Below are 57,240 nucleotides of genomic sequence, written 5' to 3'. Positions count from 1 at the left end.
ACGTCACCGGCGAAGAGAACCTGAAGGCCGCCCGGCCCGCGGTCTTCCTGTTCAACCATCGCAACCAGGTCGACCCGTTCATCGCGGGCAGGTTGATCAGCGACAACTTCACCTCGGTGGGCAAGAAGGAACTCGAGAAGGACCCGCTGATGGGAACCGTCGGCCGGGTGCTGGACGCCGCGTTCATCGACCGCGACGATCCGAAGGCGGCTGTCGAGAGCCTGCACAAGATCGAAGAGCTTGCCCGCAAGGGTATTTCGGTGCTGATCGCACCCGAGGGCACGCGTCTGGACACCACCGAGGTGGGCGAGTTCAAGAAGGGACCGTTCCGCATCGCGATGGCGGCCGGTGTGCCGCTGGTGCCCATCGTGATTCGCAACGCTGAGATCATCGCGGAGCGGAACTCGACCACGTTCAACGCCGGCAGCGTCGACGTGGCGGTCTACCCGCCGATCCCGGTCGACGATTGGACCACCGAGAACCTCGAGGAACGCATCGCCGAGGTGCGCCAGCTCTACCTCGATACGCTACGGGACTGGCCCCGGGGTGACCTGCCGAGTGCGCCGCTGTACGAACGTCTCGGCACGCCGGCCGCGAAGGCACCCGCCGCGAAGGCGCCCGCCAAGAAGGCGCCCGCGAAGAAGGCGCCCGCCAAGAAGGCGCCGGCCAAGAAGGCTCCCGCGAAAAAGGCTGCGGCGCAACCGAACACGGCCAAGAAGGGACGGCCGTGAAGGTCACCGCCGAGGCGCTGCACAGCTTCACGCCGACCGACGACGCCCTGGTGCTGGCGTCGGTCGACTCCGCCGCGGAAGTGCAGCTGCTCGACGACTGGCTAGCCGCTCAGCGCGAGAAGCACCCCGACGCCCGCATCGAGGTGCTGCAGCTGCCGAGTGAGAACGAGCCGCCGCCGGCGACGCTCGCGCGTCTGGTCGAGCTGCTCGAGGTCGACGAGAGTCGTTCCGTCGTCCCGGTGCGGGTGTTCTGGATTCCCGGTGGCCTGCCCACCCGCTCCAAGGTGGTGTCCTTCCTCAGCGGTCGGGACACCTACCGTCCGCCGAAGGTGTTGCAGCGCAGCATTCTTCGCAAGGATCCGGCGCGAGCGCGGGTCGTGGCGGGGGAGCCGGCGACGGTGTCGGAACTGCGTCAGCGCTGGAGTGAGACCACCGTCGCCGAGAATCCCCGCGACTTCGCGCGTTTCGTGATGCGGCGGGCGGAGCTGGCGATCGACCGCGTCGAACTGCGGCTGCTTGGCCCGGAGTACAAGTCGCCCCGACTGGTCAAGCCGGAGATCTTGTCGTCCAACCGGTTTCGCGAGGGGCTGGACAAGATTCCCGGGGCGACGCTGGAGTCGGCGGGCAAGATGCTCGACGAACTCGCGACGGGTTGGAGTCGTTTCTCGGTCGACCTCATTCCGACGCTCGGGCGGGCGATCTTCAGCCGCGGGTTCGATCCGAACATCGACTACGACCGCGCCGAGATCGAGGCGATGAGGGTCGCACTCGAGACGCACCCTGCGGTGCTGTTGTTCTCCCATCGCTCCTATCTCGACGGGGCGATCGTGCCGGTCGCGATGCAGGAGAACCGCCTGCCGCCGGTGTTCACCTTCGCCGGAATCAATCTGTCGTTCGGCGGGTTGGGCCCGCTGATGCGCCGCTCGGGGGTCATCTTCATCCGCCGCAAGCTCGACGACCCAACCTACAAGTACGTGCTCAAGGAGTTCGTCGGCTACATCGTAGAGAAGCGCTTCAACCTCAATTGGTCGATCGAGGGAACTCGGTCGCGGACCGGAAAGATGTTGCCGCCCAAGCTCGGTCTGCTCGCCTACGTGGCCGACGCCTACCTCGCTGGGCGCAGCGAGGACATCCTGTTGCAGCCGGTGTCGATCAGCTTCGACCAGCTGCACGAGACCGCGGAGTACGCCGCCTACGCCCGCGGCGGGGAGAAGACGCCCGAGAGTCTGTCGTGGCTCTACAACTTCATCAAGGCGCAGGGTGAGCGCAACTACGGGAAGATCTACGTCCGCTTCCCCGAGGCCGTGTCGATGCGCGAGTACCTGGGCGAGCCGAACGGCCCGATGACGCAGGACGAGGCCGCGAAGCGACTGGCCATGCAGAAGATGGCGTTCGAGGTGGCCTGGCGCATCCTGCGGGTCACCCCCATCAACGCCACCGGCTTGGTGTCGGCCCTGCTGTTGACGACGAACGGCGTCGCGCTCACCCTCCGTCAGCTGCACCACACGCTGCAGGACTCGCTGGACTATCTGCAGCGGACGAAGACGCCGATGACCAACAGCGCGTTGCGGTTGCGCACCACGGAGGGCGTGCGTTCGGCGGTGGACGCGCTGTCCGGCGGTCACCCCGTCACGCGTGTCGACGGCGGGCGAGAGCCGGTGTGGCGCATCGCCCCCGAGAACGAGCACCAGGCGGCGTTCTACCGCAACACCCTGATTCATGCCTTCCTCGAGACGTCGATCGTCGAACTGGCACTCGCCTACGCCGGTCGCGCGAAAGGCGATCGGCTGCAGGCGTTTTGGGCCCAGGCGATGCGACTGCGCGACCTCCTCAAGTTCGAGTTCTACTTCGCCGACTCCGCGGCCTTCCGATCCCACGTCGCGGAGGAGATGTCATGGCACGACGATTGGGAGCGGCACGTCGCCGACGGCGGCGACGCGGTGGACGCGCTGCTGCGGGCCAAGCGGCCGCTCATCGCCGGTGCCATGCTGCGGCCGTTCTTCGAGGCCTACGAGATCGTCGCCGACGTGCTCCGAGGGGCCCCACCCGAGATCGGTGAGAAGGATCTGACGCAGCTGGCACTCGGCGTCGGCCGGCAGTACGTCGCTCAGGAGCGGGTCCGCAGCAACGAGTCGGTGTCGGCGCTGCTGTTCGCCACGGCGCGGCAGGTGGTGGCCGACCAGAATCTGCTGGCACCCGCGGCCGACCTCGAGGAGCGTCGCTCGGCGTTCCTGGGTGAGTTGCGCGGCATCCTCGACGACATGAGCAAGATCGAGGAGTTCTCCCGCGAGCAGTTCTTCGCCCGCGAGCTGGCCGTGCGCGAGCAGAGCGTCTGAGCGGGCCTCGTCGCCGCCGTTCATCCACAGAGCGTCATTCATCCACAGGCACCGGGTTCATCCGGTGTGCGTCGGCCGTCCGCGTCGGGGGCGGGAGGCCAACTGGTCACGGCAGCGACCGCGCTGCCCGAGTGGACCACTGGAGGGAATGCACGTGTTCGAGACACCGTTCTTCATCGTCGGAACCATCGTCACCGACCCGATCCTGCGTCGCGTCGGCGAGCAGCAGGTCGTCAAGTTTCGGGTGGCGAGCAACTCGAGACGCCGCACCGCCGAGGGCGAGTGGGAGGCGGGCAACTCGCTGTTCGTCAACGTGAACTGTTGGGGTCGGCTCGTCGACGGCGTCAGCGGGACGCTGAGCAAGGGTGATCCCGTCGTCGTGGTCGGTCACCTCTACACGAGCGAGTACGACGATCGCGACGGCAACCGACGCTCGTCGGCCGAGGTGCGGGCCTTCGCCGTGGGCCCCGACGTCGCCCGCAGCACGGTCCGGATCGAAGCCCGCAAGCGTGCCGACGGAGACGTCAGAAGCGACCCCGCCGAGACCGACGCGCCGACCGACGAGGACCCGATGCAGGACCGGGCCCTCCCCACTGAGGGCATGGCCGCAAGCTTGCGCGCCTAGGATGGTTCGTCGAGCAGTAACCGCAGACCGGAAAGGCAATACCCAAAGCATGGCTGAGTTCATCTACACGATGAAGAAGGTCCGCAAGGCGCACGGTGACAAGGTCATCCTGGACGACGTCACGCTGAACTTCCTCCCCGGGGCCAAGATCGGCGTGGTCGGTCCGAACGGCGCCGGCAAGTCGAGCGTCTTGAAGATCATGGCTGGCTTGGACAAGGCCAACAACGGTGACGCCTTCCTCGCGAACGGCGCCACGGTCGGCATCCTGATGCAGGAGCCCCAACTCGACGAGGCGAAGACCGTTCGCCAGAACGTCGAGGAGGGCGTGCCCGCCAAGGCCAAGCTCAATCGCTACAACGAGGTGGCCGAGCTCATGGCCACCGACTACAGCGACGAGCTGATGGAGGAGATGGGCAAGCTGCAGGAGGAGCTGGACGCCGCCGACGCGTGGGATCTGGACTCCAAGCTGGAGCAGGCGATGGACGCGCTGCGCTGCCCGCCACCCGACGAGCCGGTCACCCACCTGTCCGGTGGCGAGAAGCGTCGGGTCGCGCTGTGCAAGCTGCTGCTGTCGGAGCCCGACCTGTTGCTGCTCGACGAACCCACCAACCACCTGGACGCCGAGAGCGTGCTGTGGCTGGAGCGCCACCTCGCCGACTACAAGGGTGCGATCCTCGCCGTCACCCACGACCGGTACTTCCTGGACAACGTCGCCGAGTGGATCCTCGAACTCGACCGCGGCCGCGCGTACCCGTACGAGGGCAACTACTCGACGTACCTGGAGAAGAAGGCCGAGCGCTTGGCCGTCCAGGGCCGCAAGGACCAGAAGCTGCAGAAGCGGTTGACCGAGGAACTCGCGTGGGTCCGGTCGGGCGCCAAGGCCAGGCAGGCCAAGAACAAGGCCCGCCTCGGACGCTACGAGGAGATGGTCGCCGAGGCGGAGAAGACGCGCAAGCTCGACTTCGAGGAGATCCAGATTCCGACCGGCCCGCGGCTGGGCAACCAGGTCGTCGACGTCTCCAACCTCGACAAGGGCTTCGACGGCCGCATCCTGATCAAGGACCTGTCCTTCACGCTGCCCCGCAACGGGATCGTCGGGGTGATCGGTCCCAACGGCGTCGGCAAGACGACGCTGTTCAAGACGATCGTCGGACTGGAGCAGCCCGACAGCGGCATCGTCAAGGTCGGCGAGACCGTCAAGCTCAGCTACGTCGACCAGAACCGCGGCGGCATCGACCCCAAGAAGAACGTGTGGGAGGTCGTCTCCGACGGGTTGGACTACATCGAGGTCGGGCAGAACGAAGTGCCGTCCCGGGCCTACGTCTCGGCGTTCGGCTTCAAGGGTCCCGATCAGCAGAAGCCGGCCGGCGTGTTGTCCGGTGGCGAGCGCAACCGTCTGAACCTGGCGCTCACCCTCAAGGAGGGTGGCAACCTGATCCTGCTCGACGAGCCCACCAACGACCTGGACGTGGAGACGCTCAGCTCGCTGGAGAACGCGCTGCAGCAGTTCCCCGGGTGCGCGGTGGTCATCTCTCACGACCGGTGGTTCCTGGACCGCACGTGCACCCACATCCTGGCGTGGGAGGGCGACGACGACAACGAGGCCAAGTGGTTCTGGTTCGAGGGCAACTTCGGCGGCTACGAGGAGAACAAGCTCGAGCGGCTGGGTGCGGACGCCGCCCGGCCGCACCGCGTCACTCACCGCAGGCTCACTCGCGACTGATCCGCCGGAGGTGAGCCGGAGCACCCCCGGGGGCAACTAGTGTCACATCGGCGTGCCAGCGTGGGGACGCGGATGTGAGTCAGGAGCGATCGGCATGACGACGGCGAATCCTGGGTTTCCAGGCCCGCAGCGCGACCACGGACACACCAAGACGGCGGTGCTGGACACCGGACCCGCCGGGGACCTGGCCAGGGCGTATCTCGCCACCCACCAGGGCCCGCATGGCGACGCCGCCGCCGCCGACACCTCGATCACGATGCCGCTGGACCTCTCGGGTCGGGCGGTTCCGCCCGAACTGCTCGAGGCGCACGCGGAGGTCGGACGCCGGCGATCCACCGGCGATACCAAGGTGCAGGTCTACGCGGCCGACGACGCCAGCGGCATCGGCCCCGCCATCCAGATCGTGACCGATCAGAGCGCGATGCTGATGGACACCGTCACGGTGCTGCTGCACCGGCTCGGCGTCGCGTACACCGCGATCATGAACCCGGTGTTCCGGGTTCGCCGGAATCCGGCGGGAGAGTTGCTCGACGTCCATCCCTCGTCGGACCCCGAGGCGCCCGTCGACGGGGTCGACGAAGCGTGGATCCACGTGGAGCTCGCACCCTCTGCGGACGACGCGGCCGTCGCCGAGGCCGCAGCCCTGCTGCCGAACGTCCTCGCCGACGCCCGTCAGGTCGCCCTCGACGACGCGGCGTTGAACGCGTCGCTCGTGGTCTTGGCCAGCACGATGGACTCCGACCGCGACGGGCACTTCCCGTCCTACGACCGCAGGGACGCCGCGGCACTGCTGCGCTGGCTGGCCGACGGGCACTTCGTGCTCCTCGGCTATCAGCGCTGCACGGTCGACGACGGCGTGGCTACGGTCGACCCCACCAGCCGGCTTGGCGTGCTCCGCCTGCGCACCGACGTCTTTCCGCCGCTTACCTCGCCCGACGATCTGCTGGTGCTGGCCCAGGCGACCATGCCGAGCTACCTGCGCTACGGCGCGCATCCGCACATCGTCGTGGTCCGCCAGACGCTGCCGGGTCAGACCGCTGCCGTCGAGCATCGGTTCGTCGGCCTCTTCACGGTCGCGGCGTCGAACGCCAATGTCCTAGAGATCCCGCTCATCTCGCGTCGGGTCCACGAGGCGTTGGCGCTGTCGCACGGCGACAACAGCCACCCCGGCCAGCTCACCCTCGACATCATCCAGACGATTCCGCGTTCGGAACTGTTCTCCCTCACGGCCAGGCAACTGCTCGACATGGCCACCGCGGTCGTCGATCTCGGCTCCCGTCGCCGGGCCCTGCTGTTCCTGCGCACCGATCAGCTGTCGCACTACGTGTCGTGCCTGGTCTACCTGCCCCGCGACCGGTACACGACCGTCGTCCGGCTCGAGATGCAGGACATCCTGGTCCGCGAACTCCACGGCGAGAGCATCGAGTACACCGCGCGCGTCAGTGAATCACCTTGGGCGGTCGTGCACTTCACGGTTCGGCTGCCGGCGGGCACCCCGGCCAGCGACGTGGACACGTCGCTGGAGAACGAGGACCGGATTCAGAACCTGCTGACCGAGGCCGCGCGCACCTGGGGTGACCGGTTGATGGGGGCGGTGCGGACCGGTGCGATCAGCCGCGCGAACGCCGAGCACTACTCGGTGGCGTTTCCCGAGGTCTACCGCCAGGCGTTCTCGCCGCACGACGCGATCGGTGACATCGCGATCATCGAAGAGCTGCACGATGATTCGGTCAAACTGGTGTACGCCGACGGTGGCGAAGGACAACCCGCCAACCTCACGTGGTACCTCGCGGGCCGCTCGGCGTCGTTGAGCGTGCTGCTTCCGATGCTGCAGTGCATGGGCGTCGTGGTGCTGGAGGAACGTCCGTTCTCGGTGACGAGGGCCGACGGCGTGCCGGTCTGGATCTACCAGTTCAAGATCTCGACGCACCACTCCATCCGCGAGGAGCAGGACGCCGTCGAGCGGGAGGCCACCGCGATGCGGTTCGCCGACGCCGTCACCGCGATCTGGCACGGTCGCGTCGAGATCGACCGCTTCAACGAGCTGGTCCTGCGCGCCGGTCTCACCTGGCAGCAGGTCACCGTGCTGCGGAGCTACGCAAAGTACTTGCGGCAGGCTGGTTTTCCGTACAGCCAGTCCCACATCGAGACGGTCGTCAACGACAACGCCGGAACGGCACGGGCGCTGGTCGAGCTGTTCGAGGCGCTCTTCGATCCCGGCGACTCCGAGGCCGGGACCGACAGGAAGGGCGATGCCTCGGCGGCGGCGACCGTGGTCGCACAGGACATCGACGCCCTCGTCAGCCTCGACACCGACCGGGTGCTGCGGGCATTCGCGTCGATGATTCAGGCGACGCTGCGCACCAACTACTTCGTCACCAGCCCCGGGTCGGCGCGCAGCCAGGACGTGTTGTCGATCAAGATGAATCCGGGCCTGATCGACGAATTGCCCTTGCCGCGACCGAAGTTCGAGATCTTCGTCTACTCGCCGCGCGTCGAGGGCGTGCACCTGCGGTTCGGTTTCGTCGCCCGCGGGGGCCTGCGGTGGTCGGATCGCCGCGAGGACTTCCGCACCGAGATCCTGGGCCTGGTCAAGGCGCAGGCGGTGAAGAACGCCGTCATCGTGCCCGTGGGTGCGAAGGGTGGCTTCGTCCCGAAGAACCCGCCCGTTCCTACCGGCGACGCCGCCGCCGACCGGGACGCGCAGCGCGCCGAGGGCGTCGCCTGCTACCGCTTGTTCATCTCCGGGCTGCTCGACGTGACCGACAACGTCGACACGACGACCGGCGTCGTCACGCCTCCCGACGGGGTGGTCCGGCGCGACGGCGACGACGCCTACCTGGTGGTCGCCGCGGACAAGGGCACCGCGACGTTCTCCGACATCGCCAACGACGTCGCCAAGTCCTACGGCTTCTGGCTCGGCGACGCGTTCGCCTCCGGTGGATCGGTCGGTTATGACCACAAGGCGATGGGCATCACTGCCAAGGGCGCCTGGGAATCGGTGCGGCGGCACTTCCGCGAGATGGGCGTCGACACGCAGACCGAGGACTTCACCGTCGTCGGCGTCGGCGACATGAGCGGTGACGTGTTCGGCAATGGGATGTTGCTGTCCAAGCACATTCGGCTCATCGCGGCCTTCGACCACCGCCACGTGTTCCTCGACCCCAACCCCGACGCGGCGGCGTCGTGGGCCGAACGCGACCGCATGTTCGCGCTGCCCCGGTCCAGTTGGGACGACTACGACCGGAGCCTGATCAGCGAGGGCGGCGGCGTCTACAGCCGCGAGCACAAGTCGATCCCGATCAGCCCGCAGGTGCGCGCCGCGCTCGGACTCGTCGACGACGTCGAGGAGATGACGCCCCCGGCGCTGATGAAGGCGATTCTGCAGGCCCCGGTCGACCTGTTCTGGAACGGCGGCATCGGCACCTACGTCAAGGCCGAGACCGAGTCCGACGCCGACGTCGGCGACCGTGCCAACGACCCGGTGCGCGTGAACGGAAATCAGTTGCGCGCCAAGGTGATCGGCGAGGGCGGCAACCTCGGTGTGACGCAGCGCGGTCGCATCGAGTTCGAGCTCAACGGCGGCCACGTCAACACCGACGCGCTGGACAACTCCGCGGGCGTCGACTGCTCGGACCACGAGGTGAACATCAAGATCCTCGTCGACTCCCTCGTCACGGGCGGTCAGGTGAGCGTCGAGGAGCGCACGCCGCTGCTGATGTCGATGACCGACGAGGTCGGCTCACTTGTGTTGGACGACAACGCCGCGCAGAACGATCTGATGGGTACCAGCCGCGCGAACGCCGCCGGGTTGCTGACGGTGCACGCCCGTCAGATCAAGGGCCTCGTCGCCGAGCGCGGCCTCAACCGCGAACTGGAGGCGCTGCCCACCGACAAGGAGATTCGCCGACGCACCGAACTGGGGCTGGGACTGACCTCGCCGGAGCTCTCCACCCTGATGGCGTACGTGAAGCTGGCGCTCAAGGACGAGCTGCTGGCCAGCGAGGTGCCCGATCAGGAGGTGTTCGCCGCGCGGCTGCCCGAGTACTTCCCCCACCAGCTGCGCGATCGCTTCGGCGCCGAGATTCGCACGCACCAGCTGCGCCGCGAGATCGTCACCACGATGCTGGTGAACGACCTGGTCGACACCGCGGGCATCACCTACGCGTACCGGGTCTGCGAAGACGTCGGCGTCGGACCCGTGGACGCGGTGCGCGCCTACGTCGCCACCGACGAGATCTTCCGGGTCGGCGACGTCTGGCGCCAGATCCGCGCGGCGGGTGAGGCGGGCGCGCCCGTCGCGGTGACCGATCGCATGACCCTGGACCTGCGCCGGCTGATCGACCGGGCGGCCAGGTGGCTGCTGAACTACCGGCCCCAGCCGCTGGCCGTCGGCGCCGAGGTCAATCGGTTCGCCGCCACGGTGGCCGAGCTGACGCCGCGGATGTCGGAGTGGCTGCGGGGCGACGACCGCGCCATCGTGGCGAAGGACTCTGGTGAGTTCGCCGCCCAGGGCGTCTCGGAGGACCTGGCGATGATGGTCGCCACCGGGCTGTACCAGTTCAGCCTGCTCGACGTCATCGACATCTCCGACATCGTCGAGCGCGACGTCGTGGAGGTGGCCGACGCCTACTTCACGCTGATGGATCACCTCGGCGTCGACAGTCTCCTGACGGCGATCTCCCGGCTGCCGCGCGACGATCGCTGGCATTCGTTGGCGCGGTTGGCGATTCGCGACGACATCTACGGCTCGCTGCGGTCGCTGACCTTCGACGTGCTCGCCGTAGGAGAGCCGGACGAGACCGGGGAGCAGAAGATCGAGGAGTGGGAGCTGTCGAACAGTTCGCGGCTGGCCCGCGCTCGTCGCACGCTGGCCGAGATCTACGAGGACGGCGACAAGGATCTGGCGACGCTGTCGGTGGCGGCGCGTCAGCTCAGGAGCATGACGCGGACCAGCGGGACGGGAACGACGGGGTGACCGAACGGTTCACGACCCCGGTGCCGGTGCGCTGGTCGGACATCGACATGTACCAGCACGTCAACCACGGCACCATGGTGACGATCCTCGAAGAGGCACGCGTGCCGTTCCTCACCGAGCCGTTCGCCAACGACTTCGACACGATCGGGCTGTTGATCGCCGAGGTGCGCGTGATCTACAAGGGCCAGTTGCGGCTCGCGGATTCGCCTCTGCAGGTGACCATTTGGGTGAATCGGCTGCGTGCGGTCGACTTCACGCTGGGCTACGAGGTGCGGTCCGCCTTGGCCGACCCCGACTCCAAGCCGGCGGTGATCGGGGAGTCGCAGCTGGCGGCGTTCCACATCGCCGATCAGCGGCTGGTCCGGTTGGCGCCGCACCACCGGGAGTACCTCCAGCGGTACCAGCGATGAGCGCTTGCGCGAAGAGCAGAAGTTGGCGATGAGCGCGTGAGCACCGGCGAGCGCGGTCTGTGGCTCGACGATGCCGCACATCGGGAGGATCTGGCGACGTTCGTCGAGCGCGCGATGCGCCTCGACGACACCGGCGTCATCCGGCTGCGCGCTCGGGGTGAACGCCAGGTCGTGGCATGGCTGGCAACGGGTTTCGACGTTCTGGCCAGTCGCGTCGTCGGCGGTCGCATCACGCCCGCGGACATGTCGGTGGGCGCCGACGCACTCGCGGCGGCCCTACCGGCGATGGACCGGACGGGTTACGTGGACCCCGGTTTCGCGATGGATTCGGCGTGGCGCGGCATGCTGCCGCCCGAGACGGGCTTCACCCACCTCGACGACGTGCCCGCCCGGGTGGTGCTCGATCTCGCGCAGCGCGGGGTGGCGCTGGCCAAGGAGTACGGCAGTGCACACGGGCCGCCCGCCTCGCTTCTGGATCAGGAGGTCGTCGCAGTCAGCGCGGGCGACGTCAGTGTCGGCATCCCGATGCGATGCGTATTCGCCTTGACCGCAATGGGTTTCCTGCCGCAGGCCAAGACCGTGGACCAGTTCGCGCCCGAGTCCGTGACGCCCGACGAGGTGGTCCGGGTCAGGGTGCTGCCGACCTGGCTGCGTGTCGACGCACGATTCGGCACCGTGTACCGCCGGCGCGGTGACCCCGCGGTCGTGCTGCGTTAACGCACCCACGCCGCCGTCTGCGGGGGCAGTTGCCCGTCGTCGAGGGCGGCACTCGCGATCAGCAGGTCGCCCGGAGGGAGCGCGGTCGGTGTGGTCCCGGTGTTGACCACGCACGTGACCCCGTCGGTGCCCCGGAAGCTCAGCACGTGGGGTGGTGCCTCGAGGAATTCCACGCCTGGGCCGAAAGACCCTCGGCCGTGGCGCAATTCGATGGCCCGCCGGAAGAGCGCCAGTGTCGAGTCGGGATCGCGCTCCTGCGCGGCGACCGTGAGATCGGTCCACTCGGTGGGCATCGGCAGCCACACGTCGTGGGAGGTCGAGAAGTCGAACGGGGGAGCGGCACCGGCCCACGGCAGTGGCACGCGGCAGCCATCGCGCCCACGCTCGGAGTACCCGGAGCGCTCCCACACGGGGTCCTGCAGGACGTCGTCGGGCAGCTCGACGTTGGGCAGCCCGAGTTCCTCGCCGTTGTAGACGAACACCGCGCCGGGCAGCGCCAGCAGCACCAGCGCCATGGCTCTGGCCTTCGCCAGGCCGTCGGGCCCTCCTCCGTAGCGGGTGACTTCGCGCTCCACGTCGTGATTGGACAGTGTCCACGTCGCGGGCGATCCCGCCAGCTCGGCGGCGGCGAGCGAATTCTCGATGGCTTCCTTGATCTCGGTGGCGTCGAAGTCGGCCCGCACCAGGCGGAAGTTGAACCCGAGGTGCAACTCGTCGGGCCGCAGGTACTTCGCGAAGTCGGCGTTGTCGAAGACCCAGATCTCGCCGATCGTCACGGCCTCGGGGAAGTCGTCGAGCACCGAGCGGATGCCGCGGTGGATGTCGTGCACGGCGTCGTTGTTGAAGCGGGGGTCGTCGTCGCTGTTGCGCAGCAGGGCATTGCCGGTGAGGGACATGTCGGGCAGGCCCGGCGGTTTGGCCATCCCGTGCGCGACGTCGATGCGGAAACCGTCGACCCCGCGCTCCAACCAGAACCGCAGCGTCTTCTCGAGGTCGTCGAAGACTTCGGGGTTCTCCCAGTTCAGGTCGGGCTGTTCCGGGTCGAACAGGTGGAGGTAGTACTGGCCGGGGCTGCCGTCGGGCTCGACCACCCGGGTCCAGGCCGGGCCGCCGAAGATGGACGGCCAGTTGTTCGGCGGATGGATGCCGCCGGGTCCGGTGCCGTCTCGAAAGAGGTACCGCTGGCGTTGTGCGCTGCCGGGACCCGCCGCCAGCGCCGCCTGGAACCACGGGTGCTGCGAGCTGGTGTGGTTGGGGACCAGATCCATCGTGACCTTGATGCCCACGGCGTGGGCGGCCTCGACCAGGCGGTCCAGGGCGCCCAGCCCGCCGAACAGGGGGTCGACGTCACGGGGATCGGCGACGTCGTAGCCGTGGTCGGCCATCGGCGAGACCGTCACCGGATTCAGCCAGATCGCGTCGACGCCGAGGTTGCTCAGGTGGTCGAGGTGCTCGACGACGCCATCGAGGTCACCGACGCCGTCGCCGTTGCCGTCGCGAAACGACCGCGGATAGACCTGGTAGAAGACGGCGTCCGACCACCACGGGGAGACGGGGGAGTTGGTCACGCTCACCCATCATGCCGGAATTCAGAACGGCGAGTTGACCATCGACTGCGCGGCCATCTCGAGGTAATTGATGAGGACCTCGCGGTGGGCGTCGTCGAGGGTTGCCGAGTCGATCTCCGCCACGGCGATGTGCATGTTGCGCAGCCAGGCGTCGCGCTCCAGGAAGCCGATCCGAAACGGCGCGTGGCGCATCCGCAGCCGCGGATGCCCGCGCTGATCGGAGTAGGTCCGTGGACCACCCCAGTACTGCTCGAGGAACATCCGCAGCCGCTCCTCGGCGGCGTCGAGTTCGTCCTCGGGATAGAGCGGCCGCAGGATCTCGTCTTCGCGGACCAGTTGGTAGAACGTCGACACGATGGTCCGGAACGTCTCGGCGCCGCCGACTTCGTCGTAGAACGACCGGGGTTGCTCCGTCACGGGCCCCATTGTTCTCCGGTGCGCTCCGGCGGGGCCACCGGGGCGGGGCTTCGGCACCCGCGGGCGGCCCGCGTCATCTGATGTTCATCGGAGCGACCAGCGGACTCGCCCGGAATTGTCGTGCGATCGTCGGCGATCCGTGGTGCACTGTGTCTCGGAGGACACATGTCGCAGCGAAGGAGGAGCCGCGGACATCTGACCGCGGCCAGTTCGACCGGCTCAACGGTGCTTGCTGCGCAGACCCTGCCGCTCGCCGGCCTCGAGCCCCGCCCACCGGTTGCCGACGGCAGCGTCTGGGGCCGCCGCCGGGTGCTCCTCCTGAACTCCACCTACGAACCGCTGGCTGCGCTGCCCGCGCGGCGGGCGGTGGTGATGCTGCTGTGCGGCAAGGCCGACGTCGTGCACGCCGACCCCAGCGGACCGGTCATCCACTCCGCGACGCGCGCGATCGTGCTGCCGTCGGTGATCCGGCTGCGCTCCTTCGTGCGGGTGCCGTACCGGGCCCGGGTACCGATGACCCGGGCCGCCCTGATGCACCGCGACCGGTTCCGCTGCGCGTACTGCGGGGCCAAGGCCGACACCGTCGACCACGTGGTGCCGCGCAGCCGCGGGGGCGGTCACACCTGGGAGAATTGCGTTGCCGCGTGCGCCAATTGCAATCACCGCAAGGCCGATAGGCTCCTCGCCGAGTTGGGCTGGACGCTGCGGTCGACGCCCCTCCCGCCGAAGGGGCAGCATTGGCGGCTGCTGTCCTCGATCAAGGAGCTCGACCCGGCCTGGGTGCGCTATCTGGGCGAGGGTGCGGCCTGACCGGGCCGTTGGCTCCGCACACCGGCGCTCGTCGAGACCATTGCTGATACGGTTTGCGGCGTGAGCATCGCACTTACTCATTCGCTCCTCGGCGGGGTGCCGCTGCTGTTGACCCTGGTGCTGGCCGTGCTGATCTTCCGGCGCAGGGGCCCGCACCCCAAGACGTACCAGATGACCGAGGAGTGGACGCACGCGCCGATCCTCTGGGCATCCGACGAGCCGGCCGATCACGGACACGGTGCGCATCTGACGGTGGGAGGTGGCGCAAGTGGCCGCTGGTAGCGATCATCCGACCGAGGTAGCCAAGGCCTCTGCGGAAGCGCTGCCCTACGGCTATGCGTACACCGCGAGCGGCCGGATCTCGGCGGTAACCGAGCCCGGCGAGCTGTCGGTGCACTACCCCTTCCCCGTCAAGGACCTCGTCGTGCTCGACGACGCGCTGAAGTACGGCTCGCGCGCCGCCAAGGCACGGTTCGCGGTGTATCTGGGGGACCTGGGAGCCGACACCGCCGCGACGGCGCGCGACATCCTGGCCAAGGTGCCGACCCCCGACAACGCGGTGCTGCTCGCGGTCTCGCCGAATCAGCGGGCGATCGAGGTGGTCTACGGCTCGGAGGTCAAGGGCCGCGGCATCGAGGAGGCCGCGCCACTGGGCGTGTCGGCGGCTGCCGCGTCGTTCCAGGAGGGCAACCTCATGGACGGTCTGATCAGCGCCGTTCGCGTGCTCAGCGCGGGAGTCTCACCCCGCTAGCCGGCCCGTTCGGGCGCGCAGAATTGCCGCGCCGTGCCCCCGTCGTCCCCTCATAGACTCGACGCCGAGGGTGTGACGACGGGGAGGGGCTAGCCAACGTGAGTGCACTCGATTGCTTCCTGGCGACGTGGTCGGCGGCCCGGGACACCTTCGGGCGCGGTATGCCACTGGAGGGCGCCGAGTTCGACGACGGCCTCCGCTTGCGCCAGCTGCAGGCCGAGATCGGCGACGCCCGGCCGGGCTCCCAATGGACGGGATCGGCGGCCACGTCCTATGACTCGGCGAACCAGCGGCAGCGCGGTGTGCTCGGCGAGACGGCCGCGCTCGATCGACGGCTGCGTTCGGAGGTCGAACGTGCGGCGGCGGTGGTCACGGCCGGCCGCCGGGAACTCGACTCGGTACGGCAGTGGGTGGTCAGCGCGGCGTCCCACCTGCCGTCGACACCGCAGGGCGAACGGGCGCTGTACACGATCATCAGCAAGGGCTCCGGTGAGGTCGTCGACATCGTCCAGAAGTCCAACGGCGATCTCGATGCCATCGCGGGTCGGTTGCGCGGCATCGGCGGCGAGTACCGGTCACTCGGTACCCGCGCCAAGGAGGGGCAGGGCCCCGACGGGGTGGGCGCCGACGCCGCCGCCAACGACCAGGCGCTCAGAGCCCGCCGTGACGTCGACGGGGCGCTCAAGGGCGACGAGGCCGCCCAGCAGCGCGTGCGTCTGGTCCTCGATACCGTTGCCGCAGAACAGCTTCGGGGCAGCAGGCCGCTGACGCCGGAACAGTCGGCGTACCTCAGTCAGATGCAGGCGCAGCAGAAGCTGCGCAACGTCGACCAGCTGGCCGAAGCGGCCACGGCCGGTGCCGCCGACATCATGGCCACCTCGTGGCACCTGATGAGCAATCCCAGACTCGAGTTCCCCAAGACGGAGTCGATCGACGGCGCCCTCCAGGGCAGCGCGACCGTCAGGGGCGGCTTCGCTGCGCTGCCCGACGGTATCAGGGCCACCCTCGCGGCCCCCGGCATCGAGCACAGCGCGCAGGTGAAGACGATCGCCGACATCGCACTCGCCGGCGGTCGCACCGTGCAGACCGACACCGACTTCGACCGCGGCCTGATGCACAAGACCGCGGCCATGCTGGACGCACCCAAGTGGCGGCAGGGCGACGTGCCGCAACCGACCGCAAGGGGGATGATTCCCGTCGGGCATCGCCATGCCCAGTTCGACGCGGCCGCCACCTCCGCCCTTCAGGTCGTGTCCGGCGACCACCAGGTCGTTCACGACGCGATCACCGGAACGACCCACGCGGACAACGACGTTCGGCACCAGTTCGACGTCGACTCGCAGCATCTGCTGCACGATCTGACCCACGAGGAGTGGGACGACCGCGGCGCTGCGGCGGGAGCCCTGTTCGAGTGGACCGGCCGCGTAGCCGGTGGACCCGAGGCGGCGTTGGCCGCGTCGACCGCGCACGCCTACGGGACGTACCTGGGCAACGCGTCGAACGACCTCATGCACCTCACCGATGCCAGCGTCACGGGGCTCGACGGGGTGCACACCGCCGGTGAGGTCAATCCGCATCTAATGCATAGCGCGGCCATCGGGCTGGTGCCCTACGTCGACGAGTTCGCCGGCAACGAATGCGTCGACGGCTGCACGGGCACCAAGGGCGACGGCTCGCTACCGGTCGCCAAGGGCTTGTTCACCGTGCTCAACGGCGACGAGAACACCGCGAAGGCCTGGAACGCCGAGGTCTATCGCCGGGCGCTGCTGCACGAGACCGCGTTCGCCTCGAACCCCTCCAATTCTGGTACCGACGTCCACATTCGAGCGTCGGCCACGCTGCGGGGACTGATCGATTCGTCGACCCATCGGGCCTTCGAGGTCTTCGACGAGAACCAGCGCGAGATGGCCACGACGGAGTGGGAGTGGAAGAAGCAGGCCTACGACCTGAGCCTCAACCTCCTGAGTACCGCGGGCAGCGAACTGCTGGGGGAATACGGGCCCCTCGCGGGTCCCCTCGTCGCCGTCGTCGGCTCAGCGCTGGAGGACTACGTGGTGGGAGAGCCGCCCGGACCAGCGTCGACCAGCGTCGTCGAACCGATGTCGCCGCAGGCCGCCGGCGAGCACCTCCTGCAGGGCGTGATCGCCGCGGGTCACGCCGACGTGCTGCCGGACGCGGTGAAGGTGGACGGCCGCGTCGTCGGGCCGCCGGGTGCCCACGCCGTGATCGACGGCGGCCGGATCGTCAGACCCGAGGGTGTCGCCCCGGCGCAATACCAAGAGGCCGTCGGGAAGGCCCTGGCCACCGTGCTAGGTCCGGCCGAGGGTGGCTACGGCGCGGTGTCGGGACTGATCGACCAGTACAACTCCGTCGTCGCGAACTCCGGATCCCAGGGGTGACGCGGCGGGCTAGCCGATGTCGAAGGCCCGCGCCCGCAGCGCCCTCTCGACACCGGCCCGGCCCTCGATCACCAAGCGGCGCAAGGCCGGCGGCACGTCACCGGCCAGGAAGGCGTCCGCGGCGTCGAGCCCGTCCTGGCTGACGTCGGAGGACGGGTAGAGCCCGATGACGACGGTCTGAGCGACCTCGCTGGAACGTCGCTCCCAGACGCCGCTGATCGCCTCGAAGTACTTGGCGGTGAACGGTTTCAGCAACGCAGCCTGACCCGGCTGCGAGAAGCCGGTCACGATCGCCCTGGTGGTGATGTTGGCCAGCGTGTCGTCCTCGATCACCTGCTGCCAGGCGGCGTCCTTGACGGCCTCCTGCGGGCGCGCCGCCGCTGCAGCCGCTGCGTTGCGCCGACCGGCCGCGGTCTTGTCGCGCTGCGCCTCGGCGTCGATGAACGGGGTCTCCGTACCGTTCTCGTCGATGTCGCCGCTGGCTGCCAGCGCCGTCACGATGCGCCACCGCAGATCGGTGTCGACGACGAGTCCCGGCAGTTCGAGGTCGGCGGGATCGGTGTCCAGCAGCGCGGCCAGAACTGCGGTGTGCCGCAACGACAATGCCGACGTGCACAGCGCGTTGACGTAGGCCAGCTGGAAGTCCGAGCCGGGCTCGGCGGCGCGGGCCAGTTCGAGGAGCCGGTCGCCGAACGCGGGCCAGCCCTGCGAGCACGCCCAGTCCGGGTCGGCGTAGGCGTTGAGCGCGGTCTGCGCCTGCAGCAGGAGTCGTTGTGCGACACCGACTTCGGTCTCGGCGTGGATGCCGCCCTTGACGAGCTCGACGAAGTCACGGGCCTTGAGCTCGGCCTCGCGTGTCATCTCCCAGGCCGCCGACCACGCCAGGGTGCGGGGCAGCGAGTCGGCGATGTCGGCGATGCGCGTCAGGACCGTCTGCAGCGATTCGGGGTCCAGCCGCAGCGAGCAGTACGTCAGGTCGTCGTCGTTGACGAGGATGAGCTTGCCGCGCGAAACCCCTTGCAGCGCAGGCACGTCCGTCGTCTCACCGTCGACGTCGAGCTCCTCGCGGTGGGTGCGCACCAGCTTGCCGGAGCCGTCGTCGTCGTACACGCCGACGGCCAACCGGTGCACGCGGGTCTCACCCGCCCCCGGCGCGGCGCCGCTCTGACCGATCGCGAAACGGGTGAACGTCCCGTCGGCGTCGACGTCGAAGTCCGCGCGCAACGTGTTGAGCCCGGTCGTCTTCAGCCACTGGCGGCCCCAGTGCGACAGGTCCCGACCGGACGACTTCTCCAGTGCGCCAAGCAGATCGCTGAAGGTCGCGTTGCCGAAGGCGTGGTCGCGGAAGTAGTCGCGCAGGCCCGCCAGGAACGCCTCCAGACCGACGTAGGCCACCAACTGCTTGAGCACGCTGGCGCCCTTGGCGTAGGTGATCCCGTCGAAGTTCACCTCGACGGCGTGCAGGTCGGGGATGTCCGCGGCGACCGGGTGAGTCGACGGCAGCTGGTCCTGCCGGTACGCCCACGACTTCTCCACGTTCGCGAACGTCGTCCAGGCCGCGGTGTACTCCGTCGCCTCGGCCTGACACAGCACCGATGCGAACGTGGCGAAGGACTCGTTGAGCCACAGGTCGTCCCACCACTGCATCGTGACGAGGTCGCCGAACCACATGTGCGCCATCTCGTGCAGGACGGTCTCGGCGCGCCGCTCGTAGCTGTAGCGGGTCACCTTGCTCCGGAAGACGTAGTCCTCCAGGAACGTCACCGCGCCCGCGTTCTCCATGGCGCCCGCGTTGAACTCGGGGACGAAGAGCTGGTCGTACTTGCCAAAGGCGTACGGCGCACCGAAGTTGCGGTGGTAGAACCCGAAACCCTGCTTGGTCTCGGTGAACAGGCGCTCGGCGTCCATGTACTCGGCGAGGGAGTTGCGGCAGAAGATGCCGAGCGGAATGTCGCCGTGCTCGTCGGTGTACACGTCGTCCCACCGCGCGTACGGGCCCGCGATCAACGCGACCAGATAGGTGCTCATCCGGGGAGTGGTGACGAACGTGTGGACGCCGTCGTCGGCGGTGTCGGTGGCCCCGTTGGAGATGACCTGCCAGTGCGACGGTGCGGTGACGCTGACGTCGAACGTGGCCTTGAGGTCGGGCTGGTCGAAGCACGCGAACATCCGCTTGGCGTCGGCGGTTTCGAATTGGGAGTACAGGTACACCTCGTCGTCGACGGGATCGACGAAGCGGTGCAGCCCCTCTCCGGTGTTGGAGTAGCGGCAGTCCGCCTCCACCACGACGACGTTGTGCTCGGCCAGCCCGGTGAGCGCGACGCCGGTCGACTCGTCGTAGCCGGACACGTCCACCGCCACGCCGTTGAGCGTCGCGCCGTGCACGGTGTCGGCGGCGATGTCGATGACGGTGTCGGAGCCGGGGAGCGCGTCGAACGTCACCGTCGTGGTCGACCGGAACGTGCGCTCTCCCGGGCCGCCCGCACCGTCGGTCAGGTCCAGCACGATGCGGTAGTTGTCGACGGTGAGGAGCGCCGCGCGCTCGGCCGCCTGGTCGCGAGTCAGGTTGGGAAGTGCCACGACGGAAGCCTAGACGGTGTGGGGGAACACAGCCGGGGCATGCTTGGTTGAGCTGAACGGAACTCTGTCTCCCACCGCCTGCCGAGAGGATTCGATGATGGCCAACAAGGATGTCGCCGGTTTTTGGTTCGACCCGCTGTGCCCCTGGTGCTGGATCACCTCGCGCTGGATTCTCGAGGTGCAGAAGGTGCGCGACATCGACGTCGAATTCCACGTCATGAGCCTCGCGGTGCTCAACGAGGGCCGCGACCTGCCCGAGCAGTACCAGGAGATGATGAAGAAGGCCTGGGGCCCGGTGCGCGTCGCGATCGCCGCCGAGCAGGCGAAGGGCAGCGACGTTCTGAGCCCGCTGTACACCGCGATGGGGACCAGGATCCACAACCAGAACTATCGCGAGTCCGATCCCGACTTCCACCGCGTCATCAGCGAATCGCTCGAGGAGGTCGGCCTGCCCGCCGAATTGGCCGAGGCGGCCACCAGCGACAAGTTCGACGACGCGCTGCGCAAGAGCCACCACGACGGCATGGACGCCGTCGGTGACGACGTCGGCACCCCGACCATCCACGTCAACGGCGTGGCGTTCTTCGGTCCGGTGCTCTCCCGCATCCCGCGTGGCGAGGAAGCCGGCAAGCTGTGGGACGCGTCGGTGATCTTCGCCGGGTATCCGCACTTCTTCGAGCTGAAGCGCACGCGGCACGAATCTCCCGAATTCGACTGACCCGAGCCTGACCGGCCCGCGCCTGGGCGACAATCGCGACATGACCGACTCGGGGGACAGCCGGGCCCGCCGCGCCTGGCTGAGGTTGCGCAAGGAGACGCCCGACGCGCTCGGCGATCCCGATTCGCACGACGACGCTGACGTGGCGGCCATGCTGCGCGAGGTCGGCATCGCGCTGCTCGAGGTCGAGCAGCCCACCCAGCTGGTCGTGGGGCGGCTGATCGCCATCGGAGCGAACTACACGCGCGAGAAGGTCCGCGTGGTGGCGCTGCCGACGGCGCTCGTCGTCCAGGTCGGGTCCGTCGGCTACGAGGTCGAGGTGTCCACCCGCGCGACCATCCAGCTCGATCTCGCGGGCCGCATCGACGACATCGCCGACCTCGCCTCGGTGGGCGCCATCACCCCTGCCGACGCCATCGCGGCGGTGGAGGCCGCCCGCGCGATGCGGCCGCGGTTCGGCGCCGTCGTCACGATCATCGGCTACGCGGTCACGACGGTCGGGTTCGGAATGGTCATCAACCCGACGTGGGCGGCGCTGCCCGGCTACCTATTCCTCGGCGTGGTGGTGGGCGCCGTGGTGTTGCTGGGCCGGCCGTTCCCGTCGCTCAACCCGATCCTGCCCACGCTGTCGGCGGCGTTGGTGACGGTGCTCGCGACGTGGTTCGTCGCCGACGCCGCCAACGATGGCCTGCTGCGGGTGATCAGCCCTCCGCTGGTGGCGATGCTGCCCGGCATGTCGATCACGATCGGGTCGATGGAGCTGGCGAGCTCGGAGATCGTCGCGGGGGCCAGCCGGCTGATCTACGGCGTCACGCAGCTGATGCTGCTGGTCTTCGGCGTCGCGCTGGGCACGCACATCGCCGGCCGCGTCGCCCCGCAGGACCCGTCGCCACAGATGGGCATGTGGGCGCTGTACGTCGGGATCGTCGTGGTGGCGGTGGGCCTGTACGTCTATCTGTCGGCGCCACCGGGTTCGCTGCCGTGGCTGATCGCCGCCGTCGGGGTCGCGCTCATCGGCCAGCAGGTCGGCGGTCTCGTCCTGCCGGCTTCCTACAGCGGCGCGGTCGGGGCGTTCCTGGTGGTCCCGTTCGCGATGGTGGCCTCGCGCATCAGGTCCTCACCGCCGGCCATCGTGCTGATGCTCGCCGCCTTCTGGTCGCTGGTTCCCGGCGCGCTGAGCTTCGTCTCGCTGAGCGAGGCCGCCACCGGAGGCGGCGCGGACGTCACGACGCTGGGCACGACGGTCGCCGCGGTCTTCTCGATCGCGCTCGGCACGCTGGCGGGGTTCAGCATCTTCCACGCGTTCGTCATACCGCGGCGCAAGAGCCCCGAATAGCCCACTCCGGTTGCGTCGGGCGGCGGCTCGGACCACGGTGTACCCATGACAGCGACCGAGCCCACCACCGACGGCTCCTACCGCAACAAACTGGTGGCCGTCGAGCCCGGCGGAAACGAGTTCATCGCCGAGGAAGACCGCCACGGCAAGCCGAGCCAGTTGTTCTGGACCTGGACCTCGCCGAACCTGGAGTTCGCGACGATCTACGTCGGCGTGCTGGCGGTCGCCTTCTATGGCATGTCGTTCTGGCAGGCGGTCGTCGGCATCGTCATCGGTACCGGGCTCGGCGCGGTGGCGCACTACTTCCTGTCGGCGCGCGGCCCGCTGCACGGGGTGCCGCAGATGGTGCTGGGGCGGCTGGCGTTCGGCTTCAAGGGCAACGCCGTGCCCGCGGTGCTGATGTCGGTGACCGCCGGCGTCGGCTGGTTCGCCACCAACAGCGTGAGCGGTGCGTACGCGCTGGCCGCGCTGTTCGGCATCGGCCCGCTGCTTGCGCTGGTCATCGTGGTGCTGGTGCAGACCGCCTTCGCGTTCTTCGGCCACAACCTGGTGCAGGCCTTCGAGCGGTGGTCGTTCCCCGTGCTGGCCGTCATCTTCGCGGTGGCGTCGGTCGCCATCCTGATGAAGTCCCACGTCGGCGCGCCTGCCCTGCCCAGCGGCGTCGGCGGGTTGGGCGGCTTCCTGCTCACCGTCGGCACCGCGTTCGGCTACGCGGCGGGCTGGACCCCGTACGCGGCGGACTACACCCGCTACCTGCCGTCCTCGGTGTCGACGGCCGCCACCGGGCTGTTTGCCTCGGCTGGTCTGTTCCTGTCGTGCGCGGTGCTGGAGATCGTCGGCGCGGCGTCGGTGACGATCGGACCCGCGCTGTCGAAGAACCCGACCGAGGCGTTCACCGGCGAGCTGGCCTCGCCGATCGCCAAGGCCACGCTGCTGGCGATCGCGATCGGGGCCATCGCGGCCAACTCGATCAACATCTACTCCGGCGCCATGGCGTTCGTCACCATCGGCATCAAGCTGCCGTCGCACGTGGCCCGTGCGCTGGTCACGGTGTTCTTCGGGGTGGCGGGGTTCCTGGTCGCCAAGTGGGCCCTGCCCGACGCCGCCCAGAGCTACGAGGCGTTCCTGTTGGTCATCGCCTACTGGATCGGCCCGTGGCTGGGCGTGGTGTTCGCCGATCAGTACATGCGGCGCGATCAGCGCATCGCGGGGTTCCTGTACGACCGGTCCTATTCGAACTGGTTGGGGCTCGCTTCGTTCGCCATCGGCATGGTCGTGTCGGTCCTGCTGTTCTCGAACCAGGAGAAGTTCGTCGGCGTCGTCGCGAAGGCCGTCCCGCAGCTGGGCGACGTGACGTTCTTCGTCGGCTTCCTGCTCGCGGGTGGTCTGTACCTGCTGATGTGCCGTTCCAAGATCGCCGCAGAGCGACTGGCGGTATGACCCAGGAGGAGATGCTCGACGTCGCCGTCGGCGAAGCGCGAAAGGGGTTGTCCGAGGGCGGAATACCGATCGGCGCCGCGCTCTTCAGCGCCGACGGGGTCTTGCTGGGCAGCGGTCGCAACCGGCGCGTGCAGGACGACGACCCGTCGGTGCACGGCGAGACCGATGCCTTCCGCGCGGCCGGCCGCCAGCGCGACTACCGATCGACGATCATGGTGACGACGCTATCGCCCTGTTGGTACTGCAGTGGGCTGGTGCGTCAGTTCAACATCGGCGCCGTCGTCATCGGCGAGGCGCAGACGTTCAGCGGTGGCCACGACTGGCTGGCCGAGCATGGCGTCGCGGTCACGGTTCTCGAGGATCAGCGGTGCGTCGAGATGATGACGGAGTTCATCGCGGCGCATCCGGACGTGTGGTTGGAGGACATCGGTGAGTAGGGCCGGCGCATGAGTGTCATTGCCACGGTGGACATCTCGCGATGGCGCGCCGGGGGAGCCGAAGCGGATGCCGTCGCCGCCGAGGTCGACGAGAGCCTGCAGCAGGCGGGCTTCATCCTGGTCACCGGGCACGGCGTCGACAAGGGGCTGGCGTCCGCGGTGCGGACCGTCAGCCGCGAGTTCTTCGCCCTGCCGGACGACGTCAAGCGACGGTACTCGGTGCCGGTCGGCGGGCACGGCTGGATCGGCCCCGGCGCCGAGGCCAACGGGTACGCCGAGGGCACCGAGACGCCGCCGGACCTCAAGGAGAGCTACAGCCTGGGGGCCGAGACGCCCACCGGTGACCCCGAGGTCGACCGAATCTGGTTCGCGCCCAACGTCTGGCCTGCCGAGGTGCCCCAGCTGCATACGCTGGTGGCGCAGTACACCGCGGCGGTGCGCCAGCTGTCCGACGACCTGTTGGCGCTCTTCTCCCACGCCCTCGGCCTGCCCGCGAACCCGTGGGCGATGCTGGCGAACCGTCCCACCTGGACGATGAACATCAACCACTATCCGCCCGTCAGCGTGGTCGGCACGCCCGAGCCGGGCCAGTTCCGGATCGGGCCGCACACCGACTTCGGCACCGTGACCGTACTGGATCGGGAGCCGGGAGCCGGTGGGCTGCAAGTGTATTCGGACGCCGAGGGGTGGCAGGACGCGCCGTATGACCCCGACGCGCTGACCGTCAACATCGGCGATCTGCTCGAGTACTGGAGCGGGCGGCGCTGGCCGTCCGGCAGACACCGCGTGCTGCCGCCCCAGCCCGAGGCCCCCGAGGAGGACCTGGTCTCGCTGATCTACTTCTACGAGGCCAATCACGACGCCGTGGTCACGCCGTTGGCGCCGCCGGTCGGGCGGGTCGACGGTCTGTCGGCCGTCACGTGCGCCGACTTCATCAAGGCGCGCCTCGACGCCATCACCGTCGGCTAGCCCTGGACCGTCGGTCGAATCGACAGCTCGCCGATCTCCACCTCCCACGGCTGATCGACGGCGAACTCGACGGCCCGTGCCACCGCATCCGGGTCGAGCGCGAATTCCTGCATGCCGCGGTCGATCTGGGCTCGGATCGTCGGATCGGTGACGGAGTCGCCGAACTCGGTGCGCACGTACCCCGGTGAGATCGCCGTCGTCTTCAGCGTGCCGTCGGTGGACTCCTGACGCAGCCCCTCCAGCAGGGTGCGGACGGCGTTCTTGGTGGCGGCATACACCGCCATCGTCGGCACGATCTTGATGCCGGCCGTCGAGACGATCGTGACGAAGTGGCCGCGGCCCTGCTGCTCGAAAACGGGCAGCGCCGCGTCGATGCCGTGCAGCACGCCACGCAGGTTGACGTCGATCATCGCGTTCCAGTCCGCGGTGCGACGGGCCGTCATCGGCGAGATCGGTCCGACGCCCGCGTTGGCGACCAGGACGTCGAGTCGGCCGTAGGTCGACACCGCCGTCGCGACCAGTCGGTGCAGATCCTCGGCGCGCGTGACGTCCACGGTGACCGCGACGGCGCGACCGCCCTCGGCCTGCAGTTCGGCGGCCAGGTCGTCGAGCCGGTCGGTGCGGCGCGCGCCGAGGACGACGGCGGCCCCGCGGCGCGCGAGTCGACGCGCGGTGGCGGCGCCGATGCCGCTGCTGGCGCCGGTGATGGCAACCACCCTGTCGTGCAGTTCGTCCATGGCTAGCCTCCTGGAGCAATGCGGACTGCTGTTCGTTTCATCGAAGCGGACGACGCGTCCGTGCGCAGGTCGCGCTCTACCGCCTCGTCGGGTGACGTCGCGCGAGACCGCGTCATCAATCGTTGACGCGACGGTGTTCGTAGATCGCGTCGAGCCGCCCCAGCGCGTCCTGGGTGAGGACGACGTCGCCCGCGCGGAGGTTCTCCTCGAGGTGGTCGGCCGAGCGGGTGCCCGCGATGAGCAGGGTATTCGGCGCATGGGCCAGCAGCCAGGCCAGGCCGACCTGCGAGGGCGTGCAAGCCATTTCGCCGGCGACCTCGACGACGACCGGATCCTCGGCCACCTTGGGGAAGCCGGGGAACGACGAACCCAGTGGAAAGAACGGCACCCACGCGACGCCCTCGGCCACGCAGCGCTCCAGCAGACCCTCGTGCGAGCGGTCGAGCAGGCTGTAGGCGTTCTGCACGCAGACGATCCCGGCGGGGAGGGCCCGCTGCAGGACGTCGAGCGCCACGCTGCTGAGGCCGATCGCGCCGATCTTGCCCTCGTCGCGCAGCGCCATCAGTTCGGCGAGCTGGTCGTCGAGGTCGACGATCTGGTCGCCCTGCGCCTGCACGCCGAGCGGGAGGTCGAGCCGGCGCAGGTTAACCACGTGGATGCGGTCGACGCCGAGCTGCGTGAGGTCGGCCTCGACGGCGGCGCGCAGCTCGGCGGGTTGCTGGGCGGCGGCGATGGGGACCGGTCCGATGACGCTGCGCCCGCCGACCTTGCTGACGATGACGAGGTCCTCGGGGTAGGGCGCGAGGGCGGTGCGGATGCGGCGGTTCACCTCGCCGTCGGCGTAGAACGACGCCGTGTCGACGTGGTCGACGCCGAGTTCGACTGCGCGCCTGAGGAGTGCGACGGCGTCGTCGGTGGAGATCGATTCGGGTTCGAGCTGCATCGCGCCGTATCCGAGGCGGTTGACCTCGAACGGGCCGAGGCGGCCGCGACCGCCCGGTGACTTGGTGTGCGTCACGGATTCTGTGTGCGTCACGGTGCTCCCTGGTGGATGATGACCAAGGCGGAGGATCCTCCGCTTCATCGACCGTAGCAGAAACGGAGGTGCCTCCGCTATGGCGCGAGTCCGTGCCGACGCGCACCGCAACCGCGAACGCCTGCTCGCCGCGGCCACCGACGCGTTCGCCGCCGCCGACGGCACCGCCGTGTCCCTCGAGGGCATCGCGCGCGAGGCCGGCGTCGGGATCGGAACGCTCTACCGGCACTTCGCCACGCGCGAGGCGCTCGTCGAGGCCGTCTACCGCACCGAGCTCGCCGAGGTGGCGACGGCGGCGGAGCACCTGCTGCAGCGCCACCCGCCGCTCGTCGCGCTGCGTCGCTGGATGGATCGCTACGCGGCCTTCGTCGCCACCAAGCGCGGCATGGCCGAGTCGCTGCGGGCGATGTTCGCCGCGGGCACCGTGGAGCCGGGCGCCACCCGGCAGAGCATCGTCCGCGCCGTCGAAACCCTCTTGGCCGCAGGCGTTTCCGACGGCACGATGCGATCCGACGTCCGCGCCGACGACGTGGTGACGAGCCTCGTCGGAATCTTCCTGGCGAGCGGGTCCCCCGAGCAGGCCCGTCGGCTCGTCGACCTGCTGCTCGACGGCGTGGTGGCGACGCGCTGACCGGCAGCGAGGGAAAGTAAGGTGGCGCCATGCGCGTCTACCTCGGCTCTGACCACGCCGGATACGAACTCAAGCAGGCCATCGTCGAGCACCTCGAGGCCGGCGGCCACGAGCCGATCGACTGCGGCGCCTTCACCTACGACGCCGAGGACGACTACCCGGCCTTCTGCATCGCGGCGGCCGAGCGGACCGTCGCGGACCCCGACAGTCTCGGCATCGTCATCGGCGGCTCCGGCAACGGCGAACAGATCGCCGCCAACAAGGTGCCCGGCGCCAGATGTGCGCTGGCGTGGAGCGTCGAGACCGCGTCGCTGGCCCGCCAGCACAACAACGCGCAGCTGATCGGCATCGGCGGCCGCATGCACACCGTCGCGGACGCGCTCACCTTCGTCGATGCGTTCCTCACCACCGCCTGGTCGCAGGCCCCGCGTCACCAGCGACGCATCGACATCCTCGCCGAGTACGAGCAGACGCACGTCGCGCCGCCCGTCCCGGGCGCCTGAGCGATGCCCGAAGGGCACACCATCCACCGGCTGGCCCGGTTGCACCAGAAGCGGTTCGGTGGGGCGCCGGTGACGGTCACCAGCCCGCAGGGCCGCTTCGCCGAGGCCGCCGAGGCGGTGAGCGGACGCGTGCTCCGTCGGGCAGAGGCCTACGGCAAGCACCTGTTTCACCACTATCAGGGCGGCGCGGTGGTCCACGTCCACCTCGGCCTCTACGGCAAGTTCACCGAACGTCCCGTGCCCATGCCCGAGCCCGTCGGCCAGGTCCGCATGCGCATGGTCGGCGAGGAGTACGGCACCGATCTACGCGGGCCGACCGCCTGCGAGGTGATCCATCAGGCCGAGGTCGAGGACATCGTCGCCAGGCTCGGTCCCGACCCGCTGCGGCGCGCCCCCGACCCGGCGCCCGCATGGACCCGGATCAGCAAGTCGCGCAGGCCAATTGGTGCCCTGCTCATGGATCAGAAGGTCATCGCCGGGGTGGGCAACGTCTACCGCAACGAACTGCTCTACCGACACCTGATCGACCCGCACCGGCCGGGTACGCACGTCGCCGAAGAGGAGTTCGACGCGGCGTGGACCGATCTGGTCGCGCTGATGAAGGTCGGCGTCACCCGCGGCAAGATCATCACCATCAGGAAGTCCGACGACAAGGGGATGCCGGGTCTGCGCGGACGACCGCGCACCTACGTCTACCGCCGGGCGGGGGAGCCGTGTCGGGTGTGCGGCACCGAGATTCGCACCGAGGTCATGGAGGGCCGCAACCTCTTCTGGTGCCCGACCTGTCAGGTGTGACCGCGGCGGGACTGCATGACCGCGCTGAGACTGCTGTGACCGCGCCGAGACTGCTGGGAGATCACATCTGCGGCCGCTGACGCGATCTCACCGCAGTCTCGAGGCCCGCACCTGCGCCAGCCCGCCGCGCCAGCCCGCCGCGCGAGGTCAGAAGCCGAAGTCCCCGCCGCCGCCGAAGTCGCCACCGCCACCGAAGTCGCCACCGCCGAAATCCCAACCGCCGCCGCCGCCGTCCCAGCCGCCCCCGTTGTCCCAGCCGCCATCCTGCCCGGCAGCGTCGAGCTGACCCTGGTCGAAACCGTCGCCGTAGCCGTCGCCATAACCGTTCTCGAAGCCCTGCGCGCCGTAGCCGACCCCACCCATGCCCGAGAACAACGAGCTGAACAGCAACGCCGACCCGACGCCCCACGCGCCCGCCACCAGCGCGGGCTTCCACCAGGGTTCCGAGTACCAGCCGGCCGGAACGGGTCGGCCCGCGACTCGGCCACCGGGGTAGTAGTTCGGCGTGCGTTGCGACGGCTGCGGTGAGGCCTCGATCTGGCGGCCGTCGAAGTCGACGCGACGGTCCTCGGTGACGGTGCCCGCCGCATTCTGACCGGCCAGCGTCTCGAGTTCGGGCCCCGGGTCGATGCCCATCGCCACTCGCGCGGCGCGCACGTAGTAGAGGCCCTCCATGGCGCTCTCCTTCGCGAGCTGTGCCTGACGGGCGGTCGTCGCCTGCTCGATCTGCGACCCGGCGGCGGTGAAGCGTTCCGACGCGTCCGCCAGGGCCTGCTTCGAGGCGTCGTTGGTGCCGCTCAGGTTGAGTACCTGACCGCCGAGTCGGTCGATCACCCGCCGGGCGTCGGCCTTCGCGTCCTCCAGGGAAGCGGCATTGCGCTTGCCGGTGGCCTTCGAGGAAGCGATGACGGCGTAGCCGATGACGGCGACGAGAACGACGATGAGCACCAGCAGGAAGCTGTCCATGGCGTCCAGCGTACCTACAGGAAACGAGTGCGATCAGTTGCCGAATACGCCTCTAGCTGAGTGATTCGAGCCCGGCCGCGGCGCAGGCGGCGTCGTCCTCGGCGCTGGCGCCACTGACGCCGACCCCGCCGATGATCAGCCCGTCCGAGGTGATGGGGACGCCGCCGCCGAAGATGACGAACCGCCCTCCGCCGTTGGCGTGCAGCCCGAACAACTCTCCGCCGGGAGCGGCGAGCACGGCCAGCTCGGCCGTCGACGTGCTGTTCGCAACAGCCGTGTACGCCTTGTCGACCGCCAGCACCGGGCCGGCGATCTCCGCGCCGTCCATCCGGCCGAACGCCACCAGATGCCCGCCCGCGTCGACGACGGCGGCCGACACCAGGATCGACCTCCTCCTCGCCTCGGCGTGGGCCGCCTCGACGATGCGTTGTGCGGCGGCGAGGTCGAGGATCACGGCGCCCATCCTGCCAGGGTCGGCGCCTAGCGTTCGGAGTCCAGGGCCGCCATGTGCTCGACCGGGTAGCGCTCACCCGCGACGCGGTCGGCGGGGATCGCGGACTCGATGCGGGCGAGCTGGTCGTCGGTCAGCGTGACCTCGGCCGCGCCGAGCGCCTCGGAGAGCCGGGTGCGCGTGCGCGCGCCGACGAGCGGCACGATGTCCGCACCGCGCGAGGCGACCCAGACGATGGCGGCCTGGGCCACGGTGACGCCGAGCTCGTCGGCGACGTCGCGCAGCGTGTCGACCAACGCCAGATTGCGGTCCAGGTTGTCTCCGGTGAAGCGCGGGCTGGACAGTCTCGAATCGCCCTGTCCGCCATAGCTTTTGGTCCAGTGCCCGCTGATGAGGCCGCGTGCGAGCACGCCGTAGGCCGTGATGCCGATGCCCAGTTCGCGGCACGTGCCGAGGATGCCGTCCTCGATGCCGCGCGAGGCCAGCGAGTACTCGATCTGCAGGTCGCTGATGGGCCGCACCGACGCGGCCCGACGGATGGTGTCCGCGCCGACCTCCGACAGCCCGACGTGCCGGACCTTGCCCGCGTCGATGAGTTCGCCGATGGCTCCGATGGTGTCCTCGATCGGCACGGTCGGGTCGAGTCGGGCGGGTCGGTAGACGTCGAGATGGTCGGTGCCGAGGCGCTGCAAAGAGTAGGCGACGGCGGTGCTCACGGCGATGGGCCTGGCGTCGAAGCCGAGCATCGAGCCGTCGGGCCCGACCTGCGCGCCGAACTTGACGCTGAGTTGGTAGGCGTCGCGGGGTACCGAGCGCAGCGCCTCGGCGACGAGCAGTTCGTTGTGGCCCATGCCGTAGAAGTCGCCGGTGTCCAGCAGCGTGATGCCCGCGTCGAGGGCGGCGTGCACGGTGGCGATGGCCTCGTCGCGATCGGCCTCGCCGTACGCGGGCGACATGCCCATGCACCCGAGTCCCAGCGTCGAGGTGGTCAGAGTTCCGAGGGTTCTGGTGTCCATGGGCCGAGTCTTCGTCGGCCAGCCCGCTCTCGAAAGGACGCGTGGATCCAGGGAGTCGCAGTCCCTGCCTCCGCGGACGGCGCTCGGCGACAATGGGCCGATGGACCGGGAGGCGCTCGCACAGTTCCTCCGCCTGCGGCGCGAGCGGATGCGTCCCGCCGAGGTGGGGCTGCCCCCGGGCGCCCGGCGGCGGACGGCAGGGCTGCGTCGCGAGGAGGTCGCCCAGCTGACCGGTATGTCGGTCGACTACTACGGCAGGCTGGAGCAGGCCCGCAGCACGCAGCCCTCGCCGCAGATGGTGCGGGCGCTCGCCCGCGCGCTGCGTCTGACCGACGACGAGTCCGACCACCTGTTCCGGCTGGCCGGCCACGCCGTGCCCGACCGCACGGGATCCTCGACCCGCGTCCGTCCTGCGCTGGCGTTCGTCCTCGACCAGATGCGGGACGCCGCCGCGTTCGTCGGCACCGACACCGGCATCGTCCTGGCGCAGAACGAGTTGGCCACGGCGTTGATGGGGGATCGTGTCGCCGCCGACGGTGGACTGAAGTCGAGCATGGTGTGGCAGTGGTTCACCGACCCGAGCGCCCGCGAGGTCGCCCTGCCCGACGAGGTCGATGCGCACAGCCGGACGTTCGTCGCTGACCTGCGCGCGTCGTGGGCGCGGCGTCGCGGCGACGCCGACATGCGGGAACTGGTCGACGGTCTGCTGGAGCGCAGTCCCGAGTTCGCCGCGCTGTGGGCCCGCCACGAAGTGGCAGTTCGCCGCATGGATCGCAAGACGTTCGTGACGAGGGTCGGGCCGATCTGCTTGGACTGCGAGGTGCTGGCGACCGCCGACGGTCAGATCCTGGTGGTCCTGACCCCGCCGGTGGGGTCCAACGCGCTGGCCGATCTGCGGTTGCTCGCCGTGCTCGGGCAGCAGCCCATGGGCTGACGGCCCCCAGTTGCACCGGCGACGACAGAGGTGACCACGGGGGATGATGCGCGGTCGTCATTCTTAGCCACAGGCTACTTGCAGAATTTGCTCAGGACGTTTTAAGCTTCCGCCGGGTTCGGGGGAATCCATTGGAGAGCAAGCCCATTAGGGGGAAGAGTGATCGTCCGTTTCTTCATTGCTGCTGCCGCCGTCGCAGCCGTTGCCGTCGGAATGGCGCCGTTGGCCTCGGCCGACGGCCCGTACAAGAACTGCACGGCCGCGCACAAGGACGGTCGTTACGACATTCCGAAGGGTGACCCCGACTACTGGTCGGGCGGGGATCGCGACGGCGACGGGATCGCCTGCGAGTCCTGACGACACGGGCTTCGACGATGAATGGCAGCGGTTCGCCGCTGCCATTCGTCGTTCCGTGGGTCTATGGGTTGATGACCCCTTGGAGCGGGCGACGGTGTGGTGTTTCAGGACATGCGCATAGCGTGTCGCAAGACATCGGAATAGGCGCCGGGATGACCGTCGAGGGATGTCGAAGGCTCGCCTGGTCATCACCGCGGTCGTGGTCGAGGGACGCACTCAGTCTGAGGTCGCCCGCGAATACGGGGTGTCGCAGTCCTGGATCTCGCGCCTGGTCGCGCGATACCGGGTCGAGGGCGAGGCGGCATTCGAACCACGTTCCCGGCGCCCACACAGCAGTCCGACCCGTCTACCCGAGACGACGATCCGCCTGATCGTCGAACTGCGCGCCGAACTGTTCAGCAAAGGGCTCGACAACGGTCCGGCGACGATCGCCTGGCACCTGCGCCATCACCACGGCACCGTCGTGTCGGCGGCCTCGATCAGCCGGCACCTCCACGCCGCCGGGCTGATCGTCGCGGCGCCGAAGAAGAGACCCAAGACCTCCTACATCCGCTTCGCCGCCGAACAACGCAGGCGAACGCTGGCAAGCCGACTTCACCCACTGGTGGCTCGCCGATCACGCGCACGTCGAAATCCTCGACTGGCTCGACGACCACTCCCGCTACGCACTCTCGGTGACCGCCCACGTCCGCGTCACCGGTCCCATCGTCCGCGACGAATTCTGCAAAGCCATTGCCGCCCATGGCATCCCATACTCAACCCTCACCGACAACGGCATGGTGTTCACCACCCGACTCGCCGGCGGCAGAGGCGGCCGCAACGCCCTGGAAGCACAACTACGCCAGCTGGGAGTGATCCAGATCAACTCCACCCCCAACCATCCCACCACGTGCGGCAAGATCGAACGCTTCCACCAAACGCTCAAGAAGTGGCTCGCCCGTCAACCCCGCGCCGCCACCATCGCCGAGCTCCAAGCCCAACTCGACACCTTCGTCGAGGAATACAACCACCACCGCCCGCACTGCTCACTACCCCACAAAGCCACCCCGGCCACCGTCTACACCACCCGCCCCAAAGCCGCCCCCGGGCAACGCCTGGACAGCCACCAACGAGTGCGCACCGACCGCGTCGACACCTACGGCAGCCTGACCCTGCGCATCAACGGCCGCCTGCACCACATCAGCATCGGCCGGGCCCACGCACGAACCCGCGTTCTCATGCTCGTGCACGACCTCGACGTCAGAATCATCGACGCCGCCACCGGCGAGCTCCTTCGCCACCTCACCATCGACCCCACCAGGGACTATCAACCCCGGCGCGTCCCCTGCAGGCGCCCACGAAAAAAGCCCTGAACCCCCAACGAGGGTTCAGAGCTATTCGGATGTCTTGCAACATCACATGGAGCGGGCGACGGGAATCGAACCCGCGTAGCTAGTTTGGAAGTTTCGTACGCGCCCGAAACCGTGTTCGGAAAAGCCCACGTCGGAAGCCCGCGAGCGAAACGAAATTGCAACGTCAGCTGCAGTTTCGGTGCGTTCGGCGTACGCCTCGGGTACGGCTCCGGTACGGCTCGGGTACGGCTCGGCACAGGGGCCGAATAGGGGACCGTCGAACACACGGGCGACACGAACGGCGACACGCCGAGAAGTGTCGGAGTCTGCCAATAGGCTGGATTCATGAGTGATCCAGAGGTGTACGCCAGCGAGGTCTTCGACGGCGACTCGCGCAGCAAAGCTATCGTGGCGCTTACCCCGATCAGGGCGGGCGACTTGACCGCCGAACACGTAGGTCGGCAGTTGGGATTCCACGACGCGCGGATACAGGCCAATATCCCCGGCGAGATCAAGCGCGTCGAGCACCACGATGGCCCTAAACCCAGCGTCTCGATTTGGTTTCGCTACCTGGCCCCGGTTCTTGGAAGTAGCAAGCGTGACGATTACATGCGCGTTGCTCCGTGGTTCGAGTTACAGCTAGTCGAGACATTGAAGGCGTAGGAGAGATCCAGATGCTGCCGCACGGCATTCGAGGCAAGACGATGAAGGTTCGGCGGGTTCAGCACGACGGGACCATCGCCGAGTTCGACATTCAGGCGCAAGACCTCGGCCACGAACACGGCATCACCTTCGCCGTCGACGCGGATATTGAAGATGGCGACGAGGTCACCGATGCGTTACCGAATGGGAAGACCAAGACGATGCGGCTCCGCGAGGTGCAGGTGCTGCAAAACCCGTTCCCAGGCGGCAACAACAGACTCGACCACACCGGCGCGAAATACGACGTGGTGTCCGGTCGGGCGGCGCTTAAGCAGCCGACACCCGTCAGCCTTCCTGGCCTACACCCGTTGGTTTCGAACGCGAGCGGGTCGCAGATCGCGAGCGGCCACTACGACGATGCAGTTTTCAACGCCTTCAAAGCAATTGAAGATCGGGTACAGGCGTTAGCCGGACACCCGAAGAACCCGAAGGGCGATGCTCTTGGCGGGAAGGGCCTGATGACCGTTGTGTTCAATGAGCAATCATCGCTGCTCGACATCACGTCCGACAACGCTAATGCGACGCAAAGAGAAAACGAGCGTGAGGGTTTCAAGTTCCTGTTCATGGGCGGTGCACAGGGGCTTCGCAACCCCCGGGGGCACGGCCCGAACCTTGGGACCGGCGAACAGGAGGCGATGGAAATGCTCGCCACTGCCAGCCTATTGATGCGCAGGCTTGATAGGGCCGAGGCGCGGCTCAAAGGCGGCCAGCTGTAACTACCCAAGGGGTGGCCGGGGCGGTTGCCTGGAGCGGATGGCGCGATGCCTACGTCTCTTCCGCCCCGGCCACGTCTGAGGCAGCCGGTCGCGGGACGGGCGAAGGGATGAACAACGACGCCCCGCGACCGGGCCGACTAGGGGTGTGCCGCGCGGCGGTCTCGCTGGGCCGTAGGCACATGCGGACGGTTCACGGCTACCGCGCTAGCCGGTCGCCAGCAGCACCACGCGCCTCGTTGCGCGGGCGGCGATGCGGCTGGGGAGCGCCGACACCGCCCGGCGGCGGCTCGACGCGGGGTGCTCGCGGGCGGTAGAGCCCGCCGTCCTCCGGTCGGCGCCCATTGAGGTGCGGTGCGACCGGCCCCGGCCCGAAGCTGAACTCTGTGCTCTGGTCGCTGGGGAGGTCGCGGTGTAGCAGGTGCGGGTTCTGCGGTGCGCGCTGTCGAGGTGTTCGAAGTTGTTCCTCGACCCATTCGGAATAGGGGTCTGGGTTGCGGACGTAGCGACGGCTCATGTTGCGCCCTAGGGGAGTTCGAAGGTTGGCGGCGTGTAATTGGCGTTGGTCGTGATCTGGGCGACCACCGCTGCGCCCCGGTGTCGGACGCCGACGCCGAACGACCGCATGAAGAAACTATCCTGCAACGGAAACTTCCCCTGACCCGGAAGATGGCGGAGCCCTTGCCAATCGGGGTCGATGTGCTCGCGGAAACCGACGGGGTTGGTGTCCGCGTTCGGCCCGCCCGTCGCCACGACCGCCACGTAACCGCGCGGGATGTAGAGGGACTTGATCACCAATGCACCGCCGTAACTGCCCCACACGTCGAGATTGTTGAAGTTGTCGGGCGGGGTCGTGCCATGGATCGTCTCGTCGCTGATCCATGCCGGCAGCAGCGTGGAAGGGATGAAGTCCCACTTCGGGAGCGGACCGTTAGTGCGGTAAGTCTGGCCCGCGCGCCAAGCCGAGATGCGCGACGCCTCGAAGTCGACATCGTTGACGAGGATGAGCAGCGTCGTGCCCGGCTTGATCCCGTAGCCGTGCTCGGTCACGTGCGTGAGAAGCGCCTCAACATGATTCGAGTCGAGGGTATTGGTCGCGGTCGTGAGGTAGTGCGTGTGGTCCGATTGAAAAGTGTTGCCCAGGAATGGCGGCGGGGTCATCGAGCCATCCGCCGACCACAGCGGGTAGACGGTGTTGTTCCAATCATTGGTCCGGGTGACCTTGCCGAAGATGGCATTCATGATGCTGTTCGTCGTGAGCTTGTTGTCGGCCTCTAGGGCTCGCTCGACGTGCGCTTGAACCTGTTCCGCCGTCGCATCTCTCAGGAACTTCCACGTGAACGCGGTGCGGAGGTCGAAGTCACGGAACGGGTACCCGAGCTTGAGCCAATCGGACGGCGGACGAATGGCGCGCGGGATGCCGAACTCGGTTGCCTCCTCGAAGGAATCCGACGTGAAGCTCTGCGGTACGACGTCGTTGACGTTGGTCGTGCGGAACGACAGCAAGTCGGTGATATCCGTGCGCTGATCGTTCCAGAGCTGCAAGACCTGGGCGACTTCGGCCCAGATGTCGTTGAGCTCGGTGCCGTCCTTGAGGCGCGAAATGAGTACGTCGCCGTGAGTGGAAATGCCCTTGGCCATGCTGTCTCCTGTAGTCGTTCGTCGCGGCGACGGTACGCGTGAACGGCGTTGCGCCGCCGACGTTGCTACGCAAGCTGTCCGACCTCGGAGGCATCGTGCTGTCCACGCGCGAGAACGAGAACGAGATGCTTAACGGTGAGTCCAACGACCCGTCGCGCAAGCTGGTCCGGGTCATCATGGGCGCCATCTCCGAATACGACCGCGAGATGACCGTGGACCGGCTCGCCGCAGGCCGCGCAGCGAAGGCCGCTCGCGGTGGCTATGCACACGGGGCGCTGCCGTATGGCTACCGCACCGTCAAGGGCGCGCTCGTCGCGGACCCCGCTGAGCAAGCCGCTTTGGCTCGCATGAGGGAGTTGGCTGCGCAACAGAAGTCGACTCGCGAGATAGCCCGCGTGCTCACCTCCGAAGGCCACCCGACGAAGCGCGGCGGCACCTGGAGTTCGCCGACAGTCGCACGAATCCTGGTTCGCGCCAACAGAAAAGGCACCCCCGCATGACCCCGCGACCGTTGGTAAAGCGCGCGCCGGATGGGCGCCGGTACGTCGTGCCAGGCACCCCGCCGCGCATACCCCCACCCGGCACCTCCGCATCCGCTAGCGGCGCGCCGAGCGGGCCAAAACCCTCGCCCGGTCGTCACGGCGGAGCCCGCGCCCAACTCACCGACGACGACGTGCGCGAGATACGCGCCGACTACGCGGCGGGCCGGTGGACGAAGGCCGACCTCGCGTACATCCACGGCGTGAGCGTCGGAGTAATCAACAACGTCGTCGTCGGCAGGAGCTACACCCACGTGAAACCCAAACCCGAAGAACAGGAGTCGTGAGATGACCAGTATCAAGAAGCGCGTACTCGCCAGCGGTGCAACAACATACCGCGTCCGGTGGTACAACCCGGACGGCTCTCGCGGCGACCGCAGCGGCTTCCCCACCAAGAAGTCAGCCGAGGATTGGGCCGCGATCCACGTCGAGCCGAAGCGACGGCGGGGCATCAACGTCGACACCAACGCGGGCAAGGTTCTGTTCCGCGACGCCGCCGCGAAGTGGCTCGCGTCCCGCCACGACCTCAAGGACACCACCCGCGCGGCCTACGCGGACGCCTTGGCCCCGACGAGCGACCACACCGTCAAGCGGCACAAGCGGCTGGCAAATCTGCGGATCGACAACACGTTCGGCGACTACCCGGTGAACGCTATTCGGCGGGAGGACATCAGCGACTGGGTGGGCGCGATGAGCAAGGCGGGCAAGAAGCCGAGCACGATCCGCAACGCCTACTTCCTGGTGAAGCAAGTCCTCGCGCAGGCGGTCGCGGATGGCCGGCTGGACACCAACCCCGCCGACTACGTGAAGCTGCCGACCGACCACAACACCGGTCATGTGCGCGCCGTGGACGACCCGGCGATGTTCCTGACCCCGGTGCAGGTGGCGTCGCTCGTCGCGGCGACGCCTTGGCCCTTCTCGGTCACGACGCACCTCGCCGCGTGGAGCGGGCTCCGCGCCGCCGAACTCGCCGGGTTGCGAGTAGGCGACGTGCACGTGCCGAAGCCGTCGATCAACCCGAACGCGGCGGCGAAGCCGGGGACCGTGCGCGTCGAGCAGACCATCGCCTGGACTGGCGGGACGGCGACGGCGATGGCGCCGAAGACGAAGGGCAGCCGCCGCACCGTGCCGCTGACCCCGGCGACGACGGCGATGTTGCGGGAGTACCTCGCAGTCCACCCGCGCCGCGACGACCCGACCGCGCCGCTGTTCCCCGGCGTGCACCTACTCGCGCCCCGGCCTACCGGAGTCGCGGCAACAGCCGACGACACAGGAGACGCCAACCTAGACCCCAACGCCGCCGCACGACGCCAGGCGACCGCCCTCGCCGACTTGTCGACCGCCGAGGCGGGGGAGCGGCTGGTGCTCGACTGGACCGCGCCCTACCGGCACGCCACCTTCTACAAGGCTGTCTTCCGGCCTGCCGTCTTGCGCGCGAATCGATGCGCGGCGACGACCGGGGACGAGGCCGCGAAGGTCGCCCCGCAGTTCCGCTGGCACGGACTCCGGCACACCTACGCCAGCTTGTGCATCGCGGCGGGACGGCCACCATTGGAGGTCGCGCGGTTCATGGGCCACGCCAAGGTCGCCACGACGCTCGGCGTCTACGCGCACCTGTACGAAGACGACCACGCCGACGCGATGGCGGCGCTCGCGGCGTTGGAGGCGGAACCGAGTTACGGTCCGAACGTGGTCCCGCTGCACGGGTAGCTGCCTCGCGAAATAGGGGCGGAATAGGGGACCGCGCGAGCCGCCGAACGCCTGTTCGACGGCCTTTGCGCTGGTCTCGCTGGAGCGGGCGACGGGAATCGAACCCGCGTAGCTAGTTTGGAAGACTAGGGCTCTACCATTGAGCTACGCCCGCGTTGGCACTGCACGGAGGACTGTACCGGCGCCGCCGTGTTCAAATCCAATTGATGTCGCCGTGCGGCCAGCCCGTAGTATCTCGACGGCAATGAAGCACGGGGTGTAGCGCAGCTTGGTAGCGCATCCGCTTTGGGAGCGGAAGGCCGCAGGTTCAAATCCTGTCACCCCGACCGGACCAACGACACCCCGTCGACGAAGACATAGACATGCAAGGAGCAGCGCCGTGAAGAGCACCGTCGAGAAGTTGAGCCCCACCCGGGTTCGCATCAACGTGGAGGTGCCCTTCACCGAGCTGAAGGGCGACTTCGACCAGGCGTTCAAGGAGCTGGCCAAGACCATTCGCATGCCCGGCTTCCGCCCCGGCAAGGTGCCGGTGAAGCTGCTGGAGTCGCGCATCGACAAGCAGGCGATGCTCGATCAGGTCGTGGGCGAGGCCGTGCCCGCCCGCTACAGCGAAGCCGTCGCGACGTCGGAGGTGCAGCCCCTCGGGCAGCCCGAGATCGAGGTCACCAACAAGGAGTACGGCGGCGACCTGACGTTCACCGCCGAGGTCGACGTCCGGCCCGAGATCGCCCTGCCCGATCTGTCGGCGCTCGCCTTCACCGTCGACCCCATCGAGGTCACCGACGAAGAGGTCGACGCCGAACTGCAGAACCTGCGCGCCCGCTTCGGCACGCTCACCGGCGTCGACCGCCCCGCCGAGGACGGCGACTTCGTGTCGATCGACCTGTCGGCGACCGTCGACGGCGAAGACGTCGCCGAGGCCAAGACCGAGGGCCTGTCCCACGAGATCGGCTCCGGTCAGCTCATCGAGGGTCTCGACGAGGCCATCAAGGGACTCAAGGCCGACGAGTCCAAGACGTTTACCACCACCTTGGTCGCCGGCGAGCACGCGGGCGCCGAGGCCGAGGTCACCGTGAAGGTGAACTCGGTGAAGAAGCGCGAGCTGCCCGAGTCGGACGACGAATTCGCCCAATTGGCAAGCGAATTCGACACCATCGACGAGCTCAGGGAGAGCCTCGTCGAGCAGGTGAAGCAAGCGAAGCGCATCGGTCAGGCCGAGCAGATCCGCGACAAGGCGCTGGAGACCCTGCTCGAGCAGACCGAGGTGCCCCTGCCCGAGGCCATCGTGCAGGCGCAGGTCGACGACACCGTCCACAACGCGATCCACGGCCTGGACCACGACGAGGCCAAGTTCGCCGAGGCGCTCGAGAAGGAAGGCAGCAGTCGCGAGGAGTTCGACGCCGACAACCGCGCGAATGCGGAGAAGGCCGTCAAGACCCAGCTGCTGATGGACGCCATCGCCGACGAGCTCGACGTCCAGGTCAGCCAGAACGACCTGACCGAACGCCTGGTGCTCATGTCGCGCCAGTACGGCATCGAGCCGCAGCAGCTGCTGCAGGTGCTGCAGCAGAACAACCAGCTGCCGGCGATGTTCGCCGACGTCCGCCGCGGTCTGACCATCGCGGCCGTCGTGCACGCCGCGACCGTCACCGACACCGACGGCAACGAGGTCGACACCACGGAGTTCTTCGGCCCCAGCGGTGACGCCGCAGACGACGCCGCCCATGACGACACCGATGACGAGGCCGCCGCAGAGCTCGACACCGACGCCGCCGACGACACCGACTCCAAGTGACGCTGTGAGCGAACGACCACCCTTCGGGGAGTCGACGCCGCTGAGGTTTGGTTAGTGTCAGTGAACGAGTACGCAAACTCGAGAAAGCAGGTATTCCAGCCGTGACTGACATGCGTTCGGGCGCGTCGGGGCTCAACCTCATCGACTCCGTCTATGAGCGGTTGTTGGCCGAACGGATCATCTTCCTGGGGACCCAGGTCGACGACGACATCGCCAACCGGCTGTGCGCGCAGATTCTGCTGCTGGCCGCTGAGGACCCCTCCAAGGACATCAACCTCTACATCAACTCACCCGGCGGGTCCGTGACGGCGGGCATGGCGATCTACGACACGATGGTCCTCGCGCCGTGCGACGTCGCCACCTACGCGATGGGCCTGGCCGCGTCGATGGGCGAGTTCCTGCTCGCCGCGGGCACCAAGGGCAAGCGCTTCGCCCTGCCCCACGCGCGCATCATGATGCACCAGCCGAGCGCGGGCATCGGCGGCAGCGCGGCGGACATCGCCATCCAGGCCGAGCAGTTCGCCTTGACGAAGAAGGAAATGAACCGGCTCAACGCCGAGTTCACCGGCCAGACGCTGGAACGCGTCGAGGCCGACGCGGATCGCGACCGTTGGTTCACCGCCCCCGAGGCGCTGGAGTACGGCTTCGTCGACCACATCATCACCCACGCCAACTTCAACGGGAGTGCCTCATGACGCAGCCCCATGGCGATGCCGCGAACCAGCCCCACGGCGGTGCCGTGAGTCAGCCGCAGGCGCGCTACATCCTGCCCTCGTTCATCGAGCACTCCAGCTTCGGTGTCAAGGAGTCCAACCCCTACAACAAGCTGTTCGAGGAACGCATCATCTTCCTCGGCGTCCAAGTGGACGACGCGTCGGCGAACGACATCATGGCGCAGCTCCTGGTGCTGGAATCCCTCGATCCCGACCGCGACATCACGATGTACATCAACTCACCGGGTGGTTCCTTCACCTCGCTGATGGCGATCTACGACACCATGCAGTACGTGCGCGCCGACATCCAGACGGTGTGCCTCGGCCAAGCCGCGTCGGCCGCCGCCGTGCTGCTCGCCGCGGGCACGCCGGGCAAGCGTCTGGCCCTGCCCAACGCGCGGATCCTGATCCACCAGCCCGCCGTCGGCGGCGCGATCCAGGGTCAGGTCTCCGACCTGGAGATCCAGGCCGCCGAGATCGAGCGCATGCGCACGCTGATGGACACGACGCTGGCGCGCCACACCGGCAAGGACGCCTCGGTCATCCGCAAGGACACCGACCGCGACAAGATCCTCACCGCCGCCGATGCGAAGGATTACGGCATCATCGACACGGTCCTGGAGTACCGCAAACTGTCCGCGCAGCCGGCCTGACACCGCGCGCTGCGGTCCCACGTCGCGTGGGGCCGCACCGCGGCGGCGCGCGTACCGTGGTCGCGGAAGGCTCTCGAACTGATTGCGACGACGACACGCCAATGGCGCGAAGCGCGTTGCGGAGGGCTGCCGGCGGTGCAGGGGATATGTTCTCCTTCAACGCAGGCAAATATCAACGGCGCTATTCGGCTTCAACGGTCGCACGGTGCCGGGCCATACGGGTAGCGTCGGGACCACACCCGAGGTGATCCACCAAACCGAGACATACCGACGGCGATCAGGAAAGTAGGGCCGCAGGGACAATGGCGCGCATCGGAGACGGCGGCGACCTGCTGAAGTGCTCGTTCTGCGGAAAGAGCCAGAAGCAAGTCAAGAAACTCATTGCGGGCCCCGGCGTGTACATCTGCGACGAGTGCATCGATCTCTGCAACGAGATCATCGAAGAGGAGCTGGCCGACGCCGACGACGTCAAGCTCGACGAGCTGCCCAAGCCGGCCGAGATCCGCGAGTTCCTCGAGGGCTACGTCATCGGGCAGGACACCGCGAAACGCACGCTGGCCGTGGCCGTCTACAACCACTACAAGCGCATCCAGGCTCAGGAGAAGTCGCGGGACTCGCGCGCCGAGCCCGTCGAACTGGCGAAGTCCAACATCCTCATGCTCGGCCCCACCGGCTGCGGCAAGACCTACCTCGCGCAGACGCTGGCCAAGATGCTCAACGTGCCGTTCGCGATCGCCGATGCCACGGCGCTGACCGAGGCCGGCTACGTCGGCGAGGACGTCGAGAACATCCTGTTGAAGCTGATCCAGGCCGCCGACTACGACGTGAAGCGGGCCGAGACCGGCATCATCTACATCGACGAGGTCGACAAGATCGCCCGCAAGAGCGAGAACCCGTCCATCACGCGCGACGTGTCCGGCGAAGGCGTCCAGCAGGCCCTGCTGAAGATCCTCGAGGGCACGCAGGCGTCGGTCCCGCCGCAGGGTGGGCGCAAGCACCCGCATCAGGAATTCATTCAGATCGACACGACGAACGTGCTGTTCATCGTGGCCGGCGCCTTCGCGGGCCTGGAGAAGATCGTGTCCGACCGGGTCGGCAAGCGCGGTCTCGGGTTCGGTGCCGAGGTCCGCAGCAAGGCCGAGATCGACACGCAGGACCACTTCCGGGAGGTCATGCCGGAGGATCTGATCAAGTTCGGTCTGATCCCCGAGTTCATCGGTCGTCTGCCGGTCGTCGCGTCCGTGACGAACCTGGACAAGGGATCGCTCGTCACGATCCTGTCGCAGCCGAAGAACGCGCTCGTCAAGCAGTACACGCGGCTGTTCGAGATGGACGGCGTCGAGCTGGAGTTCACCGGTGACGCCCTCGACGCGATCGCCGACCAGGCCATCCACCGGGGCACCGGCGCCCGCGGCCTGCGCGCGATCATGGAGGAAGTCCTGCTGCCGGTGATGTACGACATCCCCAGCCGCGACGACGTCGCCAAGGTGGTCGTCACCAAGGAGACCGTGCAGGACAACGTGCTTCCAACGATCGTGCCGCGCAAGCCTTCGCGCACCGAACGGCGCGACAAGAGCGCCTGACCGTCTTGAGATGGCAGTGAGGGTCGTGAATCCGCGTGGATCACGACCCTCACTACTATCTCGATGCGGCTAGCTGCGGCTAGGTGGCGCGGTTCCACTCGTAGGCCAGGAACTTGCCGTCCAACGTCACCACGACGCGGTCACCGCCGCGGTGCGGCTTCTTCTGCACGTCGACGCTGAAGTTGATGGCGCTCATGATGCCGTCGCCGAACTGCTCGTGGATCAACTCCTTGATGGCCCCGCCGTATACCGACAGAGCCTCGTAGAAGCGGTAGATGGTCGGGTCGGTGGGCACCGCGGTGGGCAGCCCGCCGCGCACGGGCACGGCCGCGAGGACCGGCACTGCCGCCGGGTCGAGGCCCAGCATCTCGGCGAGCACGGACCCGATCTCGGGCGGGATCGGGTGCTGGCCCAGCAGCGCCGACGTCGTCCAGACGACCGGCCGGTCGACGGCCGCGGCGAGCTCCTGCCACGTGAAGCCCTTCGCCAGCCGCGCCGCGATGATCTGCTGGGTGATCTCTTCTCTCGTCATGCGTTCCAGGGGACCACAGATGCGGCGGGTCCGCGTCCGGGCCGCTAGTGCACGACGCGGTCCGGGCGCGTGTAGACGTTCATCGAATCGCCGCGCAGGAACGCGACGAGGGTGAGGCCCGCCTGCGCGGCCAGGTCGACCGCGAGCGACGACGGCGCGGACACCGCGGCCAGCACGGGAATGCCCGCCATCACGGCCTTCTGCGTCAACTCGAACGACGCGCGGCCGCTGACCAGCAGAACCGAACCGGTGAGGGGAATGCGGTCGTTCTCCAGCGCCCACCCGATGACCTTGTCGACGGCGTTGTGCCGCCCGATGTCCTCCCGGACGACGAGCATGGTGCCGTCGGCGTCGAACAGCGCGGCGCCGTGCAGGCCGCCGGTGGTGGCGAAGATCCGTTGCGCGCGTCGGAGTTGATCGGGCATGGCCGACAGCGTCGACGAGGCGACCACGGTGGGATCGTCGCCAGGGGAGTGCCTGCTGATCAGGCGGATGGCGTCGATGGATCCCTTGCCGCACACCCCGCACGACGACGTGGTGTAGAAGTTGCGGGTCACGTCGAGGCTCGGGGTGGGCACGCCGCCGGCGAGCGTCACGTCGAGCACGTTGTAGGTGTTGACGCCGTCCTCGCCCGCGCCCCGGCAGTACTGGACGGCGAGGATGTCGTCGCGCTGACCTATCACGCCCTCGGTGAGCAGAAACCCTTGCGCCAGTTCGACATCGGAGCCCGGGGTGCGCATGGTCACGGTGGTGGCCGCGCCGTTGACACGGATCTCCATCGGCTCCTCGACGGCGAGCGTCTCAGGCCTGGCGGTGGCGGTGTCGGCGGTCAGGTGGCTGGCCCTGCGGCGCGCCGTGACCCTACCCACGGGCGCCCACCCCCGCGCGGGCCTCCACCCGAATCTGCACGGCCTTGGACACCGGCGTGTTCGACCGGGCGGACACGTGGTCCAGTGCCACCAGCGAATTGGTCTCCGGATAGTAGGAGGCCGCGTTGCCCCGCGGTGTCGAATACGGCACCACCATGAAGTCCTCCGCACGGCGCTCCTCGACTTCGCCTGTGCCACCGGTGAATTCGGACACCAGGTCGACGCGGTCGCCCTCGGTGAGGCCGAACGCCTCGACGTCGGCCGGGTTCATGAAGATGACCCGGCGGCCGCCCTTGACCCCGCGGTAGCGGTCGTCGAGACCGTAGATCGTGGTGTTGTACTGATCATGGCTGCGCAGCGTCTGCAGGATCAGCCGACCCTCGGGCACCGGAATCCACTCCAGTGGATTGACCGCGAAGTTGGCCTTGCCCGTGGTGGTGGGGAATTCCCGCGCATCGCGCGGCGGGTGCGGCAGCTGGAAGCCGTCGGGCTGGCGCACGCGGCGGTTGTAGTCGGCGCAGCCTGGGACCACCGCGGCGATCGCGTCGCGCACCCGGTCGTAGTCGCGCCGCAGGGCGTCCCACGGCACCGGGTGGTCGGCACCCAGGAGGGCCTGCGCCAGCTCGCAGACGATCGCGACCTCGCTGCGGACGTGTTCGCTCGGTGGCTGCAGGCTGCCGCGGGAGAGATGCACCATCGACATCGAATCCTCAACCGACACTTGCTGTTTGGCGCCGTCCTGCAGATCCTTGTCGGTGCGCCCGAGGGACGGCAGGATGAGGGCGGTGCGCCCGGTCGTCAGGTGACTGCGATTCAGCTTGGTCGACACCTGCACGGTCAGCGAGCAGCTGCGCAGTGCGGCGTCGGTCACGGCGGTGTCCGGGGTGGCCAGCGCGAAGTTGCCGCCCATGCCCATGAACACCGAGGCTCGGCCGTCGCGCATGGCCCGGATGGCGTCGACGGTGTCCATGCCGTGCTTGCGCGGGCTGACGATGCCGAACCGGTCGTCCAGCGCGGCCAGGAAGTCCTCGGGCATCTGCTCCCAGATGCCCATGGTGCGGTCACCCTGCACGTTGGAGTGCCCGCGCACCGGACACAGCCCCGCGCCCGACTTGCCGATCATCCCGCGCATCAGCAGCAGGTTGGTGAGCTCGGAGATCATCGGCACGGCGTGCCGGTGCTGCGTCAAACCCATTGCCCAGCAGGCGATCGTCCGCTGCGATCCAATCAACATCTGCGCCACCCGGTCGAGCTGGGCGCGGTCGATGCCCGTCGCCTCGAGCACGGTGTCCAGGTCGACGGCCCGGGTCTGCGCCTCGTAGGCCTCGAAGTTCGCGCAGTGCTCGGCGACGAAGGCCCGGTCGATCACGGTGCCCGGCGCCTGGTCGTCGGCCTCCAGCAGCAGGCGGCCCAACCCGGCGAACAGCGCCATGTCCCCGCCAAGCCGGATCTGGACGAACTCGTCGGCGATGCCGATGCCGTGCCCGACGACGCCGTGCACCTTCTGCGGATCCTTGAACCGCATCAGCCCCGCCTCGGGCAGCGGGTTGATCGCAATGATCTTGGCGCCGTTGGCCTTTGCCTTCTCCAGCACCGACAGCATGCGGGGATGGTTGGTGCCCGGATTCTGCCCGGCGATGAGGATGACGTCGGCCTCCTCGAGGTCCTCGACCGTCACCGACCCCTTGCCGATGCCGATCGAATCGGTCAGCGACGCGCCCGAGGACTCATGGCACATGTTGGAGCAGTCCGGCAGATTGTTGGTGCCGAAGCTGCGCACCAGCAGCTGGTAGACGAACGCGGCCTCGTTGCTGGTGCGCCCGGAGGTGTAGAAGATGGCCTCGTCGGGGCTGTCGAGGGCGCGCAGATGCTGCGCGATGACGTGGTAGGCGTGATCCCAGCTGATCGGGCGGTAGTGGTCGTCGCCCTCGCGCAGGATCACGGGGTGGGTCAGCCTGCCCTGCTGACTGAGCCAGTACTCCGGGCGCTCGCGCAGGTCGGCGAGGGAGTGCCGGGCGAAGAAGTCCGGGGTGACGACGCGCTTGGTCGCCTCTTCGGCAACCGCCTTGGCGCCGTTCTCGCAGAACTCCGCGAATTTGCGGCCGCCGTGTTCCTCGGGCCACGCGCAGCCCGGGCAGTCGAAGCCCTTGCGCTGATTGAGCCGCACGAGGGCGGCGGCCGTCCGCAGCGGACCCATCGACGTGACGCCGCGCTGCAGCGACACCATCACGGCCTTGACCCCGGCCGCCTCGTGCTCGGGGCCGGTGCTGACGGCTGTGTGCTCGTCGTATGTGACTGCGATGTCCTGCGTGACGTCGCGACCCGTCATCCGGCGTCGAATACCCATGTCTCCAACCTATGCCTGCGAATCGATGATCGACACCAGCCCGGGGTCGACGGCAAAGACTCTCGGCGGTGACGCGGACGTAACAGTCCCGGAACCTGGCGTTTCTAGGGTTGGCCGGTCAAGCCCGCCACATCAGCCGCGGGCTCACGCGGGGAAGAGGAACTCCATTGAGCGGAAATGCCGTACGTCTACAGGCGATCAACAACGTCGAGGCGTACGTGCCTCCGCCGAAGAGTTTCGACCCCGGTGAGGAACCCGGTGAGATCTTCGGTGCCAACGTCTTCACCATGGCCGAGATGCGACTGCGGATGCCGAAGTCGGTCTACAAGTCCGTCGTCGCCACGATCGAGAAGGGCGTCAAGCTCGACCCGTCGGTCGCCGACTCCGTCGCCGCGGCGATGAAGGACTGGGCGTTGAGCAAGGGTGCGACGCACTACGCGCACGTCTTCTATCCCATGACCGGGCTGACGGCGGAGAAGCACGACAGCTTCCTCGAACCCGTCGGCGACGGCCAGACGCTGGCCGAGTTCGCGGGCAAGACGCTGGTGCAGGGTGAGCCCGACGCGTCGAGCTTCCCGTCGGGCGGGTTGCGCAGCACCTTCGAGGCGCGCGGCTACACCGGCTGGGACGTCACCAGCCCGGCCTACATCCTGGAGAACCCGAACGGCAACACGCTGTGCATCCCGACGGTCTTCGTCTCGATGACCGGTGAGGCACTGGACTACAAGACCCCGCTGCTGCGCAGCCAGCAGGCCATGGGCGCGCAGGCCGAGCGCATCCTGAAGCTGTTCGGACACGAGGACTTCGACCACATCGTGTCGTTCTGCGGCCCCGAGCAGGAGTACTTCCTGGTCGACCGGCACTTCTTCCTGGCCCGCCCCGACCTGATCAACGCCGGTCGCACCCTGTTCGGCTCCAAGCCGCCCAAGGGGCAGGAATTCGACGACCACTACTTCGGCGCCATCCCCGATCGCGTGCTCGGCTTCATGATGGACACCGAGCGTGAGCTGTTCAAGCTCGGCATCCCGGCCAAGACGCGCCACAACGAGGTCGCGCCCGGCCAGTTCGAGATCGCCCCGATGTTCGAGCGGGCCAACATCGCCGCCGACCATCAGCAGCTGCTGATGACGACGTTCAAGACGATCGCCAAGAAGCACGGCATGGAGTGCCTGTTCCACGAGAAGCCGTTCGCCGGCGTCAACGGATCGGGCAAGCACGTCAACTTCTCACTCGGCAATTCGCAGTTCGGCAGCCTCCTGGTGCCGGGCGACACCCCACACGAGAACGCCCAGTTCCTGGTGTTCTGCGCGGCCGTCATCCGCGCGGTGCACAAGTTCTCCGGACTGCTGCGGGTCTCGGTGGCCTCGGCCACCAACGACCACCGCCTCGGCGCCAACGAGGCACCGCCGGCCATCATCTCGATCTTCCTCGGCGATCAGCTCGCCGACGTCTTCGAGCAGATCGCCAAGGGCGCGGCGACGTCGTCGAAGGGCAAGGGCACCATGATCATTGGCGTCGACACCCTGCCCGAGCTGCCGACCGATCCCGGCGACCGCAACCGCACCAGCCCGTTCGCCTTCACGGGCAACCGCTTCGAGTTCCGCGCGCCGGGCTCTGGCCAGACCATCAACGTGCCGATGATCATCCTCAACACGATCATGGCGGACTCGCTGGACTACATGGCGACGTGGCTGGAGAAGGCCGTCGGCGACGGCGAGGAGTTCGACACGGCCGTGCAGAAGCTGCTCACCGAGATCATCACCGAGCACGGCGCCGTCGTGTTCAACGGTGACGGCTACTCGGAGAACTGGCAGACCGAGGCCGCCGAGCGTGGGCTGCCGAACCTCAAGACGACGTTGGACGCCATCCCCGAGCTGGTGAAGCCCGAGGCGATCGAGGTCTTCGAGAAGTACGGCGTCTTCAACTCCCGCGAGCTGCACAGCCGCGAGGAGGTCCGCTACGAGATGTACGCGCTGACCGTCAACGTCGAGGCGAAGCTGACGCTGGAGGTGGGCTCGACCGTGATCCTGCCCGCGGCGATCCGCTACCAGACGGAGTTGGCGGCCAACGTCGCGGCGCTCAAGGCGGCCGGCGTCGAGGCCGACACCACGATGCTGCAGACGGTGTCCAAGCCCATCTCCGACCTGACCGCCGCACTGGGCGCGCTCAAGGCGGGGATGGACGCGCACGGTGGCGACAGTGCCGCCGAGGAGGCCGCGCACGCGCAGAGCCTGCTGGCGCTGATGGACGACGTCCGTTGGGCCGCAGACACATTGGAGAACCTGGTGGCCGACGACCTGTGGCCGCTGCCCACCTACCAGGAGATGCTCTACATCCTCTGACCCGGTTCGTCGACTGCACGGTTGTTGACGCGCGCACTCGAGAAACGCGTCAACAACCGTGCGCTCGGCGGGTCAGGGGATCAGCGACCCTGATACGTCGCGTTGCCCGGGCCCTGTTCGAGGAAGCTGACGACGGCGCCCTTGAGGTCGTCGGTGTCGAACAGTGGACCCGACACCTCCGAGGTGACCTCGTCGGCATGCTTGACCCCGCCCGAACGCCACGCCGCGACGATGGCCTTGGTTGCCGCGTGCGCGCGCGTCGGGCCGTCGGCGAGGCGGTCGGTGAGCGCGCGGGCCGCCGCATCGACGTCGTCGTGCACCTCGTTGACGACGCCCCACGCCAGCATCGTCGCCGCGTCGTAGAGGCCCGCGGTCATGACGAGTTCGCGGGCGCGGCCCGAGCCCGCGCGCTCGGCCAGCCGCTGCGGTCCGCCCATCGACGGCGTCAGGCCGACGACGGTCTCGACGAGCCCGAACTTCGCGCGTGGCGCGGCCAGGATGAGGTCGCACGCGAGCGCGATCTCGAACGCCGCGGTGAGCGTCAGGCCGTGCGCCGCGAACACCACCGGACAGGGCAGTGCCTCCAGCGGGTCGACGATCTCGGCGAAGTTCTTGCGCCACAGGTCGGCGCCCTGCTGCGGGGTCAGACCCTGGAAGAGGTGGACGTCGACGCCGCCGGAGTTGACCTTCCCCTCGGCGCGCAGCAGCAGCGCCCGCGGGGGGTCGGCGGCGATCTCGGCGACGTGCCTGGTCAAGGCGTCGAACATCGACTGGTCGAACAGGTTGAGCGGTCCGTGGTCGAAGGTCAGGGTGGCGACGTCGGCGCCTGCCGGCGTCCTGGTGCGGGTGACGGTGATGGGTTCGCTAGGCACGCCCACCAGCGTGTCATGGACAGGACTCATAGCTCACTCGTAGGTAGGACAAACTCCCCACATATGGGCGGAGCCCACCATGAAGACATGACTGAGACGATGGTCGACCGCATCGACACCCCCACGCGTTCCGGATTCGCCACCCGGCCCAACGCCGCACTGCTCGCCGAGGCGCTCGGCGTGCCCGTGCTCGACGTCGTGGTGCCGGTCTACAACGAGCAGGTCGCACTCGCCGGTTCGGTCCGGCGGTTGCACGCCTACCTCGAGGCGAACTTCCCGTTCTCCGCGCGGATCACCATCGCCGACAATGCGAGCGTCGACGACACCCCGCTCATCGCCGCCGCGCTGGCCGAGGAACTGCCCGGGGTCCGCACGGTCCGGTTGGAGCAGAAGGGCCGCGGCCGGGCGCTCAACGCGGTGTGGTCGACGTCGGACTCTCCGGTGCTGGCCTACATGGACGTCGACCTGTCCACCGACCTCGCGGCCCTCGGGCCGCTGGTGGCGCCGCTCATCTCCGGTCACTCCGACGTCGCGATCGGCACCCGGCTGAACCCGTCCTCGCGGGTGGTGCGCGGCCCCAAGCGCGAATTCATCTCACGGAGCTACAACCTGATCCTCAAGTCGACGCTGTCGGCGCACTTCTCCGACGCCCAGTGCGGCTTCAAGGCGATCCGGGCCGACGTCGCGCAGCGCCTGCTCCCGTGGGTGGCCGACACCGGCTGGTTCTTCGACACCGAGCTGCTGGTGCTGGCCGAGCGCAGCGGACTGCGCATCCACGAGGTTCCCGTCGACTGGATCGACGACCCCGACAGCCGCGTCGACATCGTCGCCACCGCGACCGCCGACCTCAAGGGCGTCGCCCGCATGCGCAAGGGCCTGCGCGCCGGTGCGATTCCCGTCGACGCGATCGCCGGCGAGTTGGCGCCCGCCGTCCCCGCGCCGACGCCGCAGGTGTCCTCGCTGCAGCAGGTGCTGCGCTTCGGTGCCATCGGAATCGCCAGCACCGCAGCATATTTGGTGCTGTTCGTCATGCTGCACGGATGGCTCGGCGCCCAGGGCGCCAACCTGGCCGCACTGTTGATCACCGCGGTCGCCAACACCGCCGCCAACCGACGGTTCACCTTCGGGGTGCGGGGCAGCACCAACGCCGGTCGTCATCAGCTGCAGGGGCTCGTCGTCTTCGCGATCACGCTGGCCATCACCAGCGGGTCACTCGACGCCCTGCACGCGATGGTCGCGTCACCCGCCCGGGCGGTCGAGGTCGTCATGCTGATCGCCGCGAACCTCGCCTCGACCCTGATCCGGTTCGTCCTGCTCCGCGCCTGGGTCTTCGCGCCCCGCCGGTCGCGCTGACCCCGGCGCGCCGAAGGACTCAGACGGCTTGGTGGCGTTCGACGGTGACGCGCTGACCGTCGTCGGCCTCCGCGACGTCGACCCTGACCTCCCGACCGCACTCCGGACAGGTGGCGGCCTCGTTCGGGGGTGGTTCCTGGGGAAGTTCGTGTCCGCTGCCCGCACAGTCCTGGCTCATGTGGGGCGGGGTACCCCGGGTTGGCGGCGTTCAAGTGTGGCCGTCCATGTGCCGTCCTCTCAGATAGCCCTGGCAGCATGTCGGTCATGAGCTGGTTTCCCCGCGGCCCCGTCCGCCGATGGACGTCGATCTGCAGCGCGCTGGTCGTCGTCGTGGCGTCTGGGTCCGGATGCGCCACCACGGTGCAGGGCAAGTCGGTCGCCTCGCCCCAGAACTTCTCCGATCAGACCGTCTCGTGGAAGCCGTGCCACGTGCTCGCCGGCGGTGACGCCGGCCAGCTCCCCGACGGCGCGCAGTGCGGCAAGATCACGGTGCCGATCGACTACGCCAAGCCGCAGGACGGCACCGCGAACCTTGCGCTGATCCGATTTCCCGCCACCGGCAAGAAGATTGGCTCGCTGGTGATCAATCCCGGCGGGCCGGGGGAGTCCGGCGTCGATGCGGCGGTCAGCATCGTCGAGTCGCTACCCAGCCAGGTCCGCGAGAGCTTCGATCTGGTCGGGTTCGATCCGCGCGGCGTCGCGTCGTCGACGCCCACCTTGCGCTGCAACACCGACGCCGAGGCGGACGCGGAGCGCGCCGACCCGCAGGTCGACTACAGCCCCGCGGGCGTCGCACACATCGAGGACACCGAGAAGAAGTTCGTCCAGCGCTGCGTCGACAAGATGGGCAAGGAATTCCTGGCCAACGTCGGGACCGTCAACGTCGCAAAGGACCTCGACGTGCTCCGCGGCGCGCTGGGGGACGCCAAGCTGACCTACCTCGGCTACTCCTACGGCACGGCGATCGGCTCGGCCTACGCCGAGGCCTACCCCGACAAGGTGCGGGCCATGATCCTCGACGGCGCAGTCGATCCGGACGCTGACCCGATCCAGTCCAACATCGACCAGGCCGCGGGTTTTCAAAAGGCGTTCAACGACTACGCCGCCGACTGCGCGAAGGACGCCTCGTGCCCGCTCGGCACCGACCCCGCCAAGATCAACGACGTCTACCACCAGATGGTGAACCCGTTGGTCGCCAAGCCGGCCATCACCCAGGATCCCCGCGGGCTGAGCTACAGCGACGCGATCACCGGAACCATCATGGCGCTCTACACCCCCGGGTTGTGGAAGCACCTCACCGACGGGCTGACCGAACTGTCCCACGGGCACGGGGACACGCTGCTCAAACTGGCCGACGCCTACAGCAACCGCGACGAGGACGGCCACTACTCGAACTCCAGCGACGCCCAGATCGCCATCAACTGCGTCGACGAGAAGCCCGTCACCGACCGCGCCAAGGTCATCGACGAGGATCGCCAGCTGAGGCAGGTCGCGCCCTTCATGGCCTACGGCCAGTTCACCGGTGACGCCCCGCTCGACGACTGCGCGTTCTGGCCCGTGCCCCCCACCGGCAGCAGGCACGTCGCGTCGACGCCCGGTCTGCCGCCGGTGCTGGTGGTGTCCACGACCCACGACCCTGCCACCCCCTACCAGGCCGGCGTCGACCTGGCCAAGGAGCTCGGCGGCCGCCTGCTGACCTTCGACGGCACGCAGCACACGGTGGTCTTCCAGGGCAACACCTGCGTCGACGGCGCGGCCTCGACCTACCTCACCGACCTCACGCTGCCGGCGGTGGGCACCACGTGCTGACCTAGCCGGCCGCGCGGGCGATCTCGGCGTGCAGGGCGGCCTTGCGGGCGTCGTCGGCGAAGGAGGCGTCGACGGAGTTGCGGGCCAGCGTGGTGAGCACCGCCGGGTCGAGGTCGAAGGCGTCGCGCACGGCGGTCAGGTTGTCGTCGAGGTAACCGCCGAAGTAGGCCGGGTCGTCGGAGTTGACGGTGACGTTGAGTCCCCTGGCCAGCATGGCGGGCAGGGGGTGTGCGCCGATCTCGTCGACGACCCGGAGGCGGACGTTGGACAGCGGGCACACGGTCAGCGGAATGCGTTCGGCGACAAGGCGTTCGACGAGTCCATCGTCTTCGAGGCAGCGGATCCCATGGTCGATGCGCTCGACCTGAAGCAGGTCGAGTGCCTCCCAGACGTAGGCCGGCGGGCCCTCCTCGCCGGCGTGCGCGACGACGTGCAGGCCCTCGGCGCGCGCTCGGGCGAAGACGTTAACGAACTTGGACGGCGGATGCCCCACCTCGGCGGAGTCGAGTCCGATCCCCAGAATCGGAGTGCCCAGTGCGAGAACGGCTTCCAGCACGTCCATCGCCGACTGCGCGGTGTGGTCGCGGAGCATCGTGACGATGAGGCCGCTGCTGATTCCATGGGTGGCCATCGATGACCCCAGCGCGGTCGAGACGCCGTCCATGACCTCCTCCAGCGCGACACCGCGGACCAGGTGCGCCTGCGGGTCGAGGAACACCTCGGCGTGCCGGACGCCGGCGCCCGCGGCCCTCGCGAGGTAGGCGTCGGTCATCTCGGCGAAGTCGACGGCGGTGCGCAACGTGGCCATGTTGGCGTAGTACAGATTCAGGAACGACTGCAGGTCGCTGAATTCGTATTGCGCAGAAAGGGTCTCGACGTCCGGATATTCAAGGTCGATCCGATTCCGTTCGGCCAGGGCGAAGATGGTCTCGGGCTCGAGGGTGCCCTCCAGGTGCAGGTGCAACTCGGCGCACGGCAGGCGAGTGGGCGGAATGGACGTCATCCCCCGATCGTAGGTCGCCCAGGGGCCTCGTCGCCGCTACAGCACCGTCAATGCGGACTCCGCCGCGAGCGTGAGGGCCTGATCCACCGGCAGCGTCCGGTATCCCGCCGCGAGGATCTCGACACCCCACGGCCCGTCGAAGCCGACGTCGCGTAGCGTCGCGACCAAGCCGACGAGGTCGAAACTGCCTTCGCCGCAAAGCAACCGGTTTTCCACGGTGTCCTCGAAGAGCGTTCCCACGACGTGTGCCGCGGCGTCGTCGAGCTCGACACCAAAGATCATCTCGGGCGTCAGGCAGGCGCGCAGCTCGGCCAACGTGGTGTCGGCCCGAAAGACGTGCCAGGCGTCGACCAGCAGTCCCGCCGCCGGATGACCGGTCGCTCTGACGATCTCGGCCCCCATGGGCACGGTGGCGATCGCCGAGAACGGCATCGTCTCGATGGCCACTCTGGTCCCATGGTCGACGGCCTGATCGGCAAGATCGTGCAACGGCCCGGCGAGTGCGGTCGGGTCGGAGGTCGGTGGGCCGTTCTCCGAACCAATCTTGATCATCTCCGGCCTCAGGACCTCGGCGGCGTCGAAGAGGAGGTCGCGGACGTCGTAGGTATGACCGGCTTCACCGCGCGGAATCCACCACCTCTCGAGCAGTTCGATCTCGACGTGGACGAGGCCCGCGTCGGCGATCAGGTCCCGCAGCGCGGCGAACCCGATGTCGTCGCGTATTGCTACCAGATCGTCGGCGATGAGCCCCATTCCGTCGAACCCAGCGTCCGCAATGGCCGCTACCCGGTCGGCAATGGGCACCGGGCTCGTCGCGGGCGCGCGCATGGGGGAGGTGTCGCCTGCGCTACTCCACGCGGTGGCGATCAACTGGCGTGTCACTGGATCCTCGTCCTCGTCCTCGTCGCCGAGACTGCTGGGAGATCGCGACACGGCCCGATTCGGCCATCTCCCAGCAGTCTCGGGGAGTTCGTCAGGCGGTGTACTTCGCGACGTAGTCGGTCATGGTGGCGAGCTGGTAGCGCGAGACGTCGTGCGCGTTCTCGTCCTCGGCGAACACCGAGGACACCATGACGGTGTCCGGGCGGTCGTAGAACCCGATCTCGGCGAGCCCGGAGAAGAACTCGTCCCAGTCGACGTCGCCGTCGCCGATCTTGAGATGCTGGTGCACCCGAACGGGATTGCCGGGCGGGTTGGTGATGTAGCGCAGGCCGTGGCTGCGGTGGTGATCCATGGTGTCGGCGACGTGCACCAGCCGCAGCCGATCGCCGGCGGCGCGCATGATCTCGGTCATGTTTCCGCCCATGTGGAAGGTGTGGCACGCGACGTAGACCATGCCCACGTTGGGGGAGTTCAGCCCGCGGATGATGCGGACCGCTTCGAGCCCGTCCTCGACGAAGTCGTCGGGGTGCGGGTCGATGCGCACGTCGATGCCTTCGCGCTCGACGAGGGGCAGCAGCTCCTCCATGGACCGGAAGAACGCGCGTTCGGATTCCTCGGCGCGTTCGGGCCGCCCGGAGAACTCGGTGTTGATCACATCGACGCCCAGGTCGACGGTGATCTGAATGATGCGCTTCCAGTTCCGCACTGCCGCTTCGCGGGCGTCCTCGTCGGGACCCGACCAGCGCTGCACCGGCAGCACCGAGGCGATGCCGACGCCGGCGTCCGCACACGCCGCACGCAGCTTCGCGACCAGGTCGTCGTCGGCGCGGGGATGGTTGAAGAACGGGATGAAGTCGCGGTGCGGCGTGAGCTGCAGATGCTCATAGCCCAATTCGGCTGCCAGGCGCGGAAAGTCGAGCAGCTCGTAGTCGTGATGGAACGGCGTGGGGTCCAGCGCGATCTTCATGGCTACGCGCCGGGGATCGAGTCGCGCGCGACCATCGCGACCTCGACGGGGCCGCCACCGTTCAGCGAGGCCACGCCCGCCTCGCACACCGCCGACGCGGCGTAGCCGTCCCACGCTCCCGGACCGTCGACGTTGAAGCCGCTGGCGACGGCGTCCACCCAGCGCTGGAACTCGGTGTCGTAGGCCTGCCCGAACCGCTCGCGGAAGCCCGGGGTGATCTGACCGCCCCAGGTGCCGGCGGCGGTCTTGCGAATCACGTTGACGTCCAACCCGATCATCGCGCTGCCCTTCTCGGCGACGACCTCGGTGCGCACCTCGTAGGCCACGCCGGTGGTGACGAACAGTTCCACGTCGACGTGACGTCCCGACACCGTGCGCATGATGGCGATCTGCGGATCGGCGAGGCCTTCTGGCGCACCGGGATTGGCGGACGGCGTGATGATCTGGATCGACGCGATCTCCTCGTCGAACAGGAACCGCGTGACGTCGACCTCGTGCACCAGGGAGTCGCGG

At 68.3% G+C, this 57,240-nt stretch carries 52 protein-coding genes, 2 tRNA genes and 2 pseudogenes (2 of these 56 only partly in view); 37 read left to right on the top strand and 19 right to left on the bottom strand.

The genetic code is table 11. The annotated features are described in order from the left end of the window. The 7 genes from G6N60_RS18850 to G6N60_RS18820 form a co-directional block, all read left to right on the top strand. A protein-coding gene (locus tag G6N60_RS18850) for an HAD-IB family hydrolase/lysophospholipid acyltransferase family protein (RefSeq protein WP_163740100.1) crosses the window boundary here: on the top strand, positions 1–731 show its 3' portion. The gene continues 931 nt to the left of window position 1, outside the view; only the last 731 of its 1,662 coding nucleotides appear in the window; its start codon lies off the left edge, out of view; the stop codon is at positions 729–731. Continuing rightward, complete coding sequence (locus G6N60_RS18845; protein ID WP_163740098.1) at positions 728–3,067, top strand: glycerol-3-phosphate 1-O-acyltransferase; 2,340 nt, start codon at positions 728–730, stop codon at positions 3,065–3,067. Before G6N60_RS18850 ends, G6N60_RS18845 begins: the two co-directional genes overlap by 4 nt. 154 nt (positions 3,068–3,221) lie before the next feature. Beyond that, entirely contained in the window at positions 3,222–3,692 is a 471-nt protein-coding gene (gene ssb, locus G6N60_RS18840; RefSeq protein WP_163740096.1) for a single-stranded DNA-binding protein, read from the top strand. 49 nt (positions 3,693–3,741) lie between these two features. Continuing rightward, the gene (gene ettA / locus G6N60_RS18835) at positions 3,742–5,415 is read left to right on the top strand and encodes an energy-dependent translational throttle protein EttA (RefSeq protein ID WP_163740093.1); all 1,674 of its coding nucleotides are present in this window, start codon (positions 3,742–3,744) and stop codon (positions 5,413–5,415) included. Positions 5,416–5,509: 94 nt separating this feature from the next. Then, entirely contained in the window at positions 5,510–10,393 is a 4,884-nt protein-coding gene (locus G6N60_RS18830) for an NAD-glutamate dehydrogenase (RefSeq protein WP_163740091.1), read from the top strand. Continuing rightward, entirely contained in the window at positions 10,390–10,803 is a 414-nt protein-coding gene (locus tag G6N60_RS18825; RefSeq protein WP_163740089.1) for an acyl-CoA thioesterase, read from the top strand. Before G6N60_RS18830 ends, G6N60_RS18825 begins: the two co-directional genes overlap by 4 nt. Before the next feature lie 36 nt (positions 10,804–10,839). After that, entirely contained in the window at positions 10,840–11,520 is a 681-nt protein-coding gene (locus G6N60_RS18820) for a DUF8010 domain-containing protein (protein ID WP_163740086.1), read from the top strand. On the opposite strand, the gene G6N60_RS18815 is transcribed toward G6N60_RS18820, so the two are convergent. After that, positions 11,517–13,088 carry a glycoside hydrolase family 13 protein gene (locus G6N60_RS18815; RefSeq protein ID WP_246240841.1) on the bottom strand — a complete coding sequence of 524 codons (1,572 nt, stop codon included), beginning with the start codon at positions 13,086–13,088 and terminating at the stop codon, positions 11,517–11,519. The two genes, G6N60_RS18820 and G6N60_RS18815, sit on opposite strands and share 4 nt — an antisense overlap. A gap of 21 nt (positions 13,089–13,109) precedes the next feature. Next, positions 13,110–13,514 (bottom strand): globin, encoded by a 405-nt coding sequence (locus G6N60_RS18810; RefSeq protein WP_179969712.1) that lies wholly within the window; start codon positions 13,512–13,514, stop codon positions 13,110–13,112. A gap of 156 nt (positions 13,515–13,670) precedes the next feature. Between G6N60_RS18810 and G6N60_RS18805 the strand changes: the two genes are divergently transcribed. From G6N60_RS18805 to G6N60_RS18790, 4 genes are all read left to right on the top strand, one after another. Further along, complete coding sequence (locus G6N60_RS18805) at positions 13,671–14,315, top strand: HNH endonuclease (RefSeq protein WP_163740081.1); 645 nt, start codon at positions 13,671–13,673, stop codon at positions 14,313–14,315. A gap of 60 nt (positions 14,316–14,375) precedes the next feature. Then, a complete protein-coding gene (gene ctaJ, locus G6N60_RS18800) occupies positions 14,376–14,597 on the top strand; it encodes an aa3-type cytochrome oxidase subunit CtaJ (protein WP_163740079.1) in 222 nt (73 codons plus the stop codon). Further along, on the top strand, positions 14,584–15,066 hold the full coding sequence (locus tag G6N60_RS18795) for a DUF5130 domain-containing protein (RefSeq protein WP_163740077.1): 483 nt from the start codon (positions 14,584–14,586) through the stop codon (positions 15,064–15,066). Before ctaJ ends, G6N60_RS18795 begins: the two co-directional genes overlap by 14 nt. Before the next feature lie 98 nt (positions 15,067–15,164). Beyond that, the gene (locus G6N60_RS18790; RefSeq protein ID WP_163740075.1) at positions 15,165–17,465 is read left to right on the top strand and encodes a TPR repeat domain-containing protein; all 2,301 of its coding nucleotides are present in this window, start codon (positions 15,165–15,167) and stop codon (positions 17,463–17,465) included. Between the two features lie 9 nt (positions 17,466–17,474). Here G6N60_RS18790 and pepN read toward each other — a convergent pair whose 3' ends face one another. Beyond that, complete coding sequence (gene pepN / locus G6N60_RS18785) at positions 17,475–20,045, bottom strand: aminopeptidase N (RefSeq protein WP_163740073.1); 2,571 nt, start codon at positions 20,043–20,045, stop codon at positions 17,475–17,477. A gap of 97 nt (positions 20,046–20,142) precedes the next feature. Here pepN and G6N60_RS18780 point away from each other — a divergent pair, with 97 nt between their 5' ends. The 5 genes from G6N60_RS18780 to G6N60_RS18760 are packed head-to-tail and all read left to right on the top strand — an operon-like array spanning position 20,143 to position 24,945. After that, complete coding sequence (locus G6N60_RS18780; RefSeq protein ID WP_163740071.1) at positions 20,143–20,763, top strand: mycothiol-dependent nitroreductase Rv2466c family protein; 621 nt, start codon at positions 20,143–20,145, stop codon at positions 20,761–20,763. Positions 20,764–20,803: 40 nt separating this feature from the next. After that, positions 20,804–22,099 (top strand): threonine/serine exporter family protein, encoded by a 1,296-nt coding sequence (locus G6N60_RS18775; protein WP_163740068.1) that lies wholly within the window; start codon positions 20,804–20,806, stop codon positions 22,097–22,099. 45 nt (positions 22,100–22,144) lie between these two features. Then, positions 22,145–23,539, top strand: coding sequence for a purine-cytosine permease family protein (locus tag G6N60_RS18770; protein WP_163740067.1), 1,395 nt, complete (start codon positions 22,145–22,147; stop codon positions 23,537–23,539). Next, positions 23,536–23,976 (top strand): nucleoside deaminase, encoded by a 441-nt coding sequence (locus tag G6N60_RS18765; protein WP_163740064.1) that lies wholly within the window; start codon positions 23,536–23,538, stop codon positions 23,974–23,976. The genes G6N60_RS18770 and G6N60_RS18765 overlap by 4 nt, the downstream gene beginning before the upstream one ends. A 9-nt stretch (positions 23,977–23,985) precedes the next feature. Next, entirely contained in the window at positions 23,986–24,945 is a 960-nt protein-coding gene (locus tag G6N60_RS18760; protein WP_163740062.1) for an isopenicillin N synthase family dioxygenase, read from the top strand. Here G6N60_RS18760 and G6N60_RS18755 read toward each other — a convergent pair. Together G6N60_RS18755 and G6N60_RS18750 are read right to left on the bottom strand one after the other, a co-directional pair. Further along, positions 24,942–25,682: an SDR family oxidoreductase gene (locus G6N60_RS18755; protein WP_163740059.1), complete on the bottom strand. Its 741-nt coding sequence runs from the start codon at positions 25,680–25,682 to the stop codon at positions 24,942–24,944. The two genes, G6N60_RS18760 and G6N60_RS18755, sit on opposite strands and share 4 nt — an antisense overlap. A gap of 115 nt (positions 25,683–25,797) precedes the next feature. Further along, the gene (locus G6N60_RS18750) at positions 25,798–26,700 is read right to left on the bottom strand and encodes an aldo/keto reductase (RefSeq protein ID WP_246240839.1); all 903 of its coding nucleotides are present in this window, start codon (positions 26,698–26,700) and stop codon (positions 25,798–25,800) included. A 97-nt stretch (positions 26,701–26,797) separates the two neighbouring features. On the opposite strand from G6N60_RS18750, the gene G6N60_RS18745 reads away from it, so the two are divergent. Genes G6N60_RS18745 through G6N60_RS18735 form a run of 3 tightly spaced genes read left to right on the top strand, consistent with a single transcriptional unit; the run spans position 26,798 to position 28,647 of the window. Further along, entirely contained in the window at positions 26,798–27,349 is a 552-nt protein-coding gene (locus G6N60_RS18745; RefSeq protein WP_163740055.1) for a TetR/AcrR family transcriptional regulator, read from the top strand. Positions 27,350–27,378: 29 nt separating this feature from the next. Then, positions 27,379–27,852, top strand: a complete 474-nt coding sequence (locus G6N60_RS18740) for a ribose-5-phosphate isomerase (protein ID WP_163740053.1) — start codon at positions 27,379–27,381, stop codon at positions 27,850–27,852. Positions 27,853–27,855: 3 nt separating this feature from the next. Then, positions 27,856–28,647, top strand: coding sequence for an Fpg/Nei family DNA glycosylase (locus G6N60_RS18735; RefSeq protein ID WP_163740051.1), 792 nt, complete (start codon positions 27,856–27,858; stop codon positions 28,645–28,647). A 147-nt stretch (positions 28,648–28,794) separates the two neighbouring features. Here G6N60_RS18735 and G6N60_RS18730 read toward each other — a convergent pair whose 3' ends face one another. From G6N60_RS18730 to G6N60_RS18720, 3 genes are read right to left on the bottom strand one after another with little or no spacing between them, the layout of a single operon-like run. Further along, complete coding sequence (locus G6N60_RS18730; RefSeq protein WP_163740049.1) at positions 28,795–29,613, bottom strand: DUF1542 domain-containing protein; 819 nt, start codon at positions 29,611–29,613, stop codon at positions 28,795–28,797. Between the two features lie 52 nt (positions 29,614–29,665). Then, positions 29,666–30,076, bottom strand: a complete 411-nt coding sequence (locus G6N60_RS18725) for a GlcG/HbpS family heme-binding protein (RefSeq protein WP_246240837.1) — start codon at positions 30,074–30,076, stop codon at positions 29,666–29,668. A 17-nt stretch (positions 30,077–30,093) separates the two neighbouring features. Beyond that, on the bottom strand, positions 30,094–31,080 hold the full coding sequence (locus G6N60_RS18720) for an aldo/keto reductase (protein WP_163740046.1): 987 nt from the start codon (positions 31,078–31,080) through the stop codon (positions 30,094–30,096). 100 nt (positions 31,081–31,180) lie between these two features. On the opposite strand from G6N60_RS18720, the gene G6N60_RS18715 reads away from it, so the two are divergent. From G6N60_RS18715 to G6N60_RS18695, 7 genes and pseudogenes are all read left to right on the top strand, one after another. Then, positions 31,181–32,014 carry a helix-turn-helix transcriptional regulator gene (locus tag G6N60_RS18715; protein WP_163740044.1) on the top strand — a complete coding sequence of 278 codons (834 nt, stop codon included), beginning with the start codon at positions 31,181–31,183 and terminating at the stop codon, positions 32,012–32,014. Positions 32,015–32,173: 159 nt separating this feature from the next. Continuing rightward, positions 32,174–32,371 carry an excalibur calcium-binding domain-containing protein gene (locus tag G6N60_RS18710; protein ID WP_372511034.1) on the top strand — a complete coding sequence of 66 codons (198 nt, stop codon included), beginning with the start codon at positions 32,174–32,176 and terminating at the stop codon, positions 32,369–32,371. Positions 32,372–32,537: 166 nt separating this feature from the next. Continuing rightward, positions 32,538–32,804, top strand: a pseudogene (locus G6N60_RS28660) (helix-turn-helix domain-containing protein); the annotation flags it as partial. A 190-nt stretch (positions 32,805–32,994) separates the two neighbouring features. After that, positions 32,995–33,195: pseudogene (locus tag G6N60_RS28655) on the top strand (IS481 family transposase); the annotation flags it as partial. 27 nt (positions 33,196–33,222) lie between these two features. Then, on the top strand, positions 33,223–33,723 hold the full coding sequence (locus tag G6N60_RS28650) for an integrase core domain-containing protein (RefSeq protein ID WP_246241275.1): 501 nt from the start codon (positions 33,223–33,225) through the stop codon (positions 33,721–33,723). A gap of 324 nt (positions 33,724–34,047) precedes the next feature. Then, the gene (locus G6N60_RS18700) at positions 34,048–34,365 is read left to right on the top strand and encodes a hypothetical protein (RefSeq protein WP_163740042.1); all 318 of its coding nucleotides are present in this window, start codon (positions 34,048–34,050) and stop codon (positions 34,363–34,365) included. A gap of 11 nt (positions 34,366–34,376) precedes the next feature. Next, complete coding sequence (locus G6N60_RS18695; RefSeq protein WP_163740039.1) at positions 34,377–35,120, top strand: TIGR02391 family protein; 744 nt, start codon at positions 34,377–34,379, stop codon at positions 35,118–35,120. Between the two features lie 522 nt (positions 35,121–35,642). Here G6N60_RS18695 and G6N60_RS18690 read toward each other — a convergent pair. Continuing rightward, on the bottom strand, positions 35,643–36,758 hold the full coding sequence (locus G6N60_RS18690) for a hypothetical protein (protein WP_163740037.1): 1,116 nt from the start codon (positions 36,756–36,758) through the stop codon (positions 35,643–35,645). Positions 36,759–36,796: 38 nt separating this feature from the next. Between G6N60_RS18690 and G6N60_RS18685 the strand changes: the two genes are divergently transcribed. From G6N60_RS18685 to G6N60_RS18675, 3 genes are all read left to right on the top strand, one after another. Further along, positions 36,797–37,258 (top strand): recombinase family protein, encoded by a 462-nt coding sequence (locus G6N60_RS18685; RefSeq protein ID WP_163740035.1) that lies wholly within the window; start codon positions 36,797–36,799, stop codon positions 37,256–37,258. Between the two features lie 173 nt (positions 37,259–37,431). Continuing rightward, complete coding sequence (locus G6N60_RS18680; RefSeq protein WP_163740033.1) at positions 37,432–37,584, top strand: hypothetical protein; 153 nt, start codon at positions 37,432–37,434, stop codon at positions 37,582–37,584. A gap of 1 nt (position 37,585) precedes the next feature. Then, positions 37,586–39,007 carry a tyrosine-type recombinase/integrase gene (locus G6N60_RS18675; protein ID WP_163740031.1) on the top strand — a complete coding sequence of 474 codons (1,422 nt, stop codon included), beginning with the start codon at positions 37,586–37,588 and terminating at the stop codon, positions 39,005–39,007. Between the two features lie 80 nt (positions 39,008–39,087). On the opposite strand, the gene G6N60_RS18670 is transcribed toward G6N60_RS18675, so the two are convergent. Then, positions 39,088–39,161 (bottom strand) — tRNA-Gly (locus tag G6N60_RS18670). A gap of 98 nt (positions 39,162–39,259) precedes the next feature. Here G6N60_RS18670 and G6N60_RS18665 point away from each other — a divergent pair. The 5 genes from G6N60_RS18665 (at position 39,260) to clpX (ending at position 43,751) form a co-directional block, all read left to right on the top strand. Beyond that, positions 39,260–39,333: transfer RNA gene (locus tag G6N60_RS18665), tRNA-Pro, on the top strand. A gap of 53 nt (positions 39,334–39,386) precedes the next feature. Continuing rightward, the gene (tig, locus tag G6N60_RS18660; protein WP_163740029.1) at positions 39,387–40,802 is read left to right on the top strand and encodes a trigger factor; all 1,416 of its coding nucleotides are present in this window, start codon (positions 39,387–39,389) and stop codon (positions 40,800–40,802) included. Positions 40,803–40,894: 92 nt separating this feature from the next. Continuing rightward, positions 40,895–41,497 carry an ATP-dependent Clp protease proteolytic subunit gene (locus tag G6N60_RS18655; RefSeq protein ID WP_163744197.1) on the top strand — a complete coding sequence of 201 codons (603 nt, stop codon included), beginning with the start codon at positions 40,895–40,897 and terminating at the stop codon, positions 41,495–41,497. Further along, on the top strand, positions 41,494–42,168 hold the full coding sequence (locus tag G6N60_RS18650; protein ID WP_163740027.1) for an ATP-dependent Clp protease proteolytic subunit: 675 nt from the start codon (positions 41,494–41,496) through the stop codon (positions 42,166–42,168). Before G6N60_RS18655 ends, G6N60_RS18650 begins: the two co-directional genes overlap by 4 nt. Positions 42,169–42,470: 302 nt before the next feature. Then, the gene (gene clpX / locus G6N60_RS18645; RefSeq protein WP_163740025.1) at positions 42,471–43,751 is read left to right on the top strand and encodes an ATP-dependent Clp protease ATP-binding subunit ClpX; all 1,281 of its coding nucleotides are present in this window, start codon (positions 42,471–42,473) and stop codon (positions 43,749–43,751) included. Positions 43,752–43,830: 79 nt separating this feature from the next. Here the strand turns inward: clpX and cynS are convergent, their stop codons facing one another. From cynS to G6N60_RS18630, 3 genes are read right to left on the bottom strand one after another with little or no spacing between them, the layout of a single operon-like run. Next, positions 43,831–44,283, bottom strand: a complete 453-nt coding sequence (cynS, locus tag G6N60_RS18640) for a cyanase (RefSeq protein WP_163740023.1) — start codon at positions 44,281–44,283, stop codon at positions 43,831–43,833. A gap of 44 nt (positions 44,284–44,327) precedes the next feature. Beyond that, a complete protein-coding gene (gene fdhD, locus G6N60_RS18635; protein WP_163740021.1) occupies positions 44,328–45,152 on the bottom strand; it encodes a formate dehydrogenase accessory sulfurtransferase FdhD in 825 nt (274 codons plus the stop codon). Beyond that, positions 45,145–47,499 (bottom strand): FdhF/YdeP family oxidoreductase, encoded by a 2,355-nt coding sequence (locus tag G6N60_RS18630; RefSeq protein ID WP_179969711.1) that lies wholly within the window; start codon positions 47,497–47,499, stop codon positions 45,145–45,147. The genes fdhD and G6N60_RS18630 overlap by 8 nt, the downstream gene beginning before the upstream one ends. A gap of 167 nt (positions 47,500–47,666) precedes the next feature. Between G6N60_RS18630 and G6N60_RS18625 the strand changes: the two genes are divergently transcribed. Continuing rightward, positions 47,667–49,841 carry a glutamine synthetase III family protein gene (locus G6N60_RS18625; protein ID WP_163740020.1) on the top strand — a complete coding sequence of 725 codons (2,175 nt, stop codon included), beginning with the start codon at positions 47,667–47,669 and terminating at the stop codon, positions 49,839–49,841. Positions 49,842–49,921: 80 nt separating this feature from the next. Here the strand turns inward: G6N60_RS18625 and G6N60_RS18620 are convergent, their stop codons facing one another. After that, the gene (locus G6N60_RS18620) at positions 49,922–50,713 is read right to left on the bottom strand and encodes an enoyl-CoA hydratase/isomerase family protein (protein WP_372510990.1); all 792 of its coding nucleotides are present in this window, start codon (positions 50,711–50,713) and stop codon (positions 49,922–49,924) included. 87 nt (positions 50,714–50,800) lie between these two features. On the opposite strand from G6N60_RS18620, the gene G6N60_RS18615 reads away from it, so the two are divergent. After that, a complete protein-coding gene (locus G6N60_RS18615) occupies positions 50,801–52,066 on the top strand; it encodes a bifunctional glycosyltransferase family 2/GtrA family protein (RefSeq protein ID WP_163740015.1) in 1,266 nt (421 codons plus the stop codon). A 19-nt stretch (positions 52,067–52,085) separates the two neighbouring features. Here the strand turns inward: G6N60_RS18615 and G6N60_RS28150 are convergent, their stop codons facing one another. Next, positions 52,086–52,244 (bottom strand): hypothetical protein, encoded by a 159-nt coding sequence (locus G6N60_RS28150; protein WP_170312570.1) that lies wholly within the window; start codon positions 52,242–52,244, stop codon positions 52,086–52,088. Positions 52,245–52,330: 86 nt separating this feature from the next. Between G6N60_RS28150 and G6N60_RS18610 the strand changes: the two genes are divergently transcribed. Then, complete coding sequence (locus tag G6N60_RS18610) at positions 52,331–53,875, top strand: alpha/beta hydrolase (protein ID WP_163740013.1); 1,545 nt, start codon at positions 52,331–52,333, stop codon at positions 53,873–53,875. 1 nt (position 53,876) lies between these two features. Here G6N60_RS18610 and G6N60_RS18605 read toward each other — a convergent pair whose 3' ends face one another. The 4 genes in view from G6N60_RS18605 to G6N60_RS18590 are tightly spaced (at most 40 nt apart) and all read right to left on the bottom strand, a layout consistent with a single transcriptional unit that may run on beyond the window. Beyond that, positions 53,877–54,878 carry an adenosine deaminase gene (locus G6N60_RS18605; RefSeq protein ID WP_163740010.1) on the bottom strand — a complete coding sequence of 334 codons (1,002 nt, stop codon included), beginning with the start codon at positions 54,876–54,878 and terminating at the stop codon, positions 53,877–53,879. A gap of 36 nt (positions 54,879–54,914) precedes the next feature. Beyond that, positions 54,915–55,811, bottom strand: a complete 897-nt coding sequence (locus G6N60_RS18600) for a sugar phosphate isomerase/epimerase family protein (protein WP_246240836.1) — start codon at positions 55,809–55,811, stop codon at positions 54,915–54,917. Between the two features lie 40 nt (positions 55,812–55,851). Beyond that, positions 55,852–56,727 (bottom strand): sugar phosphate isomerase/epimerase family protein, encoded by an 876-nt coding sequence (locus G6N60_RS18595; protein WP_163740008.1) that lies wholly within the window; start codon positions 56,725–56,727, stop codon positions 55,852–55,854. 2 nt (positions 56,728–56,729) lie between these two features. Continuing rightward, positions 56,730–57,240 carry the 3' portion of a Gfo/Idh/MocA family protein gene (locus G6N60_RS18590; RefSeq protein WP_163740006.1) on the bottom strand. 509 nt of this gene lie beyond the right edge of the window, so 511 of the gene's 1,020 nt are visible here — the last part of the coding sequence; the start codon falls outside the window, past its right edge; its stop codon occupies positions 56,730–56,732.

The organism is Mycolicibacterium madagascariense (assembly GCF_010729665.1).
In the GTDB taxonomy this organism is placed as follows: domain Bacteria; phylum Actinomycetota; class Actinomycetes; order Mycobacteriales; family Mycobacteriaceae; genus Mycobacterium; species Mycobacterium madagascariense.
Note: the sequence above shows the minus strand (reverse complement) of the source record. Positions and strands in the feature narration are given on the sequence as shown.

Excerpts from the sequence above, each read along its gene's own strand:
- ettA (WP_163740093.1), top strand. The coding sequence starts at position 3,742 with ATGGCTGAGTTCATCTACACGATGAAGAAGGTCCGCAAGGCGCACGGT.
- G6N60_RS18830 (WP_163740091.1), top strand. The coding sequence starts at position 5,510 with ATGACGACGGCGAATCCTGGGTTTCCAGGCCCGCAGCGCGACCACGGA.
- G6N60_RS18810 (WP_179969712.1), bottom strand. The coding sequence starts at position 13,514 with ATGGGGCCCGTGACGGAGCAACCCCGGTCGTTCTACGACGAAGTCGGC.
- G6N60_RS18805 (WP_163740081.1), top strand. The coding sequence starts at position 13,671 with ATGTCGCAGCGAAGGAGGAGCCGCGGACATCTGACCGCGGCCAGTTCG.
- G6N60_RS18780 (WP_163740071.1), top strand. The coding sequence starts at position 20,143 with ATGGCCAACAAGGATGTCGCCGGTTTTTGGTTCGACCCGCTGTGCCCC.
- G6N60_RS18775 (WP_163740068.1), top strand. The coding sequence starts at position 20,804 with ATGACCGACTCGGGGGACAGCCGGGCCCGCCGCGCCTGGCTGAGGTTG.
- G6N60_RS18770 (WP_163740067.1), top strand. The coding sequence starts at position 22,145 with ATGACAGCGACCGAGCCCACCACCGACGGCTCCTACCGCAACAAACTG.
- G6N60_RS18765 (WP_163740064.1), top strand. The coding sequence starts at position 23,536 with ATGACCCAGGAGGAGATGCTCGACGTCGCCGTCGGCGAAGCGCGAAAG.
- G6N60_RS18760 (WP_163740062.1), top strand. The coding sequence starts at position 23,986 with ATGAGTGTCATTGCCACGGTGGACATCTCGCGATGGCGCGCCGGGGGA.
- G6N60_RS18755 (WP_163740059.1), bottom strand. The coding sequence starts at position 25,682 with ATGGACGAACTGCACGACAGGGTGGTTGCCATCACCGGCGCCAGCAGC.
- G6N60_RS18745 (WP_163740055.1), top strand. The coding sequence starts at position 26,798 with ATGGCGCGAGTCCGTGCCGACGCGCACCGCAACCGCGAACGCCTGCTC.
- G6N60_RS18740 (WP_163740053.1), top strand. The coding sequence starts at position 27,379 with ATGCGCGTCTACCTCGGCTCTGACCACGCCGGATACGAACTCAAGCAG.
- G6N60_RS18735 (WP_163740051.1), top strand. The coding sequence starts at position 27,856 with ATGCCCGAAGGGCACACCATCCACCGGCTGGCCCGGTTGCACCAGAAG.
- G6N60_RS18730 (WP_163740049.1), bottom strand. The coding sequence starts at position 29,613 with ATGGACAGCTTCCTGCTGGTGCTCATCGTCGTTCTCGTCGCCGTCATC.
- G6N60_RS18725 (WP_246240837.1), bottom strand. The coding sequence starts at position 30,076 with ATGGGCGCCGTGATCCTCGACCTCGCCGCCGCACAACGCATCGTCGAG.
- G6N60_RS18720 (WP_163740046.1), bottom strand. The coding sequence starts at position 31,080 with ATGGACACCAGAACCCTCGGAACTCTGACCACCTCGACGCTGGGACTC.
- G6N60_RS18715 (WP_163740044.1), top strand. The coding sequence starts at position 31,181 with ATGGACCGGGAGGCGCTCGCACAGTTCCTCCGCCTGCGGCGCGAGCGG.
- G6N60_RS18700 (WP_163740042.1), top strand. The coding sequence starts at position 34,048 with ATGAGTGATCCAGAGGTGTACGCCAGCGAGGTCTTCGACGGCGACTCG.
- G6N60_RS18695 (WP_163740039.1), top strand. The coding sequence starts at position 34,377 with ATGCTGCCGCACGGCATTCGAGGCAAGACGATGAAGGTTCGGCGGGTT.
- G6N60_RS18690 (WP_163740037.1), bottom strand. The coding sequence starts at position 36,758 with ATGGCCAAGGGCATTTCCACTCACGGCGACGTACTCATTTCGCGCCTC.
- G6N60_RS18675 (WP_163740031.1), top strand. The coding sequence starts at position 37,586 with ATGACCAGTATCAAGAAGCGCGTACTCGCCAGCGGTGCAACAACATAC.
- G6N60_RS18650 (WP_163740027.1), top strand. The coding sequence starts at position 41,494 with ATGACGCAGCCCCATGGCGATGCCGCGAACCAGCCCCACGGCGGTGCC.
- clpX (WP_163740025.1), top strand. The coding sequence starts at position 42,471 with ATGGCGCGCATCGGAGACGGCGGCGACCTGCTGAAGTGCTCGTTCTGC.
- cynS (WP_163740023.1), bottom strand. The coding sequence starts at position 44,283 with ATGACGAGAGAAGAGATCACCCAGCAGATCATCGCGGCGCGGCTGGCG.
- G6N60_RS18630 (WP_179969711.1), bottom strand. The coding sequence starts at position 47,499 with ATGGGTATTCGACGCCGGATGACGGGTCGCGACGTCACGCAGGACATC.
- G6N60_RS18615 (WP_163740015.1), top strand. The coding sequence starts at position 50,801 with ATGACTGAGACGATGGTCGACCGCATCGACACCCCCACGCGTTCCGGA.
- G6N60_RS28150 (WP_170312570.1), bottom strand. The coding sequence starts at position 52,244 with ATGAGCCAGGACTGTGCGGGCAGCGGACACGAACTTCCCCAGGAACCA.
- G6N60_RS18610 (WP_163740013.1), top strand. The coding sequence starts at position 52,331 with ATGAGCTGGTTTCCCCGCGGCCCCGTCCGCCGATGGACGTCGATCTGC.
- G6N60_RS18605 (WP_163740010.1), bottom strand. The coding sequence starts at position 54,878 with ATGACGTCCATTCCGCCCACTCGCCTGCCGTGCGCCGAGTTGCACCTG.
- G6N60_RS18595 (WP_163740008.1), bottom strand. The coding sequence starts at position 56,727 with ATGAAGATCGCGCTGGACCCCACGCCGTTCCATCACGACTACGAGCTG.